Source organism: Agromyces sp. NPDC058126, assembly GCF_042884595.1.
Lineage (GTDB): Bacteria > Actinomycetota > Actinomycetes > Actinomycetales > Microbacteriaceae > Agromyces.
On the sequence record NZ_JBHVTS010000001.1, the window covers coordinates 391,889 to 446,038 of the forward strand.

The window sequence follows — 54,150 nt, forward strand, 5'->3', positions numbered from 1 at the left end:
TCGTGTCAGCCGGCGACGGATGGGACTGGAGCTTCCCCCTCGACCTCGCGCTCCCGCGTCGACGCCTCGCGCTCGCCGCGGTCCAGCTGCTGCTGCGCGACGACCTCGACCGGCTCGCCCAGTGCGCCGACGCCGAGTGCGGCTGGGTGTTCCTCGACACCTCGCCCCGGCACAACCGGCGGTGGTGCGTCGCCGCCGACTGCGGCAACCGCAACCGGGTGCGCGAGTTCTACGCGCGCCGGCAGGCGACCTCGTCGTAGCCCGACGGCCGCGTCAGGCGAGGATGCCGCGGGGTGTCCGCCGCCAGGGATCCGACGGTCGGTCTCTGCGCGCGGCCAGGACCGCCCGGGCGACGGGTGTGGTCGTGTGGTCATGTGGTCGCCGGTCGTGTGGTCATGTGGTCATGTGGTGCGCCCTGCCGCCGACGAGGTCGTCTTCGGCAGGGGTTGACGCCGGTCGTGCGCGCGTGAATCGTGTGCCACATGAACACCGACCAGAAACTCACGACGATCCGCTCGGTCACGCTCGGGGTGCCGGACCTCGACGCGGCCGCTCGTTTCTACGACGATGCATTCGGTCTGGGTGAACGGCTCCAGCTCGAATCGTCGAACGAGCCGACGGGCGGCTTCCGCGGGTTCACGATGTCACTCGTCGTCGCGCAACCCGCTGACGTCGTCCACCTGTTCGATGCCGCGGTCGCCGCGGGCGCGACCGTGCTGAAGCCCGCCGAGAAGTCGCTCTGGGGATTCGGCGGCGTCGTGCGAGCGCCCGACGGCACGATCTGGCAGATGGCGAGCGAGGCGAAGAAGGACACCGCGCCCGCGACCCACCGGATCGAGCACGTCGTGCTGCTGATCGGCGCCGACGACGTGTCGGCCAGCAAGCGCTTCTACAGCGAGCGCGGCCTCGAGGTGGCGAAGAGCATCGGCGGCTACGTCGACTTCGACATGGAGGCGAGCCCCATCGGCTTCGGGCTCTACAAGCGGCGCGCGCTCGCGAAGACGGTCGGGGTCGCCGACGACGGCAGCGGCGCGCACCGCATCCTGATCCACGGCGACGCCGAGGCGTTCGTCGACCCCGACGGGTTCGCCTGGGCTCAGGTGTCCGACGCTTCGGATACCTGAGCCCAGGCCCTCATCTCTCGAGGTCGAGCCGCTCGCCGCCGAACCGCTCGCGCAGCAACCGGTCGTGCGAGACGAGCACGACCGCGCCGGCGAACCGCTCGAGCGCCGCCTCGAGATCCTCGACGAGGTCGGGGGAGAGGTGGTTCGTCGGCTCGTCGAGCAGCAGCAGCTCGTGCGGCTCGCTCACGAGCAGCGCGAGTTCGAGCCGCCGCCGCTGCCCGTACGACAGCGCGCCGACCGGTACCGCGAGGTCGCGCGGGTGGAACAGCCCGAGCGGCATGAGCCGCCCCTCCGCCGTGCCGAGATCCTCGCGGATTCCGGCCGCGAACGCCTCGAGCAGGGTGCGCCGGCCCGGCGGGATCGCGCTCTGCTGCCGCAGGTGCCCGATGCGGGGGGTCGCCTTCACGGTGCCGGCATCCGCCCGCAGCTCACCGGTGATGACCCGCAACAGGCTCGTCTTGCCGATGCCGTTGCGTCCGGTGATGAGCAGCCGCCCGCCGGGCGCGAGCACGAGGTCGTCGACGGATGCCTCGGCCACCCGCACTCCGGAGAGCACGAGCAGAGGCGCGTGCTCGGCCTCGGCTGCGTCGACGTCGACCGGTCGCGTCGGGGCGAACGCCCGGAACGAGAGCCGCTTCGGCGGGGCCGCGACCGGCTCGGCGAGCAGCCGCGACATCCGTGCCTTGGCGTTGCGGATGCGACCCATCGCCCCGTGGTCGCGACTGCGGGGCTTGAACGCGCCCGTGCCCATGCCGGCCTTGTCGAGCTTGCGGGGGATCGCGGCGAGCCGCCCGGCGTTCGCCGTGACGAGGTCGCGGTTGCGGGCGAGCTCGGCCTTCCACGTCTCGTAGGCGAGCCGGTGCCGTTCGCGCTCGTTCGCCTTCGCGACGAGGTAGCCCGGGTAGCCGTCGCCGTAGCGGGCGACCGAGGCGGCGTCGACCTCCCAGATCACCTGTGTGAGCGCCTGCAGGAACGCCCGGTCGTGCGTCACGACCACGACTGTGCCGTCGTGCGCGCGCAGCCGCTCGACGAGCCACTGCCACGCGTCGTCGTCGAGGTCGTTGCTCGGCTCGTCGAGCAGCAGCAGCTCGGGGTTCGCGGCGACGGTCGCCGCGAGTGCGACGCGTGACCGCTCACCGCCCGAGAGCGTCTGCCACGCGCGATCGCGATCGAGGCCTCCGACGCCGAGCGCTTCGAGCGAGGCGTCGAGCCGGGCCGGTGCGCCGTAGCCGTCGCGCGACTCGAAACGCACGGTGAGCGCCGCGTACTCGGCGAGGGCCTCGTCGAGCGCCGGGCCCGCGAGCCCCGCGAGCCCGCGCTCGGCGGCGTGCATCGCCTGTTCGAGTGCGCGCAGCTCGACCGAGCAGGCGTCGATCGCGTCGTCGACCGACGCACCCTCGGGCAGCTCGAGCACCTGGTCAAGCGTGCCGACGCCGCCGGCGAAGCGCGTGATCAGCTCGCCTGCGTCGGGGCTCAGCGCGCCCCCGATCAGGCGCAGCAGTGTCGACTTGCCCGAGCCGTTGTCGCCGATGACGCCGACGCGTTCGCCCGGCCGCAGCGAGAGCTCGACGCGATCGAGCACGATGCGGTCGCCGAAGCGCTTGGTCACGGCGTGCAGTGAGAGTTGGCTGGTCGGATACATGGAGTAGCTCCCTTCCCGGCCCGCTTCGCGGAGGACGCGAGCGCCGGTCGAGGCCTCGTCGGCGAACCCATGACAGGGTGCGCGCGAGCGTCGACGGCAGCGGGCCGAATGATCAGTGGTCGGTTGCGCGTCGAACAGCGGCGCTCAGCGCCGGCTGCGATCGATGCGGAAGCCGCGGAGCGAATGCTCGACACGGCTCACCACTCAGGAGTAAATCAGCGTACCCATCGCGACGACGGTAGCAGTTCGGGGCCGAACGCGGAAGGGCGGCGGAACGATGCCGGCCCTCAGCCCGTCACCGCGAGCTGCTCGAGGATCATCGCCTCGCGACGCTCATCGTGCACCGCGCGGGCGAGGTCGAGCGCCTCGCGCAGGAGGTCGCGGCGATCGGCCTCGGGCCCGCGCTCGGCCTGCATCAGCAACGTGCGGATCCAGCAGCGGGCGTCGCCGAACCGCTGGAACTCGTGCGCGAGCTCGTCGAGCTCGAGCGCCGGGTCCGCGCGGCCGATGAGCTGCTGCACCATCGCGGCGTGCGCGAGCTCGTGCTCGTTGTGCGACGCCCGCGCATAGTCGACGCACTCGGCGGCGAGCTCGACCGCCCGGTCGAGGTCGATGCCGGCCTCGGCCGCGGTCAGCGCCATCATGTACCGCGCGTTGTTGACGTGCATCGCGTCGCCCGCGCGCCCGTAGTCGTGCATCGCGGCCGCGAAGTCGACCATCGCCAGTTCGGGCGAATCGCGCCGGAGGGCCACGCCGCGCATCTGCCGGGTCGCCGCGAGCTCCCAGCGGTCGAGGAGTGCCTCGGCGAGCTCCTCGGCCTCCCCGAGCCGTGCGAGCGCGGTCGCCTCGTCGTCGAGGTACGCCGCCGCCATGCCGGCGAGGTGCAGCGCGGCGAGACGTTCGCGGTCGTCGCCCGCGATCTCGAGGGCGCGTTCGGCGAGCTCGGCGACGGCGTCGAGGTCGAGGAACGTCAGTGCGGTCCCCAGTGCGAGCAACTGCTGCGGCGTGGCATCCACGATCACCTCGGCGTCGTGCGCGACCGCCGCGAGCGTGCGCACGCTGTCGACGTCCGAACCGTACTGCTCGATGCCGATGCCGAGCGACGACGCCAGGTTGAGGGCGCTCGGATGCCTCGTGGCCCGCGCCCATCGCACCGCCGCGTTCACCTCGGGGCAGAGGATCTCGGAGGTGTGCATCGCGTCGAGGCTGTCGTCGAGTCGCGCACGGTTCGCGAACGGCACCACGATCGCCTCGATGAACGTCGCATGCCGCTCGAGCACCTCGTGGGCCAGCACCTCGTCGGTGCGGGCGCGCACGAAGTCGCGCAGCACCTCGAGCAGCCGGAACCGCCGCGGCGAGCCCCCGATCGCGACGATGAGCGACTGGTCGAGCAGCCGCACGACGGTGCCGTCGGCGCCCGGGTGGGTGACCGCGAGGGCGAGGTCCATGTCGAAGGTGCGCGGCAGGGCGGCGAGTCGGCGCAGCACCTCCTGCTCGTCGGGGTCGAGCAGGTCCCAGCTCCACTCGAACGCGGTCTCGAGGGTGCGGTGCCGTCCGCCCGGCGCGGCGCGATCGAGCGTCGCGAAGTCGCGCTCGAGGCGTTCGGCGAGCTCGGCGAGCGAGAGATGACGGGCCACGGATGCCGCGAGCTCGATCGCGAGGGGGAGTCCGTCGAGCCGCGCGCAGATGCGGGCGGCCTGCTCGCGCTCGGCCTCGCTCGGCGGCACCGCGACTGCGCCGGGGCCGAGGCGCTCGAGGAACATGGCGACCGCGGGCGAGTCGGCGCCGTCGACCTGCAGCGGGGCGAGGGCGACGACCTGCTCGCCCGCATCGCCGATCGGTGTGCGCGAGGTCGTCAGGACCCGCAGCTCGGGCGCGAGCGCGCTCGCCCGGGCCACCACCTCGCCGACCGCGGCGCCCACCCGGTCGACGTTGTCGAGCACGAGCAGGTACGGGCGGGTGCCGAGCGAGGTCGCGACGGCCCCGAGCGCGTCGATGCCCGGGGTCGATTCGAGGTCGAGCGCCCGCGAGATGCGGGCCACGACGTCGACGGGCTCCGCGTGCTCGAGCTCGACGACGACCGGCGCACCCGCGAACGAGCGGGCGAACTCGAGGGCGAGCCGGGTCTTGCCGACCCCGCCCGGGCCGGTCACGGTGACCCAGTGCCGTCCGTCGACGGCCGCGCCGAGACGATCGAGGTCGGCGTCGCGCCCGACGAAGGCGTCGTCGGGCACCCGCACCGAGGTCTCGCGCAGGGCGATCGACGCCGCCATGAGTTCGGCGCGCGTCTCGGCGGCGAGCTTGCGGCGCAGGCTCGCGACATGGCTCTCGACCGTGCGCACCGAGATGAACATCTCGCTCGCGATCTCGGGATTGTTCAGCCGTCGCTCGATGGCGGCGAGCACGGCGCGTTCACGGGGTGTCAGACGGGGGTTCGACACGGTGACATCTTCGACGCGCGACAGGCGGGCGGCATCAGTGCTCACCCTGTACTGATGCCGCCCGCCCGTCGCGTGGAGTCGCCGGCTCAGTGGGCCGGTCGCGGGCCGCTCGCCGGCGGCCAGCCGTGGCCGAGCCGGTCGAGTAGAGCGCGGAGGCCGCGGAGGCCCGAGCGGGCCGGTGCGCCGGACGAGGCCAGCGCCGGGGCATCCGGCCGTCGTCGCGCGACCGCGGCGGCGCGCGTTTCGGCGATGCGTTCGAGCGCGACGCGGCGCTGCTCGAGGCGGCCGGCGAGGGTCGCCTCGCGGGCCAGGTTGAGGTCGTGCATCTGGTGATGCTCGCTGAGATTCACGGTGGTTCCTTCGTGCGGATCGAGGTGCGCGGCACGGCGGCTCAGCGCCGGGTCGCGGTGACGAGCAGGTACTCCCACTCGAGGGTGCGGTTCGCGTCGCCCGCGATCTGCTCGTCGCCGAGCAGGGCGAGGGCGTCGTCGAGCGCGCGGACGGCATCGGGGTCGTCGGCGATGCGGCGGTACACCGCGATCGTCGGGCCGTAGTGCGACTTGAAGTAGTCGCGGAACTCGGCGCCGCTCGAGAACCGGGGGATCGCGACGGTCTCGCGCACCGCGACCACGTCGTCGACCTGGTCGCCGAGCAATTCGCGCACGTGCGCCTCGTCGCCCCATCGCGGCGCGGGCGTGGCGCCCTCGGGCAGCGGCGGCGCGAACGGCTTCATCACGCCGAACATGCGGCCGATGAATCCTTCGGGCGTCCAGCTCAGCAGGCCGATCCGGCCGCCGGGCCGAACGACCCGCAGCAGTTCGCTCGCCGCGGCCTCGTGGTGCGGCGCGAACATGATGCCGACGCACGAGACGGCCGCGTCGAACGCGGCGTCCTCGAACGGGAGGTCCTCGGCGTCGGCCTCGCGCCACTCGAGCGCAACACCGGCTTCGGCCGCCGTGCGGCGCCCGACGGCGAAGAGCTCGGGGGCGAGGTCGCTCGCCACGACCGCGGCGCCGCGCTCGGCGGCGGGGATCGACGCGTTGCCGCTGCCGGCGGCGATGTCGAGCACCCGGTCGCCGTCGTGGATCCCCGTGGCGGCGACGAGGCGCGGCCCGAGGCTCCAGATGAGGTCGGCGGCGAGTGTCGGGTAGTCGCCAGACGCCCACATGCTGCGGTGGCGGGCCTTGAGTTCGCGGTCGGCGTCGGAGGCCGTGGTCGCGGTGGTGTCGGTCATGTCGTGCTCCTTGTCGGTGATGACGTTGGAGCGAGTGTCGCTGCGGGCGGTGCCTGCCGCATCCGTGCAGCGCACGGAGATCAGCACGGAGCTTCGCCGCCCCGCGGCGTGGGGGCCGAGTTACGCGTCGGCCGGCGTCGTCCCGACGAGGGTCGCGTCGAGCCCCGCGATGAGGGCCTCGAGACCCTGGTCGAAGGTCTCGAGCTCGCGCATGCCGGTGACCTCGGGCGGGGCGCCGGTTCCCGCCGGGCGCGCCGCGGCCTGGCTGCGCGCCCACACGACGAGGAACCCCGTGGCGTAGGCGTCGACGATGCCGAGGATCTGACGGGCCTCGGCGGGGCCGAGCCCAGCGTGTTCGAGGCTCGCGACGACCCCGGCGAGGTGCGGCGCGACGGGGGAGGTGTCGTACGGGGCGAGGGCGAGCAGCTCGAAGCTGTGCGGCAGCTGCACCGCGAGGTCGCGGTACGAGCGCAGGGTGCGTCGCACCGCGTCCTGCCAGGAATCGCCGGGGACCTCGTGGAGCCCGAGGCGCTCGATGAGCCGGGCCACGATCGCGTCGACGAGGTCGTCGCGGTTGCGCACGTGCGTGTAGAGGCTCATGGGCGCCCGGTCGAGCTCGGCGGCCAGTCGGCGCATGGTCAGGGCGTCGAGCCCGTCGCGTTCGACGAGCGCGATCGCGGCCTCGGTGAGGTCGTCGCGGCTCACGGTCCTGCGCGGTGGGGTCTTCGTGCGGGATGCCTCTTGACGGGACGCCATGGGTGCAACAGTATCGTCCGTACAGTGTACGGATCCGTACGACGTACGGAAGCGCGAAAGGCACCACCAGATGGAACTGTTCCGGCTCACCGCCACCGAGGCATCCGAGTTGATGCGACGACGCGAACTCTCGCCCGTCGACCTGCTCGAATCGGTCATCGCCCGAACGGAGGCGACCGAGCCGGTCATCAACTCCGTGACCGAGCAGTGGATCGACGAGGCGCGCGCCGCGGCCGTCGTGTCCGAGGCGCGCTTCGCCGCAGGCGACGCGCCCCGCGCGCTCGAGGGCATCCCGCTCATGCTCAAGGACGAGCAGCCCATCGCAGGCCGACTCCTCGAAGACGGATGCCTCCTCGAACGCGGCAACATCGCCGACGAGACCCACCCGATCGTCGAGCGGATCCAGGCGGCCGGCGCCGTCGTGCACGGCCGCACCACGACCCCCGAGTACTGCTGCGCCCCTGTGACGCACTCGAAGCTCTGGGGCGTCAGCCGCAACCCCTGGAACCCCGACTTCACCCCCGGCGGCTCCTCGGGCGGCTCGGGCGCCGTGCTCGCGGCCGGGTCGACCCTGCTCGCGACCGGCTCCGACATCGGCGGGTCCATCCGCATCCCCGCGTCGTTCTGCGGCGTCGTCGGCTTCAAGCCGCCGTTCGCCCGTGTGCCCGGCATGGCGCCGTTCAACTCCGACACCTACTGCGCCGACGGTCCGATGGGTCGCAGCGTCGCCGACGTCGCCATGCTGCAGAACGTGATCTCGGGCCCGTGGGTCGGCGACGCCGCCTCCCTCCGCGAGGTCGCGACCGTCTCAGGGGTCGCCGCCCCGCTCGACGGCGTCCGCGTCGCCCTCTGCCTCGACCTCGGCGGCTACGACGTCGACCCGGTCGTCGAGGCGAACACCCGTTCGGCCGCCGCCGCGCTGGTCGCCGCGGGCGCCACGGTCGACCTCGTCGAACTGCCGTGGGGGCCCGAGCGCACGCTCGAGACGGCCTGGCCGCACTTCGGCGCGGTGATGGGCCCGTTCATCGAGTCGATCGCCGAGGGCGACCCCGCTCGCGCCGATCAGCTCATGCCGTACACCCGCGCCTTCGCCGCGCAGGCCGCCGCCGGCGGCGACTACGTGGGCGGACTCGTCGCCGAGTCGGCCTTCTACCGCCCGTTCGCCGAGCTCATGACGGGATACGACGTGCTCGTCTGCCCGACGATCGCGACCACCGGCCTCGCCGCCGACGAGCCCTGCACCGACAGCACCGCGATCTTCTCGAAGCTCATGACGCTGCCGTTCAACGTCATCGGTCGCGTGCCCGTGCTCGCCGTGCCCTCGGGCCGCGCGCCGAACGGGGTGCCGACCGGCGTGCAGATCGTCGGACGCAGCTACGACGACGCAACCGTGTTCCGCGTGGGCGCGGCGCTCGAGCAGGAGCTCGCGCTCTGGACCGACCCCGCCTGGTGGCCGGCGATGTGAGCCTCCCGGCCGGGGCGGCCCCCTGCCCGCCCCAGGCCGCCCTCCGATCCACCCGCATCACCTGATCCACCCGCTCTACCCCCCTGCAGTCACCACCGTCGCTGACGAGGAGCACCGATGAGTTCGACCCCCACCCCCACCCCCACGCCGACCGCCGACGACCGCTCGGGCGGACTCGCCCGCGGCAAGCTCGGCACCTTCGACATCTTCTTCTTCGTGGTCGCCGCGGCAGCGCCCCTCGCCGTGATGGCGGGCGCCGCCCCGCTCGCGTTCCGGCTCGGCGGCATCGGCGCGCCGGGCGCCTACCTGTTCAGCGGCATCGTGTACATCCTGTGCGCCGCGGGCTTCACGGCCTTCGCCCGATACGTGCGCAATGCGGGCGCGTTCTACGCCTTCATCGGCCGAGGACTCGGCCGATCGGCGGGCGGCGCCGCCGCGCTCGTCGCCCTGCTCTCGTACGCCCTCATCTGCGCGGGCTTCTACGGGTTCCTCGGCTTCTACGCCGCGACCACCTTCAACCCCATGCTCGGCATTGAGCTGCACTGGTCGGTGTACGCCCTCGCCGGGCTCGCCGTCGTCGCGGTGCTCGGCTACCGGCAGATCGACATCGGCGCGCGGGTGCTCGCCGTGCTCATGATCCTCGAGGTGCTCATCCTCGCGGTGATCGCCGTCGCCGTGCTCGCGACCGAGGGCACCGCGAACTTCTCGATCGAGCCGTTCGCGCCCGGCAACGTGTTCAACCTCGCGAGCGGCGGCATGTTCGTGCTCGCCCTCGGCGCGTTCATCGGCTTCGAGAGCACCGCGATCTACGCGGAGGAGGCGCGTCGGCCCGAGCGCACCGTGCCCCGTGCGACGTACTTCGCCGTCGGGTTCCTGGCCGTCTTCTACGCGTTCATCGCTTGGATCGCGGTCGCCGCGCTCGGCGTCGACGGGCTCGTCGAGTACTCGCTCTCCGACGTGTTCCAGGGGCTGTACTTCATGCTCGCCGAGTCGTACCTCGGCACATGGGCGAGCATCGTGATGGGCCTGCTCATCGTCACGAGCATCCTGGCCGCGACCATCGCGTTCCACAACGCGACATCGCGCTACCTCTTCTCGCTCGGGCGCGACGGGTTCCTGCCCGCGCGGCTCGGCGTCACGCACTCGTGCTACCGGTCGCCGGCCCGGGCGAGCCTCGTCACGACGATCGTCTCGCTCATGCTCATCTCGCTCACCGTCACCTTCGGCGCCGATCCGTACCTCGTGCTGCTGCTGTGGACCAACGGCGTCGGCATCGTCGGCGTGGTCGCCCTGCAGGCGGTGTGCATGGTCGCCGTGATCCGCTTCTTCTCGCGCGACCGGCGCGGGCACGGCGTGTTCCGCGTGCTCGTGGCGCCGCTCCTCGGCGTGGTCGGCCTCCTCGTGGGGCTCGTGCTCATGGTGACGAACCTCGAACTGCTCACCGGACGCAACGACTGGGTGAACTGGGCGCTCATGCTCTCGCTCGTCGTCGCGGCGGTCGTCGGCGTGCTGCGTGCCCGGCGGCTCGGCGCGGCGGCCGGCGCGGAGGGTGCCGAGGCCGACGCAGACGCGGTGCCGAGCGACACCGGGCGCTAGCCGTCCGCGGCGCCGCCTCGGATCACCGTCGGGCGGCGCCGCGTCGGTCCGGCGCGCCGGCTTCGGGTGTGCGGCGCCAACGCGGTTCGGGACCTTCCGTTTCGCGACTTCGGTACCGAAGTACCGAAGTACCGGGGTGTCGACGGGGGATACCTCCCTCCGACGCCGGTCGCGCGCGAGGGCCGCTCGTCGCGCGCGACGCGGGCGTGCGTCAGGCGGATGCCTCCGGTGATGCACCGCTCGCCGGCGATCCGCCGATCGACGTCGGCGCGGCGAGCGACGCGCGTGCGGCCGTCGCCCCGCCGCCACCGGCAGCGGCGTCGTCGCCGGCGAAGCGGTCGAAGCGGAAGGGCTCGAGGTCGACCGGTGGCGTCGCGCCCTCGGCGAGGTCGGCGAGCACGAGGCCCATGAGCGCCGAGAACTTGAAGCCCTCTCCCGAGTCGCCGCATGCGACGGTGACGCCGGGCAGCGGCGTGCCGATGACGAATCGGCCGTCGGGGGAGTCGGTCCAGGTGCAGACCTTCGCGTCGACGACCTCAGCGCCCTGCATGCCGAGCACCTCGCGCGCGTAGCCGAGCAGGAACGCGGTGCGCTCCGCGTCGGGCGTGCGGTCGTCGTCGACACCCCACTCGGCGTCGCGCAGCGGTGCGTCGAGGCCGAGCTTGTAGCCCACGCCCGGCGTGGTCATCGCGTAGAGCGTCGGTCGCTCGGGGGTGGCGATGTCGATGAGGTCGGGCAGTTCGTCGAACGGCTGCGCCGGGTCGGCGACGTGCACGACCTGTTCCAGATGCGGACGCAGCGGCACGTCGAGCCCGAGGCGCTCGAGCAGTGCTGAGGCCCCGGGGCCGGGCGCGACCACGAGCGCGTCGGCGTCCAGCGTCTCGCCCCCGGCGAGGTGCACCCGGCGCGGGCCGTCGCCCGAAGCATCCGCCTCGATGTCGACGACGTGCGCGATGCGCAGCGTGCCGCCCGTCCGCTCGAAGCGCCGTAGCTGCGCGCGCAGCGAGATGTCGGCGAGCACCGGGCCCGCCTCGGAGGTGTAGATCGCGCCGCGGCCGTCGGGCACGAGCCCGGGGAAGCGGGCGCCGACTTTGTCGGCGTCGAGTCGCAGGTGGGGGATGCCCTCCATTGCGAGCGTCCACTCGAAGGCGTCGAGCGCGGCCTTCGAGTCGCGCCAGACGAGGCCGCGTCGCAGGAACACCGGTTCGCCGGCGATCGACGACAGCCGTTCCATCGCCTCGAGGCTCTGCCGGGTCATCCGGATCTTCGCGGGATCGGGGTCGGCGAGCCGCCAGATGCGGGTCGGCCCGTGCGACGACGACAGCGGGTTCGCGGGTCCGTAGCGGTCGATGAGGGTGACCCGGTGGCCGCGCTCGGCGAGCTCGGCGGCGGCAGGCAGCCCCCAGGCGCCGGCGCCGATGACGATGATCTGCATGCTTCCATCCTCGCCCGATGCCGGGGCCGGGGCGTACCGCGTGACAGTGCGCGTCCGCCGCCGGCGCGTACGGCGACCCGGTGCCCCGCCGTGAGGGCGGGTCACCGGGTCGTTGCGCCGCGGTTCCCCTACGCGGCGCGCGAGGCCGCCCGCACCCGGCCGAACACGCGGAACCCTGCGACGACGAGCACGGCCAGCATCGGGGTCGTTCCGAGCGCCGGCAGGATCGGGATCGAGTACGGCAGGAACAGCAGCCCGGCCTGGCCGATCACGACGGCCGGGATCGACCACCAGCCGACGACGCCCGCCCGCACGAGCCCGATCGCGGCCGAGATGAGGCCGACGGCGATGAGCGGCGCGATGCCGAAGCTGAGTTGGAACATCGGATGCCCCATCACGGCGTCCGAGATCGATGCGGCCTCCTCGAGGGAGAGGATCCGGCCGAGCTCGAGGTGCATCCAGTCGGCGAAGAGCGAGCCCGAGTTGCCGAGCAGTGCGACCGAGGCGATCAGGGCCCCGATCACGGTCGGGATCGCGCCGCGCACCCCGCGCACGAGCCACGGCAGCGCGAGCACGCCGGCGCCCATCAGCAGGTTGCCGTAGTGCAGCAGCACGGCCGAGATCTGGGTCAGCAGCGGGTCGCGGGCGAGGGACTCGATGTAGCTCGCCTTGTCGTCGCCGAGCTGCACGGGCGAGGTCGCGAGGCCCGCGAAGAACATCGCCGGGCCGGCGACGAGCGCGATGCCCCCGGCGATCGCGAGGGCGCGGTGGGCCCGGTTCGCCGTCGCAGGGCGCGTCGGTGCGGCGGGGGTCGGTGCGGCGTCGGCCGCGAGGGTGTCGGTGGTCATTGCGTCTCCTGATCGTTCGGATGCCGCAGCTCCGGCTGCGACGAGAACACGGTACGAATCGGGATGCCACGGGCGATGCCGCCCGACGGTCCGGCCGTGCGCCCCCGAGGATGACCCCGTGGCATCCGCTCGTCGTTCGAACGGATGACCCGCGGGGCGAGCTCGTCCCCTAGCGTTGAGGCACGCCCGCCCGCGGGCGCCCACGGAAGGAGCCGAGGTGAGCCCCACGCGATGGATCGTGCCGGCCGCGGCGGCCACCGGGTTCGCCGTCATCGGCGGGGTCGAGATCGCGCTCGATCCGGCGTTCCGCGCGGCACCGCTCGCCCCGAGCCTCGTGCTCGCCCTCATCGTGGCCGGCACGCTGCTCGCGATCGTCTCGCCCATCGCGGGCAGCCTCGTCGTCACCGCGCTGTTCCCGCTCGGATCGGCGCTCGGGCTCGACGGCCCGACCGGGGTCGGAGTGCTCGCCTTCTTCGTGCTGCCCGGCTGGGCCGGCTACCGCAGCCCGCCGCGCCGCTCGTGGATCGCCCCGCTCGGCGCCCAGCTCATGGCGACCGTCGGCGTCGCACTCGGTGCGCTCACCCCCGACGCCGGGGCGGTGGCCGGCGAGTCCGCTGCGGCCCCCGGCCTCGCCGCGCTCGTCTGGGAGAACCTGTTCTTCTCGAGCCTCGCCTGGGTGTCGTGGCTCGTCGGCACCGTGGCGCGCGGCGCCGGCGCCAGGGCGGTGCGCGCCGAACGGCTCGCGCAGGCCCTCGACGCCGAGCGCGAGGCGCGCGAGCACGCCCTCCTCATCGAGGAGCGGCAGCGCATCGCCCGCGACCTGCACGACGCCGTCGCCCACTCGGTGAGCGTCATGACCCTGCAGCTCGGCGCCGTGCGCGCGACGATGCCCGCCGACGCGCCGCAGATCGAGATGCTGCGCGGCATCGAGCGGCTCGGGCGTGAGTCGGTCGCAGAGCTCCGCACCGCCGTCGGCATCCTGCGGCGGGCCGACGAGGCCCCGCCGACCGCGCCGCCGACGCTCGAACGGGTCGGCGAGCTCGTCGACGACGTGCGTGCCGCCGGGGCCGACGTCTCGCTCGACGAGTCGGGCGATGCCGTCGCGCTGCCCCGCGTCGCCGACGTCTCGGCGTACCGGGTGCTGCAGGAGTCGCTGTCGAACGCCCTGCGCCACGCGCCGGGATCAGCGGTCGCGGTGCGGGTCGCTCGCTCGCCGCAGACGGTCGTGGTCGAGATCGAGAACGGCCGGCCGGGCGCCGAGGCGAACGGCCCCGGCCAGGCCCACGGCGGCCAGGCGCGCAGCCACGACGGCGTCGAGGCGCCGAGCGGCGGGCACGGGCTCGTCGGACTGCGCGAACGACTTGCGATGGCCGGCGGCGCGTTCGCGGCCGGCCCGACGGCCGCGGGCGGATGGCTCGTCCGCGCCGAGTTCCCGGTGGAAGGAGCGGCATGAACGACGACGACCGCGAGGGCGAGGCGCCGAGCGGCGAGCGGTCGCCCGCCGACCCCATCCGCGTCGCGCTCGCCGACGACGAGGCGATGGTGCGCGCCGGGCTTCGCCTGCTGCTCGAGCATCAGCCCGATCTCACGGTCGTCGGCGAGGCCGCCGACGGCGTCGACGCGGTCGCGATGGTGCGGCGCACCCGCCCCGACGTGGTGCTGCTCGACATCAGGATGCCTCGCCGGGACGGCCTCGCCGCCGCCCGTGAGATCGTCGCCGACGGCACCACGAAGGTCATCATGCTGACGACGTTCGACGACGACGAGAACCTCGCGGCGGCGCTGCGCGCGGGAGTCAGCGGCTTCCTGCTGAAGGTGGCCCCGCCCGAGCAGCTGCTGGCCGCCGTGCGCGGCGTCGCCGAGGGGAATGCCCTCCTCGACCCTGCTGTCACCGTGCGGGTCATCGAGTCGTTCGCCCGCGCACCGCAGGCCGACCCCCGGCTCGCGACGCTGCTCGCGAGCCTCACCGATCGCGAACGCGACGTCGTGCGCGAGGTCGCCGCGGGCCGCTCGAACGCCGAGATCGCCGCCCACCTCTACCTCGGTGAGACGACCGTGAAGACCTACCTGTCGCGGGCGCTCGCGAAGCTCGCGCTGCGCGACCGCGTGCAGGCGGTCGTGTTCGCCTACGAGAGCGGACTCGTGCGGCTCGGCGAGCCGCGCTGAGGTCGGTCAGGCGCCGTGCGCGGTGCCACCGACGCCGCCACCCGTCGGCCCGGCAGGCCCCCGGCCCCGCAGCTGCTCGTGCCGCCAGATCGCCAGTTCGACCCGGTTGCGCACGCCGAGCTTCGTCATCAGGCTCTCGACGTGCGTCTTCACGGTGCTGAGCGAGATGTGCAGCTCTTGGCCGATCTCGGCGTTGCCGAGGCCGCGTGCGACGGCGTCGAGCACCTCGGTCTCGCGGTCGGTGAGGGGCACGGCCGGGGCGGCGGGCGGGTCGGCGGCCTCGCCCGCGAAGGCGGTGATGAGCCGCACCGTGACGTTCGGGTCGATGAGCGCGTCGCCGCGGGCGGCCGCGTGCACCGCCTCGGCGAGCAGCACCGCCCCGGCGTTCTTCAGCAGGAATCCGCGCGCACCGGCGCGCAGCGCACCGTAGACGTACTCGTCGAGGTCGAAGGTCGTGATCACGACGACGGGGATCGGGTCGGCGACGTCGGGCCCCGCGAGCAGGCGGGTCGCCTCGAGGCCGTCGGTCCCGGGCATCCTGATGTCGAGCAGGCAGACATCGGGCCGGATGCTCCGCGCGAGCCGGACCGCCTCGTCGCCGTCGGCCGCCTCGGCGACGACCTCGATGCCGGGCTGGGCGTCGAGGATCATCCGCAGCCCCGTGCGCACGAGGTGCTGGTCGTCGGCGATCAGCACGCGAACGCTCATGTCGGCCACCCCGCCCGCGGCAGCGCCGCGGTCACCGTCCACCCGCCGCCGTCGCGCCGCCCGGCTTCGCACCGGCCGCCGAGCAGGGCGGCACGTTCGGCCATGCCGGTGAGCCCGAAACCGGGGCGGCCGGATGCCACGGCCTCACCGTCGTCGTGGACCTCGAGCCGCACGCCGTCGCCGTCGACTCTGACACGCACTTCGACCCGGGTGGCGCCGTGCGCGTGGCGGCGCGAGTTCGTCACGGCCTCCTGCGCGATGCGGAACACCGCGGCGCCGATCGCCGGCGGCACCGACGCCGTGTCGCCCTCGAGCTCGACCGTCACGGCAGGGCCGCCGGCCGGCGAGCTCGTCAGCCGCCCGAGGTCGTCGAGGCCGGGGACGGGGGCCAGCTCCGGGGCATCTGATCGCCTGAGCACCCGCACCATCGCCCGCATCTCGTCGAGCGTGCGCGAGGCCTCGCCCTCGATGACCCGGAGCGCCTCGGTCGCGGCGTCGGGGTGCTGCGCCGCGACGGCGGCGCCGGCCTGCGCCTGGATCGCGATCGCCGAGACGTGATGGGCGACCGTGTCGTGGAGTTCGCGCGCGAGCTCCTCGCGCTCGAGCAGTCGCATGCGCTCGAGCTCGCGCGCCCGGGCACCCGCGCGCCAGCGGAACGCGAGGCCCAGCGACCCCGTCGTGACGACGACGGCGAGCCCGCCGACGAGGTCGACCGGTGACGGCGACGGCGTCTCGAGGAGCAGCGGGGCGAGGGTGCCGGCGAGCACCAGCGCGGCACCGCCCACCATCGCGCGGCCGCTGCCCCAGCGCAGCACCGAGTACACGAGCACGAGGAAGTAGGCCGTCGTGAAGAGCTGGGGGTCGCCGCCCACCACGACCGAGACGAGCGTGCCGACGCCGAACGCGACGGCGAGCATCGTGAACGGGCGGGTGCGCCGCCAGAACAGCGTCGGCACGAGGGCGAGGAGCACGATCGCCCATCCCCACCGCCACGGCACCTCGGGGCGCACCGCCGCCTCGAGCAGCACGAGCGGGGGCAGCATGCCGACGAGCACCCAGTCGCGCCAGACACGGCGCGGCGGAGGCGGCGTCGGGGCCGGCGAGCGCCACACTGCGCGGACGGGGCTCGTCATGCCCTCATGATAGGTCTGCGCCCGCCGGCGGGGCAGGGGCGGAGGCGGGGGCGGCGCCGCGGTGGAGCCGGCTCGCGGCCGGGCGTCGAGCCGATCGCGCGCGGCGACGGATCACGAACTCGGCGACCACGAGGTTGATCACCCAGCCGGCGCCCATCAGCACCGCATGCATCGCCTCGCCCGGCGCGCCGAACACGAGGGTCCACGGCAGGAAGGTGAACACCTGCGTGCCCGCGCCGAGCCCGATCGCATACGCCCGCGTCATCCAGGCGCTATGGGTGCCGACGTCGCCCCGGCGGATCGCGAGGAAGGCGACCACGATCGCGCCGGCCATCACGGTGCCGAACCCGAGGCGCATCACCATGAGCGCCACGCCGTTGACCGCCGGCATCTGGTAGGCGAGGGTCATCCAGAGCGCCGACATCGCCGAGAGCAGCCCCGCGGGGGCGACGACCCGTCCGGCGAACCGGTGCCAGCGCCGGCGGCGGAGGGACGGTGCGAACTGCAGCGCCCCGAGCACGAGGAACACGCTCGACGCGACGATGTGCACGACCACCGGCACCGGCGAGTCGAAGAACCGGGCGTTCTCGGCGGTCACCGGCCCGCCGCCCGTGAGCTGGGTGAGCCGGAACGCCCCCGCGGCGATCGGCACGAGGCTGAGGGCGATGAGCCCCGCCGGAGCGAGCCACTCGCGGCGTCGAGGTGATTCGGTCATGCCTCGATGCTCGTGTCCGCGCGGGCCGCGCACATCGGCCGACGGGCTCGACCGCCCTCGGCCGATCGGCCGATCCGCCGAGGCGACGGCGTGAGTCGACCGGTGCGGTACACCGCCCGTTCACCCGCGCGACGGGTCCGCGTCACCGCGGCCCGGTCGAGTGGCTTCCGACCCCCGCACCCGCCCGCGTCAGGAGCGCCAGCATGCCCGTGCAGCACCCCAACCCACCCACCTCTCCGCATCGCCGTGTGCCCGCGATGCTCGCCGCGCTCGCCGTCGCGGCGTCGGGGCTCGCAGTCGCCGCGACTCCGAGCCTCGCGACCGCCGCCGAGGCCGGCGTCGTCGTCAACGAGATCGTCTACGACGACGTCGTCGCCGGGGCGGTCGACGCGATCGAACTGTTCAACGCGGGGGCCTCGAGCGTGGATGTCTCGGGGTGGCAGGTCTTCGACGACAAGCGCGAGGAGTCCGGGGTCATCCCCGCCGGGACGAGCCTCGCCGCGGGCGCCTTCCTCGTGCTCGAGAAGGACGGCTCGCCCCTCGGGTTCCCGTTCGGGCTCGGCAAGGGCGACACCGTCACCCTCGTCGACGCCGCAGGCGCCGACGTCGATTCGTACGCCTACGAGCCCACGGCGCCGCTCGCCGACTGGTCGCGCTGCGCCGACGGCGGCGAGTGGGCGCATGGCACCGCGCTCACCCTCGGCGCCCCGAACACCTGCGAGCCGCCCGCCGTGGCCGGCGACGTCGTGCTCAACGAGGTCGACTCGGGCCCCGCCGACTGGATCGAGCTCGTCAACCCGGGCGATGCGGCCGTCGACCTCTCGGGCGTCGAGATCCGCGACAACTCCGACGACCACCGCTGGTTCTTCGCCGCCGGGGCGAGCCTCGCCGCGGGCGAGCGGCTCGTCGTCGACGCCGAGACCGAGGGCGTCGACGTGAACGGCGCTGCGCAGCCGCTCCAGGCCGCGATCGGCATCGGCGGCTCCGACTCGATCCGCGTCTTCGGCGCCGACGGCACGCTCCTCGACGAGACCTCGTGGACGGGGCATCCCGCCATCGACGGCGACGAGGCGGCCGCGAGCTACGCGCGCTGCCCCGACACGACGGGCGCCTTCGGCCTCGCCCGGGTCACGCCGGGCGCCGCGAACGACTGCGTTCTGCCCGCGCTCGCGATCAACGAGGTCGAGTCGAACGGCGACGCCACCGACTGGGTCGAGGTCGTGAACACCGGCGATGCGCCGATCGACCTCTCGGGCTGGACCCTCATGGACAGCGACCCCGCCGGCCACGCGGCCGACGTCACCCCGGTCGCGGCCGGCACCGTACTCGCGCCGGGCGCCTTCTTCGTCTTCGACGGCGCCAGCCACTTCGCCTTCGGACTCGGCGGTGCCGACGTCGCGACCGTGCGCAACGCGAGCGGGCTCACCGTCGCCGAGTACGCCTGGACCCAGCACGCCGCCGTCACCTGGGCGCGCTGCCCCGACGGCACCGGCGACTTCGTCGACGCCATGGCCGCGACCAAGGGCGCGACCAACTGCGGCGACGGCACCGGCGAGCCCGGCGGACCCGGCGAGCCCGTGACGGCGGCCTGGCCCGGCTCACCCGAGGTGACCGTGCTCGACGAGACCGCGATGTTCCTCGAGGACTCCTCGGGCCTCGACGCGCAGGCGACTGCGGACGGCACCGTGCTCTGGGCCGTCGACAACGGCACCGGCACCTTCTGGAAGCTCGACGTCTCGGCCGGTGGCACCGCCTCGTTCGCCGAGGGCTGGGCCGACGGCAAGCGGGCGAGGTTCCAGCGCGACGCCGGCAACCCGGCCGCGGCCGGCCCCGATGCCGAGGGAATCACGGTCGACGGCGACGGGCGGGTCTACCTCGCCTCCGAGCGCGACAACTCGAAGAAGGGCGTGAACCAGAACGTCGTGCTCGCCATCGACCCCGACGCCGTCGGCCCCGACGTCGTCGCGACGCAGGAGTGGGACCTCACCGCCTCGCTGCCGCAGGTCGCCGCGAACACCGGCATCGAGGCCGTCGAATGGGTGTCGGACACCGCGCTCGCCGGCCTGCTCGTCGACCAGGGCACCGGGGCGCCGTACGACCCGGCGGACCACCCCGGCCACGGCGACGGCCTCTTCTTCGTCGCCGTCGAGGACAACGGCTTCGTCTACGCGTACGCGCTCAGCACCGACGGCTCGGTCGCGCAGGTCGCGGCCATCGACCCGGGGCTCGGCGGCGTCATGGCGCTCGACTACGACACGGTGATCGGCGAGCTCTGGGCCGTCTGCGACGACGGCTGCGAGGGCCGCTCGGCCCGCATCGCCTTCACCGGCGGCGAGCCGAAGATCAGCCTGTTCGCCCGACCCACTGGCATGCCGAACCTCAACAATGAGGGCTTTGCGACGATGCCCGCGGCGCTCGGAGCGAGCGCCGTGCCGGGTGCCGCAATGCGCGCCGCCGGCACCGAGGTCGCTGTGGCCGAACGAGCGGTGTGGTGGTTCGCCGACGGCGAGCAGCCCGCCGCCCTCCGTGCGGGCACGCTGCCCGCCGCGGCGGGGGAGGAGCCGGGAGGGGAGCCCGGCCCCGGTGACGGGGACGGCGGCACGGGCGACGGTGACGGCGGCCAGACCGACGGCGCCGGCTCGCGGCCGGCCGTGTCCGATGGCCTCGCCGAGACGGGCGTCGACTCGGGGCTGCTCGCTCTCGCACCGCTCGGTGTGCTCATCGTGGGCGTGGGCATCTCGCTCCTCATCGCGGCCCGTCGGCGCCACCGGGCCGGGGCGACCACGGTCGAATAGGGCGACCCCACCACCGCACGCACCGCACGCCGCGCGGCCGGGCGACTCCACGCGGAGCGCCCGGCCGCGTCCTTCGATCAGCTCCAAGTCGCTTCGTGGAAGCAGCGCCTGAAGCACGAGACCTGTGTCGATGATCGATCCACCTGAGGGCCAGTCTCAGTAGTCCGCACCCAGCTCATCGCGGAGTCGGCTGATGATTCGCTCGAGGTGGGCGGCGAGCACGGCTTCATCGCTGCCGCCGTCATCGCTTGGTTCGACACTCATGATCCTGCGCCGCAGCATGGATATCGTGTCCGGGTCGATCCGTCCGGAGAGCGTCATCGCTCGCATTGCATCGCAGAGCCTCGCGAGAATCCGTAGATCCCTGACCTCGAGCTTCGGCGAGTCCGTCACAGGATCATCGTGCACGGGCCCGGTGACACGCGCAGTGAGGAACCCGCTCAGGGTCAGCGAACATCCCCGCGAAGCCCGTCGATCGGGCGTTCGTCCCAGATCGCGAACGGGTCGTTGCCGACCTCCGCCATGAGTGCGGGACGTGCGGCCTCTGCGGCGTCTTCGGATTCCCAGAGCGCGATGCCCACCAGACGGCCGCTGCCGTCGTCCACGACGCCGGTCCACTCCAACCCCGGCTGTTCACGGGCGACTCGGCTGCAGCGCTGCATCGAGTCGAGCACCGCGTCCCGATGCTCGGGCTTGGGTGAATGCACGGAGACGACGGCATACGTCATGCCTGCAGCCAAGCACGTTGCGCGCGAAGTGGGAACTCCCAGATGCTGCCGCCGCCGACCGAGATGTATCGGCCGCCGGCAGCCCCGATCGGGCTCAGAGCTCAGCGCGCGCAGATCACTCGTTGACGGTCTGCCAGACGGCGTAGTCGTCGTCGGTGCGGCACTCTCGGGGCACATCGGGCAGCTTGATGTACCCGCCACCACCCTTGATGGAATCGCCGAGCTCCACGGCTCCCAGACCGGGCACTTCGACGCTTCGACCGTCGTCGGCCAGCGTGGTACCGAAGGGGAACTGGAGGATGTGCGTGTCGCTCCCGGACTCGAGCGCCAGACAGCCCATCGGTGTGCGGGTCAGTTCACCGACGACGAGGGCCTCCATGACGTCCTCGGGTTCGGTCGAGGCAGCGACCATGATCGAACCGCCGGCACGTTGCACGGACGTACTCGATGCCCCAGGGACCCCGCATCCGAGCAAGAGCGTCGCAATCGCCCCGGCCATGAGTACGAGTCTCAGCATCATCTCGTCAGGATGACAGCACAGAAGTGCTCGCCGCCAGATCCTGCCTGCTCTGGAACTTCGACGATGGGGGAGGATCGGGGCATGGATGACGGAGGCGGAGCAGGCACGGCGGCGGGCGTGAACGGATCAGCGGTCGGCACTCGACTGATCGTCGATATCGCCAACGTGATGGGCTCGCGGCCCGACGGGTGGTGGCGCGACCGGGCCGGCGCCGCGAACCGCATGCTCGCCGCACTGCCGCCGCTCGTGGGGCGCGAGGTGCGCGGCCCCGACGGCGCCGCGCTGTGCATCGTCGAGCTCGTGGCCGTGATCGAGGGCGCCGCGAAGGCGGCCGCGCGACCCGAGGGCATCACGGTCGTCGCCGCTCCGGCCGACGGCGACGGCAGCATCGTCGAGATCGCCGGCTCCGAGGCATCCGATCGCCCGACGCTCGTCGTGACCGCGGACCGCGGACTGCGTGCGAGGCTCGCCACCGGCGTGCTCGTCGTCGGGCCGGGCTGGCTCAACGATTTGCTCGGGCGCTGAACCGGGATCGCGACGCTCGCCGAGGGGTGGCGGCGGCAGCGTCGATGTGCTATACCCACAGGGGGTATAGATACGTCGCATCCCACGCTCACGCAAGGAGGCGCAGCGATGAACCGAACCGACCGTACGGTCCCGGCCCCGACCGAGGGCGCCGCCACGACCGCGCCGCCGTCGATCCCGTTCATCGTCATCGCGCTCGTCATCGGCGTCGCGAGCGGGTTCGGGCTGCTGTTCAGCGGCTACCCCGACGCGCTCGGCACCGCCGTGCCCATGACCGCGCTCGGCATCGCCACGCTCTGCTATCTCGCGGCGGCGGTCACCGGCCGGCGCTGGGTCGCGTGGCTCGTCGTCGGGGTCGGCACCCTGCTGGTCTTCGCCGCCGAGCTGCTCGACCTGCCGCGGTGGGCGGTGCTCGCTGTCACGGGGGTCGTGCTGCTCGTCGTCGGGCTCGTCAGGCGGCCCCGGGCGACCACGCCCCAGGCGCTCGCGATGGTCGGCTTCTTCGGGGTCGCCGTCGCGGCGCTCGCGCTCGACCCGCGCCTCGGCCTCGCACTCGCGGGCCTCGCGCTCGCCGCACATGCCGGCTGGGACGTCGTGCACTACCGCCGCAACGCCGTCGTCGGCCGCTCGCTCGCACTGTGGTGCATGGGGCTCGACCTGTTCCTCGGGCTCGTCTGCGTGGGCATCGCGATCGCCGGCTGACGTCGTAAGCCGGAGCGCGAGCAGCGATCGGCCGTCAGCGGGCGAGGGCCGTCGCGTGCAGGAACGTCGGCAGCCCGCGGCGGGCGATGAGCCACTCGGCGACGACGAGGTTCGGCACCCAGCAGAGGAACGGCACCGCGGCATAGGCGTTCGCGAACACGGCGTCGAAGTCGAACGCCCCGGTCATGAACGGCAGCTGCGCGAGGAGGAGGAGCGGCAGCCAGATGCGGAGCGTCACGGCCGCATACGTGAGGGCGAAGTTGCGCATCATCCAGGCGCGGTGGCTCGCGACATCCCGCCGCCTGATCGCGCGATACCCGAGCCAGCCGGTGACGAGCCACAGCACGGCGAGTGCGCCGAAGCCGAAGAGCCCCACGAGTCCGGCGTCGTTCACCGGGGCGATCACGAGGCCGGCGACGCCCGCCACGCCGACGGCGACGAGGTACGAACGGCCGGTCCAGCGGTGCACGCGCGGATGCCTCGTGCGCAGGCCCGTCCAGAACTGCAGCGGGCCGACGACGAGGGCGACCCCGCCCGCAAGGATGTGCGCGTAGAACGCGAGCTGCACCGGCCACGGCTGCTCGGCGTAGTTGCCGGCGAGGCCGCCGGACGGCGTCTCGGCGAGGGTCCGGAGCGAGGCCGTGAGGTACGGCACGACGGCGAAGGCGGCGATGCCGAGGGAGGAGAGGAGCACCCAGGTCCACGCGATGCGGGTCGCGGCGAGGCGGCGGCGGGCCGAGGCGGGCGGGAGCGACGGCGGCGGCGCGGCGGTGCCGGTGGCTGTGCTGGTGTCGGTGAGGGAGGCCATGGCCGCACGCTACGAGCGTCGCCGTGGTGCGGTTATCGGGTGAACCCCCGGATCGATGCGGGGGTCAGCGGCGGTGGCGGCGCACGTTCCGCCCGTGCCTCAGATGACGACGTCGATCTCGTCGTCGGCGCGCGTGCCGACGTACTGCGCGTCGATGAGGATCGGCAGGTGGTCGCTCGACCCGCGCGGCAGCGTCTCGACGCGGCGGATCTCGAAGTCGGCCGAGGTCGCGAAGTCGAAGTGGCCGCGGAAGTACTTGTACCGCGTGTACGTGCGGCTGTCGCTGAGGGTGAGCTCGTAGCCCGCGTCGCGCACCTTCTCGGCCAGATTGTCTTTGAAGACCGGGTAGTTGTAATCGCCCACCATGAGGGTCGGCAGGTGCGGGCCCATCAGCTGCAGCGAGCCGAGCGCCGAGTGGATCTGGTGCCGTCGCAGCGAGTTGAGCGCGGTGAGGGGCGCCGCATGGAACGAGGCGACGATCACCTCGCGGTCGTGCTGCAGGTCGATGAGCCGCGCGCCGAGCAGGCGTTCGTGCGCCGGGCGCAGGACCCGGTCGTGCAGGGACTTCTTGAGGGCGAAGGCGCGGATGTCCCGCGGTGTGAACCGGTCGGGCCGGAAGTAGAGGGCGAGCCCGAGCCGGTTGCCGGTCGTCGAGTGCGCGAGCCGCAGCCGCCCGACCTCCTCGGCGAGGTCGGTGGTGTCGCACTCCTGCAGGCAGAGGACGTCGGGAGAGTAGCGCTCATCGAGCGCCGCGAGTTCGGTGATCGCGCGGTGCTTGCGGAGGTTGTAGCTGATGACCAGCATCACCTCAGCCTAGGCGTTCAGGGTGAACGTGAGCCGTGGATGACGTGACGGGTCATGCCGCGCTCGCGGCGAGCGCCGCACGCACCTCCTCGTCGACGAGATCGGCGTTGACCGCCGCACCCGCCATGCTGCCCGCGGCCATCGCGAACGGGACCGAGGAGCGCGGGTCGGTGACGTTGCCCGCCGCCCAGACGCCCGGCACGCTCGTGCGACCCATCGCGTCGACCGCGACGAACTCGCCGCCCATCGGGTGCGCGGTGCGTTCGGCGCCGAGCTCGCGCAGCACCGGGTCGTTCGGTTCGGGCGCCGGGCCGGCGAAGATCGCGTCGCTCGCGATCTCGGTGCCGTCATCGAGACGGATGCCCCGGAGCACGCCACGCTCGTCGGCGACGACCGCCTCGACGGGGCGGTCCTCGACGCCGATGCCGCGCGCGAGGAGGCCGGCGCGCGCCTCGTCGGGCAGCTCGGCGCCGTGCGCGAAGACCGTGACGTGGTCGGAGAGCTGGCGCATGAGCTGCGCCTGGTGCACCTGCGCGGCGCTCGCGGCGAGCACGGCGATGCGCCGGTCGCGCGCCTCCCATCCGTCGCAGTAGGGGCAGACGAACGCGCCGCGGCCCCACTGCTCGGCGAGGCCGGGAATGGAGGGCAGGGCGTCCCGCAGGCCGCTCGCCACGAGGAGGCGCCTGGCGTGCAGGGGTGCGCCGTCGGCGAGCTCGAGCGTGAAGGCGGGCGCCGAGCCGTGCGCGGCGACCGCGACTCCGCGCTGCACGTCCACGCCGTCGTAGCGCTCGAGCTCGGCGCGCCCGTCGGCGAGGAGGGCGAGCGGCGAGGTGTGATCGCGGCCGAGCACGCCGTGCATGTGGCCGGCGAACCGGTTGCGCGGCAGGCCCTCGTCGAGCACGAGGACTCGCCGTCGGGAACGGCCGAGCATGAGCGCGGCGCTGAGTCCGGCACTGCCGCCGCCGATGATGATGACGTCCCAGGTGGTCTGCTGCATGTTCCGATCCTGGAGGTGTCATGATGGAACGGCAAGCGAGTTTGCCGAATCAGCAAAGGATGCCCCGTGCCCGACGACCCCGACGCACCATCGCTCGACCGCATGCTCGACGGCGTCGCTCCGCGACTGCGAGCCCTCCGCACCCGTCGAGGCCTCACGCTCGCCGAGCTCTCCGAGGAGACCGGCATCTCGGCGAGCACGCTCTCGAGGCTCGAGTCGGGCGGTCGGCGTCCGACGCTCGACCTGCTGATCCGGCTCGCCGCGGTGTACCGGGCGAGCCTCGACGATCTCGTCGGCGCCCCGCAGATCGCCGACCCCAGGGTGCACCCGAAACCCTTCTACCGCGACGGCAAGGCGATCATCCCGCTCACCCGCAGCAACCCCGACGTGCACGCGTTCAAGATGGTGCTGCCCGGGCATCCGCCCGAGGTGCCGGTCGAGCAGCGCGCGCACGAGGGGTACGACTGGATCTACGTGCTGAGCGGGCGCGTGCGTCTCGCGCTCGGAAACGACGAGATCGTGCTCGACGCGGGCGAGGCGGCCGAGTTCGACACGCGGGTGCCGCACGGCACCGCGAGCGCGTCGCTCGAGCCCGCCGAGGTGCTGAACCTGCTGAGCGCACAGGGCGAGCGGGTCCACATCCGCGCGAGCCGCTGATCGTCCGCGCGCGATTCCCCCGGGGTGACCGTCCGGCTCTAGGCTGACGCCCATGGGGTTCGTGCTCACCATCCTGACGCTCGCAGCCCTGGTGTACGCGTTGGTCGACATCATCATGCGCGACGAGTCGGACGTGAAGCACCTGCCGAAGTTCGGCTGGATCCTCCTCGTCGTGCTGCTGCCGCTCATCGGGACCGTGCTGTGGTTCGTGCTGGGTCGCGAGCGTTCGTCGGCGGGCCAGCGCGGGGGTGCCGCCACGGCACGTGGCGAGGCCGCGCCGGCCGCGCCCGCCGGCCCGCAGACGGTCATGCCGCCGAGCGGCCCCGGCGACGCGCGCTCGACCGAGGAGCAGCTCGCCGACCTCGACCGCGAGATCGAGTACTACGAGAAGCGCGCCGAGCTCGAGCGGCGCAGGCGGGAGCTCGGGCCGGGAGCGGCCGAGTAGACGTCGGGCGACGTTGCGGCTCAGACCGTGCCGAGGTCGAGACGCAGCTCGACGGTGTCGCCGATCTCGAGCAACTCGGCCGCGCGCACCCAGGTCTTCACCGGCACGATGTACCCGCCGTCCTTCGGCCACAGCGCGGTCGGCCATTCGCTGCGGCCGATCCGCACGGTGGCCGGCACCATGCCCCAGCCGTAGCTGACGAGCGGCGCCACCTGCGCGATGGCCTCGCACTCCGCGTCGGGCACCGAGACGAAGTGCCACGGCGCCGGCCCGCGCCAGAACCACAGTTCACCGCTGAATGCGAGCTCCATCGGCTCAGGATACGACGGGCCGCACCCGCTCGGCCGACCGGTCGACTCAGTGGCCGAGCGCGTCGATCTCGTCGCGGAGCCGACCCGCCTCGAGGCCGAGCGCCCACTCGGCGGCGTCGGTGACGAAGCGCCAGTAGGCGTCGGAGGCGAACGCGCCGGTGTTGTTCGCGTAGGCGCCGAAGCCGTCGATCGCGATGAAGATGCGCACGGTCGCGGTGAAGACGTCGGCGGGTGCGAACACGCCGGCCGCGATGCCGTCGTCGATGAGCGCGGTGAGCCGGTCGCGGTCGAACGACTCCTGCTCCTCGAGCGCCGCATCGAGCGCGGGGCTGAACCGGCTGAGGTGGCGCGCGTTGAGCCAGAGACGCGAGATCGCCCGCGCGTCGGAGCTCTCGACCCGCGAGACGAGGCGTGCCATCCGCTCGAGCGGCTCGCCGCCCTCGGGCACGAGCGCCTCGCGCTCGTCGGAGACGGCGTGCACGAACGCGGCGATCACGAGGTCCTCGGCGACCGGGAAGTAGTGGCTGATGAGCCCGGGCCGGACTCCCAGCAGGTCGGCGACGGCGCGCAGCGTGATCTTCTCGAGGCCGCCCTCCAGGGCGATGGCCGCGGCGGCCCGCACGATCTCCGCCCGTCGCTCGGCGGGCAGCTTGCGGGCTCGGGTCGCGGGCGCGCTTGACATCATGCCGTTCATGTTATTGGATGAGCGACCAATAGCCCATTGGTCGAGTGACCAATAGCAGCGTCGCACCGGCTGAGCCGGGCCGACGCCGCCTCGGGCCCGCCGAGAGGATCCCCCGTGTCATCCCAGACTCCCGCAGCGTCGCAGGACTTCGTCGACGCACCCACCCAACCCGAGACCCGAGGCATCGAGTACGTGAGCGCGAGCGAGCGCCACGGCCGAGCCCGAGACCTCTTCGGCGTGTGGGCCGCGCCCAACGTGAGCGTGCTGAACTTCACGATCGGCGCGACCATGATCCTGCTCGGCCTCGAGATCTGGCAGGCCGTCGCCGTCATCGTCGCCGCGAACCTGCTCTGGGTCTTCCCTGGCCTCATCGCGATCGCCGGCCCGGCGGCGGGCACCTCGGGATCGGTCATCAGCCGGGCCATCTACGGCGTCATCGGCAACAAGGTCATCATCGCCTTCACCGGATGGTTCATCTCGGCAGTGTTCCTCGCGCTGAACTGGCTCGCGTCGTCGTTCATGGGCGCCGATCTCCTCGCACAGTGGGGATTCGACGACCCCGTCCTCGGTCCCGTGATCGTGACCCTCGTCGTCTCCGCGATCACCGTGCTCGTCGCCGTCTACGGCCACGCGCTCATCATCCGCAGCTACACCGCGATCTCGGCCGGCCTCCTCGTGATCTTCCTCGCCGTGACCGTGTTCGCGCTGCCGACCGTCGACTGGAGCTACCAGGCCCCAGTGCCCCTCACCGGCGTGCCCCTCTGGTCGGCCGTGACGATCGGGTTCACGATCCTCGCCTCGACGCCGCTCTCGTACATCAACAGCCCCGACATCGCCCGCTACCTGCCGCGCGAGACCAAGCCGTCGCACATCATCGCGGCCACCGCGCTCGGCGGCGCGCTGCCCGGCATCTTCTTCACGGTCGTCGGTGCGCTCATCGCGACCGGGCTCAGCGCCGCTGCGATCGACGCGGGCATCGAGTCGGCGATCCTCGGCCTCCTGCCGAGCTGGCTCGGGCCGCTGCTCGTGCTCGGCGTCGTCGTCAACACGATCGCCCTCAACGGCATGACGACGTACACCTCGAGCATGGCGCTGCAGTCGGTCGGAGTGCCGATCCGTCGCATCCCCTCGGCGATCGTCGTGGGCGTCATCGGGACGGCGCTCACGCTCTACCTCGTGATGTCGACGAGCCTGCTCGACGCGGTCAACCTCATGCTGCAGTTCCTCGTGATCGTCTCGGGCCCCGCCATGGCGATCTTCGCGACCGACATCATCCTGCGCCGCAACGGGTACGACGCGATCGACCTGTTCGACGAGCGACGCGGCGGCAAGTACTGGTACGCGGGCGGGTGGAGCATCCCGGGCATGACGGCCGTCGTCACGGGCGGCATCGCGACCGCGCTCTGCCTCTCGACCGACGTCTGGACCGGCCCGATCGCCGAGCTGCTGGGCTGGGTCGACCTGTCGGTGCCGGTCGGCATGACGGTCTCCGCCCTCGTCTACCTCGGGCTCTCGAAGGCCGGGTTCGGCCGGTTCGACGACGCGGGCGCCGAGTCGGCGACGCAGGGAGCGCCGGCCGCGGAGACCGCGAGCCCCGCCGCTTCGTCGACCGAGTCCGCGGCATGATGGCGGACATGAGCGACGCGGCCCTCCCCATCGACCCGCACGACCCGACCGCGACCGGCCCGCACCCGCCCCGCTACCCGGGCGCGCCCGCGGGCGTGCCCGACCTCGACACCTGGCAGGAGGCGCCGGGCAACCGCTGGGCCTTCGGCGACCTCGCCGAGCTCGTGCCGACCGCGACGATCTCGCGCATCCCGACGGCCGCGCGCGCCGCGGCAGCCGTCGCCGCGACCGTGCGGCTCGACGCGTTCGCGACGGCGCTGCCCGACCTCGAACGCCGGCTCGAGGCCACCTTCACCGATGCGTTCCTGGTGCTGCGCGGCGGCGAGGTCGTCGCCGAGTACTTCAAGACCGGGTTCGCGCCCGACCAGCGCCACCTGCTCATGAGCGTGTCGAAGTCGATCTGCGGCCTCACCGTCGGCGCGCTCGTCGACGCCGGCCGCATCGACCCGGCGCGCCCCGTCACCGACTACGTGCCCGAACTCGCCGGATCGGTCTACGACGGCCCGACCGTGCGTCACGTCCTCGACATGCAGGTCGCGATCGACTACGACGAGGACTACGTGAACCCGGCCGCCGAGGTGCAGACGCACGACCGTGCGGCCGGGTGGCGACGACGGCGCGACGGCGACCCGGTCGACACCTACGCGTTCCTCACGACGCTCCGCGGCAGCGGGGCGGTGGGCGAGTTCCAGTACTGCTCGGCGAACACCGACGTGCTCGCGTGGATCATCGAGCGGGTCACCGGCTCGCGCTACCACGAGGTCGTCGCCGACCTCGTGTGGTCGAAGCTCGACGCCGACCGCGACGCGACGATCACGGTCGACCGCGCGGGGTTCGGCTTCGCGAACGGCGGCATCTCGTGCACCGCCCGCGATCTCGCGCGGGTGGGGCGCCTCGTGCTCGACGGCGGGGTCGCATCCGGCGGGCGCGTCGTCTCCGAGGAGTGGGCGCGCGCGATCCTCACCGGCGGCGACCCGGGGGCGATGACCTCGGAGGGATTCACCGGCGCGTTCCCCGGCGGCTCGTACACGGCGCAATGGTGGTGCATGGGCAACGCGCGCGGCAACGTGAGCGGCATCGGCATCCACGGTCAGAACCTCTGGCTCGACCCCCGGACCGACTCGGTGATCGTCAAGCTCTCGACCTGGCCCGACCCCGACACCGCCGAGTGGAACGCACTGCAGAGCGCCCTGCTCCTCGACGTGAGCGAGGCGCTCGACACCGTGGGCTGATCGGGATCAACGGCACCCCGCCGCGGCCAGCGATCGGCGCCCGCTCACCCCGCGTCTGTCGCGGACGGGTTCCAGCGCTGCAGCTTCCCGGGGTTCCGCATGATCCAGACCTGCGCGATGCGGTCGTCGCGGACCTCGACGGATGCGACCGAGTCGACGATGCCGCGTTCGCCGAACACGAGCACGAGCCCGTCGGCGGTCTCGTGCACCGCCCACTCGAGCGCGGGGCCGCGACGCTCGAGGATGCCGGCGACGTAGCGGGCGACGTGGTCGGGTCCGAGCACCGGACGACGTGCCGCCGAGGCGAGGCCGCCGCCGTCGGCGACGAGAACGACCTCGGGGGCGAGGAGCGCCACCAGCGCCTCGAGCCGGCCGCTGCCCGCCGCCGCGACGAAGGCGCGCACGACCTCGTCGTGGCGCTCGCGGCTGACGGCGCCGGCACGACCCTCGCGCACGTGGCGCCGGGCCGAGGAGGCGAGCCGACGGCACGCCTCGGGCGAGCGACCCAGGATCTCGGCGATCTCGCCGAACGGCACCGCGAACACCTCGTGCAGCACGAAGGCGACCCGTTCGGCCGGGGTGAGCGCCTCGAGCACGACGAGGAGGGCCGTCGACACCGACTCGTCGAGCATCGCGCGGTCGAGCGGGTCGTCGGCGGCGCGCACCGCGAAACGGGCGACGTCGGCGGTCGGCAACGGTTCGGGCAGCCACTCGCCGACGTACGACTCGCGTCGGGCCCGCGCGGAGCCGAGCAGGTCGAGGCAGATCCGGCTCGTGACCCGCATCAGCCACGCCCCGGGGTTCTCGATCGCGTCGCGCTCGGCCGGAGGCATCCGATACCAGCGCGCATACCCGTCCTGGACGGCGTCCTCCGCATCGGCGACCGTGCCGAGCAGGCGGTAGCCGAGCCCGAGCAGCCTCGGGCGCTCGGCCTCGAGGGCGGCCGCTTCCGCAGTGTCGTCGCGGGTCATGCGCCAAGCCTCTCATCCCGCGCTCCCACCGCCGCGTCACATTCCGGCGGGCTGCGTCGTCGTCATGGTGAGGGGCGATCGGATGCCCCGCCTGCGGCACCCCGCCGCACCCGAGGAGAGGAGCAGCACTGTGAGGATCGCCGTCGCCGGAGGCACCGGAACCGTCGGACGTCACGTGGTGGACGTCGCCCGCGAACGCGGCCACGAGGTCGTCGTCCTGGCCCGCTCGGCCGGGGTCGACCTGATCTCGGGCGAGGGGCTGGCCGAGGCGCTCGCGGGGGTCGACGCCGTCGTCGACACGGCCAACATCATGTCGATCGACCGTGAGACGGCCGAGCGGTTCTTCACCACGAGCTCGCTCACCCTGCTCGCGGCCGAGGCTCGGGCAGGGGTGGGGCACCACGTGCTGCTCTCGATCGTCGGCATCGACGAGGTGCCGTACGCCTACTACGAGGCGAAGCTCGCCCAGGAGCGGGTCGTCGAGCAGGGGCAGGTGCCGTGGACCATCCTGCGGGCGACCCAGTTCCACGAGTTCGCGGGGCAGATGGCCGGGCGGATGCGGGTCGCCGGGGTGCAGCTGGCGCCGCGGATGCGCACGCAGCCGGTCGCCGCGCGGGAGGTCGGCGAACGTCTCGTCGAGCTCGCCGAGCATCCGGCCGCCGGCCGTGCGGGCGAGCTCGCGGGCCCGCGCGAGGAGCAGCTCTCGGAGATGGTCCGCCGCCTGGCCCGCGCGGAGGGACGGCGCGGGCCCGTGCTCTCGATCGCGCTGCCGATGAAGGGGATGCGCGAGATGCGCCACGGCGCCGTGCTGCCCGGGCCCCACGCGAGGCTCGGGCGCCAGAGCTTCGACGAGTGGCTCGCCTCGGCACCGCGCCGAGGAGCCGCCCCGCCTCGCTAGGGTGGGTGGGCGCGTCCCGAAGGCGTCGGGCGCCCCGAAGGAGCCCAGTGAAGACCATCGACCTCGCCGGCATCGCGGCGCCCAACGTCGTGCTCGGCCTCATGCGCATCGAGGAGATGAGCGACGACGAGGTGCGTACCCTCGTCGGCACCGCCCGCGACGCCGGCATCGACTTCTTCGACCACGCCGACATCTACGGCGAGACGTTGCACGCATGCGAGCGCCGCTTCGCCGAGGCGATGCGGCTCTCGCCGTCGGAGCGCGAGCAGGTCACCCTGCAGACGAAGTGCGGCATCGTGAAGGACGGCCCCTACTTCGACTTCTCGTACGAGCACATCATCGAGTCGGTCGAGGGCTCGCTCGAGGCGCTCCAGACCGACTACCTCGACATCCTGCTGCTGCACCGCCCCGACGCCCTCGTCGAGCCCGACGAGGTCGCCCGGGCCTTCGACGAGCTCGAGGCCTCCGGCAAGGTGCGGGCCTTCGGCGTCTCGAACCACACGCCGAGCCAGATCGAGCTGCTGCGGCGCTCGGTGCGCCAGCCGATCGTCGCGAACCAGCTGCAGTTGTCGATCACGCATGCGCCGATCATCGCCCAGGGCGTCGCGGCGAACATGCAGGGCCTCTGGCAGTCGACGATGCTCGACGGGGGCGTCGTCGACTACTGCCGCCTGAACGGCATCACGATCCAGGCCTGGTCGCCGCTGCAGGCGGGGTTCTTCACCGGCGTGTTTCTCGGCTCGGCCGACTACCCCGAGCTGAACGCGGCGATCGACCGGCTGGCCGGGAAGTACGACGTGCCGCCGATCGCGATCGCGACCGCCTGGATCACGAGGCATCCCGCGAACATGCAGGTCGTGCTCGGCACGACGAACCCCGAGCGCGTCGCGGGCGCCGCGGCAGGCTCGGCCGTGCCGCTCACGCGTCCCGAGTGGTACGAGCTGTTCCGCGCGGCGGGATACCAGGTGCCCTGACCGCGATCAGGTCGGTCGAGTAGCGAAGCGTATCGAGAACACCGGCCGGGGTCTCGATACGGCGCTGCGCGCCTACTCGACCGGCTGGAGCGCGGGCGTGGGTGCGAACGCGGCATCCAGGATGCCGCGGCGCAGCCCGTTCGCCCGCTCGGCGAAGCCGCGCTGGCGTCGCACGTACTCGGCCTTGCCGTCGGGGGTCTCGATGCGCACGGGCTCGCCGCCCCACGGCGCCATGTCGTAGGGCGAGGCCTGCATGTCGAGGTAGCGGATGTCTCGGGCCAGCTCGAAGGCGTCGAGCAGCAGTTCGCCCGGCACGAGCGGACCGAGCTTCACCGCCCACTTGTAGACGTCCATGTTGGCGTGCAGGCAGCCGGGCTGCTCGAGCTCGGGCTGCGACTCGCGCGTGGGCTCGAAGCGGTTGCGCGGCACCGCGTCGGGCGTGAAGAAGCGGAACGCGTCGATGTGCGTGCAGCGCAGCTCGTGCGCCTCGACGACCTCGTCGGTCGCCGCCTGCCCCAGTCGCAGCGGCACCGGATGCCGGTGCTCGCCCTGGCGGTAGACCATCGCCCACTCGTGCAGTCCGAAGCATCCGAACGCCGCCGGCCGCGACGCCGTCAGCCGGAGCATGCGTGCGACGACCGCGAGCATCGGGCCCTTCTCGGCCTCCATCGCGTCGCGGTCGACGACGAGCGAACCCGGCTCGTGGCCCTCGGCGTACCAGCGCCAGCCGGCGCGCGGGTCGCCCGCGGCGTCGGCGAGCTCGACGCCCGGGCCGGGGTGCCAGCGGCGCAGCAGGCTCGGCGAGTACGAGTAGTACGTGAAGAGGAAGTCCTCGATGGGATGCTTCTCGCCGAGAGCCGTCCGTTCGCGATGACCCGCGGTGAGGGTATCGGCCCGCTCGGCGTGCGCCTCGGCGCGAGCGCGCCACTCGGCGGCGGCGAGAAGCGTGGTCATCGTTCAAGGGTATGTGTCGGCGGCTGGTGCGAGACTGGGCGCGTGCTGATCGACGAGCTCGTCACCACCTCGGCGGCCGTGGCCGCCACCCGCTCGCGCCTCGCGAAGATCGAGGCGCTGGCCGAGTTGCTGCGGCGGCTCGAACCCGACGAGATCGCACCGGCGGTGGGGTTCCTCATCGGCAGGCCGCGGCAGGGCCGGGTGGGCGTCGGGTGGCGCGGGCTGTCGACCGCGGTCGAGACGACCGCGGCGGCCGAGTCGCCCTCGATCACCGTCGGCGAGTTCGACGCCGCACTCGACCGGCTCGCGACCGCAGCCGGCACGGGCTCCTCGGGCGAGCGTTCGAGCGAGCTGCGCGAGCTGCTCGCCCGGGCGACCGAGGGCGAGCAGCACCTCATCGCCGGGGTGCTGCTCGGCGAGGTGCGCACCGGCGCCCTCGCGGGCGTGCTCGCCGACGCGGTCGCCCGAGCCGCCGATCGCCCCGCCGGCATCGTGCGCCGGGCCGCGATGCTCTCGGGCGACCTCGGCGAGACCGCCCGCGTCGCACTCACCGGCGACGAGGGCGAGCTCGAGGCGATCGGGCTCGTCGTCGGGCGCGCCGTGCAGCCGATGCTGGCGGCGACCGCGGCCACGCCCAGCGCGGCGATCGAGCAGACCGGTGAGGCCTCGGTCGAGTACAAGCTCGACGGCGCACGCATCCAGGTGCATCGCGCGGGCGACGAGGTGCGGGTCTTCACGCGCAACCTCGCCGACATCACCCACCGGGTGCCCGAGGTCGTCGAGGTCGTGCGCGGTCTGCCGGTCGACCGGGTCATCCTCGACGGCGAGACCCTCTCGCTGGGTGAAGACGGAGCGCCGCGGCCGTTTCAAGAGACGATGTCGCGGTTCGGCGCCGAGTCGGCACGAGAGACCGTGCTGCATCCCTGGTTCTTCGACGTGCTGCACGTCGACGGCCGCGACCTGCTCAACGAACCGCTCGCGACGAGGCTCGCCGAGCTCGAGCGCATCGCACCCGGGCAGCGCATCCCGGGCGAGGTGACCGCCGACGCCGAGGTCGCCGAGCGGGTCTCGCGCGAGGCGCTCGCGGCCGGGCACGAGGGGGTCGTCGTCAAGGCGATCGATTCGCCGTACGCGGCCGGCCGACGCGGGTCGAGCTGGGTCAAGGTGAAGCCGGTGCACACCTACGACCTCGTCGTGCTCGCGTGCGAGTGGGGTTCGGGGCGGCGCACCGGGCTGCTCTCGAACCTGCATCTCGGTGCGCTCGATCCCGAGGGCGAGTTCGGCGAGCCGGGCGGCTTCGTCATGGTCGGCAAGACCTTCAAGGGGCTCACCGACGAGCTGCTGCGCTGGCAGACCGAACGCTTCCCCGAGATCGAGGTGCGGCGCACGGCCAACACCGTCTTCGTCGCACCGGTCACCGTCGTCGAGATCGCGATCGACGGGGTGCAGCGGTCGAGCCGGTACCCGGGCGGCATCGCCCTGCGGTTCGCGCGCGTCAAGCACTACCGCGACGACAAGGGGCCGGCCGAGGCCGACACGATCCAGACGCTGCGGGGCCTCCTGCGCGAGTGAGGGGCCGCCGGCCGTCTGCGCCCGAACGGCCGCTGCGGTCGTGAGCGCGGCGCGCTCGGTCGCCGAAACCTGCCCGATCGCCGCCACGACCGATACGGTGGCACCGTGAACTGGCAACTGCTGGTTGTGCTCGCCCTCCTCGTCGCATCGATCGTGATGTTCGCGATCAACCGCCCGCGCATGGACGTCGTCGCAGTGGGCCTCCTGGTCGCCCTCCCGCTCACCGGCGTGCTGACCGTGCCCGAGACGCTGTCAGGGTTCTCCGACCCGAACGTGGTGCTCATCGCCGCGCTCTTCGTCATCGGCGAGGGGCTCTCCAGAACCGGACTCACCTATCGGCTGGGCGACTGGCTGTCGGCGAGAGCCGGCACGAGCAGCACCCGGCTCATCGTGCTGCTCATGTTCACGGTCGCGCTGCTCGGCGCGTTCATGAGCTCGACCGGCGTCGTGGCGATCTTCATCCCGGTGGTGCTCAGCATCGCCGGACGACTCGGCATCTCGCCGCGGCAGCTCATGATGCCGTTGAGCTTCGCCGCGTTGATCAGCGGCATGCTGACCCTCATCGCGACCGCACCGAACCTCGTCATCGACGCCGAACTCGTGCGTGCAGGGGAGGACGGCTTCGGGTTCTTCTCGGTCACCCCGTTCGGGCTCGTGGTGCTCGTGCTCGGAATCGGCTACATGCTCGTCGCACGCCGCTTCCTCGGGGCCGGCTCCGCCGACGATTCGACTCGGGCCGACCGCACGTACGGCCACCTCATCGGCGACTACCGGCTCGCCGATCGCGATCGGCGGGTGAAGGTCGGGCGGGGTTCGCCCCTCATCGGGCGGCGCCTGGGCGAGATCAGCCTGCACCCGCACGGCCTCCGCATCATCGCCGTCGAGCGCTCGCGATGGCTGCAACGGACGCTCGAGGTGACGGCCACCGCGCCGGGGACGCAGCTCGCCCGGGGCGACGTGCTGCTCGTCGACGTCTTCGAACGGCGCGGCGACCTCGCCGAGCAGCTCCGGCGCCTGCGCCTGCGCGCCCTGCCCGCCGGTGAGGGCTTCCTCGCCGAACGGTCCCGCGAAGTGGGGCTCGGCGAGGTGATGCCGCCGCCGAACTCGGCCGCGCTGGGGCGCACGATCGGCGGACTGCGCACGCGCGAGCTGTACCGCGTCGACGTGATCGGCCTGCGGCGCGGCGCCGAGGCGTTCACCGGTTCGCTCGCCGACGAACGCGTGCGGCTGGGCGACACCCTGCTCGTCGTCGGCGCCTGGGAGGATGTCAAGCGACTGACCGCACGCAGCGCCGACTTCGTCGCACTCGAACTGCCGGCCGAGGTGCGCGAGCAGTCACCCGCCGCGAATCGCGCGCCGTTCGCGCTGCTGAGCGTCGTCGTCATGGTCGTGCTCATGGTCACGGGCATCGTGCCGAACGTGATCGCCGCGCTCATCGCGTGCCTCATGATGGGGCTGTTCGGCTGCATCGACATGCCGAGCGCATACCGATCGATCCACTGGCCGACGCTGCTGCTGATCGTCGGCATGCTGCCCTTCGCGCTCGCACTCGAGCGCACGGGAGGCATCGACCTCGCGGTGACGGCGCTGACCTCGACGCTCGGGCAGGGGAGTCCGGTCGTGCTGCTCGCAGGCCTGTTCATCACGACCGCGGTGATCGGGCTGTTCGTCTCGAACACCGCGACGGCGGTGCTCATGGGGCCCGTGGCGATCGCGACCGCCGAGAAACTGGATGCCTCGCCCTACCCCTTCGCGATGGTCGTCATCCTCGCGGCCTCCGCCGCGTTCATGACCCCGGTCTCGTCGCCGGTCAACACGCTCGTGCTGGGGCCGGGGCGGTACCGGTTCGGCGACTTCCTGCGGATCGGCACGCCGTTCGCACTCATCGTGATGGTCGTCGCGATCACCATGGTGCCCTGGCTGCTGCCGCTCCACCCTGGCTGACGGTTCAGTCGGTTCAGCGCGGCGTGATCGAGTCGACGAACGCGTACGCCTCGCGGGCGACCTCGCGCCAGCGGTCGGCGCCCTCGGCGAGGGCCACGACCGCCCACTCCCGCATCGGACGCCCGCGCATCACCATGTTGTCGAGGCCCGACTCCTCGATGCGGTCGGCGTCGAGCTTCACCACCAGGTCGCCGTGCGAGGAGACGAAGGCGAAGAACTTGCCGCGCACCGACAGCCCCTCCGAGCCGAACATGCGGCCGAAGGCCACGTCGGGCTCGGCGAGCAGCTCGGGGGCGACCTCCCCGAGGAGTTCGAAGCCTTCGTCACGAGTGCTCATGGTCCGCCTCCCGTCATCCCTGCGTCACTCCATCGAGATGCCGGTCACCGGCACCCCGGCCCGGTCGTAGACCAGCCCGATGGCACCACTCGAATAGCTGCGGGCGGGCTGGGCGAGCGTGAACGAGGCCGGCTTCACCCCGTCGCGGAACATTCTCTTGCCGGTGCCGAAGGCGATCGGGTAGACGAACAGGTTCAGCCGGTCGACCAGGTCGACGTCCAGCAGCGTCTGCAGGAGGTCGCCGCTGCCGATCATGTGGATCTCGTCGAACCGCTCCTTCACGGCGGGCAGTTCGCCCGCGGCGTCGTGCAGCACCGTGGTGCCGGCCCAGTCGGCGTCGGCGAGCGTGCGCGACACGACGAACTTCGGTACGGCGTTGAACTTCTCGGCGATGGGGCCCGACTGGTGCGGCCAGTACGCGGCGAAGATGTCGTAGGTCTTGCGCCCGAGCAGCAGCGCGTCGAGCCGGTCGATGCCCGCCATGATGTCGGCGCCGTTCTCGTCGTCGAGGTACGGCGCCTGCCAGCCGCCGTACGGGAAGCCGTGCTCCTCGTCCTCCTCGGGGCCGCCCGGGGCCTGGTAGACCCCGTCGAGGGTGACGAAGAGGTCGGCGGCGATGATGCCCATGGTTCCGCTCCTTCGCATGCCTCGCGGAGCGGCCGCTCGGCACGTCATCGGCGGCGGGCCGCGACCGCGCCCCGCATCGTCCCCATCATTCGCCTCCGAGGCGGCGAACGGAACCCCCCCGCCTCGGATGCCTCGCCGGCGCTCGAGTGCCCGGCGCCGGTGGAGGATGTCGCCGGCCCGGCGTAGCCTGTGCCGCGTGACCGGCCGCGACGCGGCGAGCCGGCGTTGAGCGGACGGAGCCATGATGGCGAACCTGGTCGTGCACTTCGAGATCCACGCGAGCGAGCCGCAGCGGCTCGTCGACTTCTACACCGAACTCCTCGGGTGGCAGTTCACCCAGTTCGGCGACTATCCGTACTGGATGATCCAGACCGGTGAGGGGTCGATCGGCAACACCGAGGCGTCGCCCGGGCTCGGCATCAACGGCGGGCTCACCCAACGGGAAGGGCCGGCTCCGGCGCCGGGAGCGCCGGTCAACGGCTGCAACATCGTGGTCGGCGTCGACGACGTCGATGCGACGTTCGCGCGCGCGCTCGAACTCGGGGCGACCGAGGCGGTGCCGCTCGAAGACACCGAAGGCGTGGGGCGCACCGGCGCGCTCACCGATCCCGACGGCAACCTCTTCGGGCTCATCTCGCCGGTCATGTCCGACGGCACTCGCGCGATGTAGCGATCCTCCCGCCGGCCGGGCCTCAACCCACCCGGTCGAAGAAGTCGACGATCAGCTCGGCGACGGCCGCGGGCTGGTCGTCGACGACGAAGTGCTTCGCATCCTCGACGAACGCGAGTTCGGCGTGCTCGGCGTATCGCGTGGTGTCGCCGCACAACCGTCGCACCAGGTCCTCGGTGAAGGCTCCGTCCTGATCGCCGAACACGAAGAGGCTCGGCGGTACGAGGCGCTGTCGTCGGTACGCGCCGAAGGTCAGGCGCGTCATGACCGACGGCACGACGTGCCGGTAGACCGCGGGAATCGCGGCGTCGACCTCGGGCCGGGCGGTCGGCGCGAGATACGCGTCGATCGTCTCTGCGCTCATCGGGTGCGCGGTGTACCCGGTGCCGAACACCCAGCGCAGCGACTCGCCCGCCCGGTGGCGCAGCAGGGGCGGGATGTGCCGCAGGCTCGGCACGAGCTTCGCGCTGAACGACATGAATCCCGGCGGCACCGCGAGCGTGACCGCTGCGAAGACCCGCTCGGGGTGCGCGTAGGCGAGCTGCATGCCGGTGATGCCGCCCATGTCGTGGCTGACGACGCGAACCCGGTCGAGCCCGAGCTCGTCGAGCATCGCGGTCAGGTCGTGCAGCGACGTCTCGGGCCCGAGCCTCGGGTCGTCCGCCTCCGTCCAGCCGAAGCCGCGCTGGTCGGGGCAGATCACGCGATAGCCCGCGGCGGCGAGCCTCGGTCCGACGTCGCGCCACTCCCACCAGTGCTGCGGAAGGCCGTGCAGCATGACGACGGGCGCGCCGTCGCCGATCATCGCGACGTGGCGGCGCAGGCCCGGGGTCTCGACGACGACGTGCTCGAATCCGGGCGCCTCGGGCAGTGGCGGCGACCAGCTCGCCGTCGGCGCCGTCGCGGGGCGCTCGCCCTTCTGTGGTTCAGGCGTGTTCATGACGACTCCCTCGTCGCGCTAATTACTATGTTCATAGTACCACTACGTTAATAGTGCGACCACTGGAGGTGCGAATGGCTGCCACGACCCGCGATCGGGCGCTCGACGCCGCCGTCGAGGTGCTCGGCGCCGAGGGCGTGCGGGCGCTGACCCACGCCCGCGTCGATGCCAGGGCGGGGCTACCGCCGGGCTCCACGTCGAACTGGTTCCGCACCCGGCGGGCGCTGATCGCCGGCGTCCTCGATCGGATCGGCGAGCGCGAGCAGGCCGACCTCGACCCGTCGCAACTGCCGTTGCCCCGCGACCCGGGGGAGCTCATCGAGGCCTTCGTCGCCCTGCTCGAACTGCAGTCCGGGTCGTTCGCGCTGCGCACCCGGGCGCGCTACGCGCTGTTCCTCGAACTCGCGACCGATTCCGAGCTCGCCGCGCCCCTGCACCGCGATCGGCGCGAGTTCGAGCGACTCACCGAGCGACTCGTCGCCTCGGCCGGGATCGTCGAGGTCGTGCCGACGGCCCGCGCGCTCATGGCGCTCGGCGACGGGCTCCTCTTCCACCGGCTGACGGTCGATCCCGCACTCGAACTGCGGCCTCCGATCGAGCGGGTCGTCCGCGCCCTCGTCGCGCACGACTGACGAGGCTCGCGAGCCCGCGATCGGCGACACAGCCGATTCATCGACGCTCCACAGGGCGCGGCGAGGGCGTCGTGGTCGGCTTCAGTCAGTTCGCTGCTGGAAGGAGCCGCCCATGACCGCCACCGACCCCCGTTGGCTCGACGAGCACGGCGACGAGATCGATGAGGACCATCGCGGCCTCGTCTACGACATCCGCACCCTCGTCGACCGACGACGTGCGCTCGGCATCTTCGGCGGCATCGGCCTCACCTCGCTGCTCGCAGCGTGCTCGGCCGGCCCGGCGTCGCCGAGTGCGAGCCCGACGTCGTCCTCGACGTCATCGGCGACGGCCACGCCGACACCGTCGTCGGGCGCCGGCGCCGAGGCATCCGCGCCGCTCGACGAGGTGCCCGACGAGACCGGCGGCCCGTATCCGGCCGACGGCTCGAACGGCGTGAACGTGCTCGACGACTCGGGCATCGTGCGCAGCGACATCCGCTCGTCGTTCGGCTCGTCGACCACGGTCGCCGAGGGCGTCCCGCTCGAGATCGCGCTCACCGTGCGCGACGCCGCGACCGGCAGCGCGCTCGTCGGCGCCGGCGTGTACCTCTGGCACTGCGACCGCGCCGGCGACTACTCGCTCTACTCGCAGGGCGCCGCGAACGAGAACTACCTTCGCGGCGTGCAGGCCACCGACGAGAGCGGCACCGTGCGGTTCACCTCGATCTACCCGGCCTGCTACTCGGGGCGCTGGCCGCACATCCACTTCGAGGTGTACTCCGACGTCGACAACGCGGTCGCCTCGGGGCCGATCGTGAAGACCTCGCAGATCGCCCTGCCCGAGGAGGCGAACGCGCTCGTCTACGCGACCGCCGGCTACGAGCGGAGCGTGCAGAACATGACGCGGACGAGTCTCAGCGGCGACAACGTCTTCGGCGACGACGGCGGCATCCACCAGATCGCGAGCATGTCGGGTTCGGTGGCGGCGGGCTACACCGCGGCGCTCACCATCGGCGTGTGACGGTCGTCGGCGAGCACAGGGATGCCCCAGGCTGCAGGTGCAGCCCGGGGCATCCGGTGTGTCGTCGCTCAGACGGTGCGACGGCGGCGCATGAGAAGCAGTGCGACACCGGCGGCGAGCAGTGCCGCGGCGCCCGCGATCGCGGCGGCGAGGCCGGTGACGCCGGTCACGGCGAGGTCGCCGTCGGTCGGGGTGTCGGTGCCGCCGTCGGGGCCCGGTCCGGGGCCGACAGGGACGTTCGCGGTGTTCGTCACCGTGACGAGCACGTCCTCACCATCGACGATCGTCACCGTCTCGGGGCTGAAGCTCGGTTCGCCCCATTCGACGCCGTCGATCTCGGGCAGGTCGACCTCCGTGAACGAGACCACGGTGCCGGTCGGGAGGTGCTGCGGGCCCTGGCCCACGGTGCCGTCGGCGAGCACGACGATCGTGCCCGTCTGCGTCGTGCCGTCGACGTCGTAGCGGTACTCGACGGTGAATGCGGTGTCGGCGGGCACGGCCTCGGCGGCGCCGCCCTCGATCGACTTCGCGAGTGAGAAGCCGCCGGTGGCGAGGATCTCGGATCCGGTGCGGTTCGTGACCGTGACGAGGGTGTTCTCGTCGTCGGCGATCGTGACGCGCTCGGGGCTGATGACCGGCGTGCCCCACTCGACGCCCGGGATCAGGGGCAGGTCGACCTCCACGAAGTCGACGACCGTGCCGACCGGCAGGTCCTGCGGGCCGTCGACGACTGTGCCGTCGGCGAGCAGGGTGAGCTCGCCCGTGATCGTCTCGCCGCCGAGCTCGTACGAGTACTCGAGCGTGAACTCGGTGTCGGCGGGCACCTCGCCTGCCGCGGGGCCGGTGACGTCCTTCGCCGCCGAGAAGCCCCCGACCTGCTGGCAGCCGAGGGATCCGCCGCCGGTCCACGGGTAGTTGTGCAGCTCGTTGCCGGCGCCGCGGGTGGTGAGGTCGCCGCCGATGTGCACGCGGCCGTTGGTGGACGCGGTGATCTCGGCGTCGGCGTTCGGAGCGAGGATCGAGCCCATGAACTGGCTGGTGCCGCCGATGAGGAGCGACGTCGCGTCGGTGAAGTTCCAGAGGATGCGCGAGGCGGCGTTGCCGAAGCCGGTGCTCGTGAGGTCGTCGACCCGCACGCCGTCGATCGCGAAGTAGTTCGGCGAGAACGCCACGTCGTCGGTGCCCGTGATGTTGATGACGATCGGCACGTCGGCGGGGAGCGCGGTGAAGTCGACCTCGGTGATCGCCGAGATCGCCCCGGCGTCGAGCGTGAAGACCTGCGGGTCGTCGCCGGGCGTGCCGACGAACTGCACCTGGTTGCCGGCGACGAGGCCGGCGCCGGTCACCGGGTACCCCGCGATCTCGGCGGAGGTGTCGGTGATCACCATCTGGAAGTCGGCGTTCGGATCCATCGCGGCCGTCTGGCCGAGACCGGTCTCGATGCTGGCACCGTTGGTGACCACGGTGCCGGTCGCCGTGCCGCCGGCCTTCACCGCGCCGCCGCCCGTGATGTTCGCGCCGACGTGGAGGTTCGTCGTCGGGCCGACGACGAGGTCGCCGCCGACCGCGAGCATGGTCTCGCCGCCCGCCGGCACGATGCCCGAGCCGGCGCCGACGACGCCGACGTTGAAGACACCGCCCGAGGTCTTGTCGAAGGTCGCGTTGCCGCGGACCAGCAGGAGGCCCTCGGACTCGGCGGCGCTCGAGGTCGCGAGGAAGTCGCCGCCGGAGTAGACGGCGACGTTCGAATCGGTGTAGGTCGGCAGCGGGCCGATCGGGGGAGCCTCGCCGTCGGGCGGGCAGATCGGCAACGGCTCGGCGGCGTTCGCGGGTGCCGCCGGCGCTGCGGCCGTGATCGCGACGGCGCCCAGCAGGGCGAGGCCGGTGATGGCGAGCAGGCTCGTGAACGAGCGCAGGCGCGTGCGCGGTGAACTGGAGGCGCGGGAGTGCATGATCGGGTTCCGTTTCGGGGAGAACGGGCGGGGGAACGAGAGGGGATCGAGGGGGTCGACCATCTCCACTCAATGAGAGAGACGCAGATGGAGCCGGATCATGATGCGACCTCGGCGAGATCTTCAGGATTCCTTCCGAATGGCGCCGGTTGCATCGGTTCCGTCGGAGCCAGCGGTCGCATATAAGGTAAGCATTACCTAACTATCCAGAGGAGTCCCGTGGCCGCCAGCAACATCGCCGTCACCCATGCGCCGAGCGGCGTCGTCGAGGCGGAGGTCTCCGATGCCGTGCGCATCTCGCCCCACTTCGTCCGACTCACGGTCGCGGGAGAGGGGCTCGCCCGCTGGCGGCACCTCGGCTTCGACCAGTGGTTCCGGCTCGCCGTGCCGACCGCGGGCGACACGCGTTTCGACAACCTCGCCGACACCTTCGACATGGCGGGGTACCTCCGCTACCTGATGCTCCCGAAGGCGACGCGGCCCGTCATCCGCAACTACACCGTGCGCGAGTTCCGTCCGGCCGCGCTCGAGCTCGACATCGACTTCGTCGTGCACGGTGATGACGGCGTCGCAGGGCCCTGGGCGAGCGGCCTGCCGCTGGGGGCGTCCGTCGCGCTGATCGACCAGGGGTGCGGATTCCGTCAGGCTGATGTCGAGCGCGCCGAGCACGTCCTGCTCGTCGGTGACGAGAGCGCGCTGCCCGCGGTGCTCGGCATCCTGCGCGACCTCCCGCGCGACGCACGGGGGCAGGCGGTCATCGAGGTGCCCGATCTCGCCGACCGCCAGCACATCGACGCCCCCGACGGGTTCGACCTGCACTGGATCGTGCGCCGACCCGAGCAGCCCGCCGGACGTGCCGCACTCGAGCACCTGCGGGAGCTGAACCTTCCCGCGGACTCGGTGTACGCCTTCGCCGCGGGGGAGTCGCAGCTCGCGACGGGAGCCCGGCGGTTCCTGGTCAATGAGTGCGGCATCTCCAAGCGCGACATCTCCTTCTGCGGCTACTGGCGCGCCCACTGACCCGGGTGATCCACCGCGGCGTAGACTGCGGAAATGGAGGCTCCGTCCAGCACCACGCTGGTCGTCGTCGGAGATGAGACGGCGAATGCCATCCATGCGCTCGAGGGCTTCGCGAACGTGTGTGCCGCCTCGCTGCCCGACGCCTCCGACGCCGACGTCGCCCGCTGGTCGTCGAGTTCGGCGGCGCCGTTCGTCGTGCACGACCACGACCCGCTCGCGCACGTGGCCGCAGCCTGGGTCGAGTTCTTCGACGACCTGTCGACGTACGGCGTGCTCGAACTCGAGATCGCCCGGGCGCTCGAGGCGGCCGGGCGGCACGACCTCAACGTCCCTGACTACTACGTCGTGATCCATCCCGAGAGCCTGCCCGTCACCTGGAAGCACTGGTGGCTCGGGGTGCTCGCGAGTGCGTCGCCGCGTCGCGTCATCCCGTGGCCGGCCGCCGACGCCTCGCTCGCGCAACTGCTGCGGAGCCTGCCTGTCGCGCGCGCCTGGCCCGAGGTCGACGCCTGGCTGCCGTCGGTCGCGGCGGCCGTGCCCGACCGCATCGGGCTCGGCTGACGAGGACGGTGCGGCGGCCGGTCACTCGGCGGCCGCGGCCCGGGCGTACCGTTCCGAGTACGTCCGCAGGACCGTCCGCAGCTCGGGCGGCGACTCGACGGTGAAGTCCATCCCGAGCATCCCGATGTACGCGGCGATCGTCTCGAGCGTGTCGGCCCCCGTCACGAGCACCGATCGGTGCTCGTCGACCGGCTCGACGACCCCGACCGCGTGATTGATGCGCGCGAGCACCTCGTCGGCCGACGCGGCGATGCGAAGGCGCGCATGCACGTTCCAGCCGGTCGCGGCGATCGTGCGCATGGCGAACGCGGTCGGGTCGCCGCCGGGCACCGGTTCGGGCTCGAAGCGCCGGCGGGTCGGCATCCGCGGTTCGATCCAGTCGACGCGGTAGGTGCCCCAGTCGCCGCTGCGAGGGTCGCGCGCGACGAGGTGCCAGCGGCGCTGCCAGCTCAGCAGTCGGTAGGGCTCGACGAGCACGGGCTCACCGCGGAAGTCGAAGCGCAGCCACTCGACGTCGCGGATGGCCGCGGCGACCGCCTGCAGGACGGCGGCGTCGACCTCAGGGTCGGGGGCATCCGTCCCCGTGTTCTCGGGTGCCCGGTCGACCGTCTCGTGCAGGGCGGCGACGGTGGGTCGCAGGCGCGAGGGCAGCACCTGCTCGAGCTTCGCGAGGGCGCGGCCGCTCGACTCCTCGATGCCCGCGATGCCCGTGGCCGCGCGCAGGCCGACCGCGACGGCCACGGCCTCCTCGTCGTCGAGCAGCAGGGGCGGCAGCTTGCCGCCGGCGCCGAGCCGGTACCCTCCGGTGCTGCCGCGGGCGGCGTCGACCGGGTAGCCGAGCTCGCGCAGGCGCTCGACGTCGTTGCGGATCGTTCGCGTGGTGACCGCGAGTCGTGCTGAGAGCTCGGTGCCCGTCCAGTCGGGGCGCGACTGCAGGAGCGAGAGCAACGCGAGGAGGCGTGCGGCGGTGTCGGACATGGTTCGATTCTCTTCGTTCATTAGGAACGGAACGTGCCTATATGAACCGTAGCGTCGAAGACATGAACACGACCACCGCTTCCACCGAGATCCGTCCCTTCCGCGTCGAGGTCGCCCAGGCCGAGCTCGACGACCTGCAGGAGCGCCTCGCGCGCACCCGTCTTCCGCAGGCCGCCCCGGTCGACGACTGGGATGCCGGCACGCCGAACACCTACCTCCGCGAGGCCGTCGACCGCTGGCACGGCGGCTACGACTGGCGAGCCGTCGAGGCGCGCATCAACGAGTTCCCGCACTTCACGACCGAGGTCGACGGCCAGCCCATCCACTTCATCCACGTGCGCTCGCCGCACCCCGGTGCGACGCCGCTGCTGCTCGCGCACACCTACCCCGGGTCATCCGTCGACTACCTCGACGTGATCGGCCCGCTCGTCGACCCGGTCGCGCACGGCGGCCGCGCGGAGGACGCCTTCGACGTCGTCGTCCCTGACGCCCCGGGCTTCGGCTTCTCGAACCCCGTCACCGAGTCGGGGTGGACGACCGCCAGGGTCGCCCGCGCCTACGACGAGCTCATGCGGCGCCTCGGCTACTCCGAGTACGGCATCCACGGCTCCGACAACGGCGCGCTCGTCGCGCGCGACCTCGGGCTGCTGAACCCCGAGGGCTTCCTCGGCCTCCACGTGCTGCAGCTGTTCTCGTTCCCCTCGGGCGACCCTGCCGAGTTCGAACGCCTCGAACCGCAGGACTACGCGGGGCTCGAGCACATGCAGTGGTTCCAGTCCGTCGGCGGATACAACACGATGAACGCGAGCCGTCCGCAGACCGTCGCGGTAGGCCTCAGCGATTCTCCGGTGGGCCTCCTCGCCTACAGCGAGCTCTTCAACTCCTTCGGTAACGGCACCTCGCTCGTGCCGCTCGACGCGATCCTCACCGAGGTGAGCGTCAACTGGTTCGCGAATGCGGCCGCCGGCATGAGCCGGGCCTACCTCGACAACGCGCGCGCGGCCGCCGCGGCCGAGGCCGCGGGGGACGAACCGCAGGTCAACGCGGCGCCCACGGGCGTCGCGGTCTTCGCCGACGACTTCCAGACGATCAGGGTCTTCGCCGAGCGCGACAACTCGAACATCGTGCACTGGAGCCGGTTCGAGCGGGGCGGCCACTATGCGGCGCTCGAGGTGCCCGAGCTCGTCGTCGGAGACATCCGGGCGTTCTTCACGGGGCTGCGCGCAGCGGACTGAAGTCGGCCCGAACGCGGCGAAGGCGCGGACCCGTCCGGGTCCGCGCCTTCCGCGCGAGGTGCGAGCGGCCGTCAGGCGAGCTGCGACGCCTGCGCGTGCTCGGTGGCCCAGTTCAGGGCGTACTCGGCCACTTCCTCCCAGCCGTCCTGGCTGACGATGCGGTGCGTGCGGCCGGCGAACTCGCGGAGCTCGACGATCGCGGGGCTGCCGGTCGAGGTGTACTTCTTGACGATCGCGCGACCGATTGCCGGGGGCACGACGTGGTCGATCTCGCCGGTGATGACGAGCAGCGGCGCGCGGTCGGCGCGGGCGTAGTCGACGTGGGTGACGCCGCCCTTCTCGTTGATCGTCGAGGCGACGCCCTCGAAGAAGACCCGGTTGTACGAGTTCACCGCGAACTCCTCCCAGAGGCGGTCGGATGCCTCGCGGCCGAGGTCGTTGCCGAAGGTGAAGTGGAAGTGCGACTTCGAGAGGGGCTTCGCGCCGTTCTTGTCGAACGGGTTCGCGAGGATCGGGAAGCCCGTGCGGAGGGTCGAGGCGGGGAGCGTCGTGATGCCGGCGGTCTGCCCGGGCTCGACGCCGACGTAGGCGGCGCCGAGGCCGCGGTCGGCGAGCATCTGGGTGATGACGCCGCCGAAGGAGTGGCCCATGATGATGGGCTTCTCGGGGAGGGCGCGGATGATGCGCTCGTAGTGGTCGGCGATCTGCTTGAGGCCGATGCCCTTGAGCGACTCGGGGTTCGAGCGGATGTCGGCGACGTCGCGGTCGTCGATGCCGGGCCAGCCCGGGACGATGACCTCGTGGCCGCGGGCCCGGAAGTACTCGGCCCAGGTGTCCCAGCTCTTCGGGGTCATCCAGAGCCCGTGGACGAGGACGATGGTGGCCTTGCTGCTGTTCGCGCCGGTGGTGTTCATGGTTCCTGCTCCTTGTGGTGGGGCGATCGGATTGACCGCTTCGTGATCTGTGAAGTAGAACGATCGTTCTATCTCTTTGTATTCCCAGACTGTACGCCCAGGGCGGAACGGATGTCAAGCAAAAAGAGAAAGATCGTTCTATCATCTTTGGTATGGCTGCACGAACCACCTCCACCGGCGCCTCCGCGGCGCGCGAACGACTGCTCCAGACGGCGTCCGAACTCTTCTACCGAGAGGGCATCCACGCCGTCGGCGTGGACCGCATCATCGCTGAAGCAGGCGTCACCCGCGCGACCTTCTACCGGCACTTCCCGAGCAAGGAGGACCTCGTCGAGGCGTACCTCGGCGTCGAGGACGCGAACATCCGCGGGGCGTTCGACGCCGCCGAGGCATCCGGCGCCGAGCCGCGGCAGCTCGTCGGGCTCGTCATCGAGGGCCTCGCCGACGACGTCGCCCGCAACCACACCCGCGGCTGCCCCTTCATCAACGCGGCCGCCGAGTACCCCGACCCCGGCAGCGGCGTGCGGCGGGCCGTCGGCGAGCACCGCGAGTGGTTCCGCTCCGAGCTCGAAGCGCTGCTCACCGCCGCCGAGGTCGAGGCGCCCGAGCAGGCGGCCGGGCAGCTCGTCCTGCTCCGCGACGCGGCGATGGTCGGCGGCTACCTCGACGGCTGGGAGCGGGTGCGCCCCGCGTTCGTGGCCGCGGCCGCGCGCACCGCCGGGCTCGACGGCTGACGGTCGCACGAGGCATCCGATGCCGGGTCGCCGGGCCGTTCACTTGATGACAGGAGCGGCCGCGCGCGGTAGCGTGCCGAGGTGGCCCCCGGTGAACTGATCAGCCAGGACGCGGTCGACGAACTCGGCCGCGAACTGCTCGGGCGCGTGCGCGGCCGTGTGCTCGAGATCGGCGCCGGCGAGGGCGAGAACTTCGGCGCCTTCGAACTCGGGGTCGAGTGGATCGGCCTCGAACCCGACGCGAAGCGCCGAGCCGAGCTCGCCACCCGCGGGCGCGAGTGGGGTCACCCGGCCGAACCGCTCGACGCGGTCGCCGAGCGGATCCCGCTGCCCGACCACTCCGTCGACGCCGTCGTCGGCACCTTCGTGCTCTGCTCGGTCACCGATCAGGCGGCGGCGCTCGCCGAGGTGCGGCGGGTGCTCGTGCCCGGCGGCCGGGTCGTCTTCGTCGACCACGTCGCCGCGCCCCGAGGCACGCTGAAGCGTGCGGTGCAGCGGGTCGCGACCCCCCTGTCGAAGCGGTGGTGCCACGGATGCCACTGGGATCGCGAGACCGAGGCCGCCCTGCTCGCGGCGGGGTTCACCGCGGCCGACGTGCGACGGGTCCGCGCGAGGTCGCTGCCGTTCGGGCCGGTGCCGATCCTCCTCTTCGAGGGGCGGGCGCCCTGAGACCCGCTGCTTCTGCAGGGGAATTGCGCTGAGCAGGGTTCAGAGCAGGGGATGGGACCTAATCTCCTGCAGAAGCCGCAGCGCCTGCGGAAGCGGATGCGGCGGCGTCGATCGCCGCCCGGGCGAGCATCGTCGAACCGGCGACGGCCGCCGGCATCGCGATCACGGCGCCGAGCGGCACCATGAAGCAGAGCTGGGTCGCCACGCCGAACCCGTACAACGTCGAGCGCCGGCCGCGGAGGATCCGCCGGCGGGCCTCGCCGTGCAGCCCGCGGGCCGCGAACGCGCGTGAGCTGAGCTCCGCCGCGAGCAGCCGGCCCGAGAGCACGACGCCGAGCACCGGCCCGACCACCGCGCCGACGAGGGGGACGAGCCCGACGATGCCGACGCCGATCGCGATCACCGCGCCCATGCCGATGAGCCCGAGCGAGTCGCCCACCGCGCGCCAGAACCCGGGGCCGTGCTCGGGCACCTCGCCGCCGAGCTCGGTCTCGACGGCGCGCCAGATCTGCTCGTAGAAGGGGTCGCCGACGGCGAGCGTCACCGCCGTGAACGTCACCGCGGCCAGCACGACCGCGGCGGCGAGGAGGATCGCGCCGATCGTGCCGCGCACGAGTCCCCGCCACGGCTCAGTCCAGTCGTCCGCGAACGGCGTGAGCCAGTCGGTCAGCGAGGGCAGCCCGAAGCCGAGCCCCACGAGCGCCGCCACGACGAGGAGGAACACGATCGCGGCCGGGATCAGCCCGAGCAGCATCACGCGCGGGCGCTTCGCCCAGAACGCGAAGCCGCGCACGAGCATCCGCACGCCCAGCAGGAAGCCCTCGATCACCTGCCCAGCCTAGGCTGGGCGGATCGGCCGCGGGCCGGGTCGACGATGGAGGTCCAGATGGTCACGGTGCAGGACGTGCGGCTCGACGACGGTCGCGTGCTGCGCGCCTACGACTCCGGCGCGGATGACGCGGCGCAGCTCACGCTCGCCTGGCACCACGGTTCGCCGCAGACCGGGGCGCCGCTCGAACCGGTCGCCGCCGCGGCGGAGGCCAGGGGCATCCGTCTCGTCTCGTACGCCCGCCCGGGCTACAGCGGCTCGACGACGCACCCCGGGCGCGACGTCGCCTCCGCGGCCGACGACGTCATCGCGGTCGCCGACGCGCTCGGCATCGGGCGCTTCGCCTCGATGGGGGCGTCGGGCGGCGGGCCCCACGCGCTCGCCGGCGCGGCACGGCACCCCGATCGGGTGATCGGCGCGGTCGTGCTCGCCGGCATCGCGCCGTACACCGAGGCGTTCGACTGGTTCGACGGCATGCGCGCGCCGGGGGCGCTGGGGGCCGCTCGGCAGGGACGGGCCGCGCGAGCCCGCTTCGCCGAGACCGAGGAGTTCGACCCCGAGCAGTTCCTGCCGGTGGATCTCGCTGCGCTCGAGGGCCGGTGGGCGTCGCTCGGCGCGGATGCCGTGCGTGCCGGGGAACTCGGCCCCGACGGGCTCATCGACGACGACGTGGCCTTCGCGAGCCCGTGGGGGTTCGAGCTCGCCGAGGTCGTCGCCCCCGTGCTCGTCGTGCAGGGCGAAGGCGACCGGGTGGTGCCGCGGCGGCACGCTGCGTGGCAGCTCGCCCACCTGCCGAACGCGACGCTCTGGATGCGCCTCGACGACGGGCACGTCTCGGTGCTCGACACCGTGCCCGACGCCATGGACTGGCTCCTGGCTCGTCTCGGCTGAGGGTCGAACCCGACGTCAGCCGAGGGAGTCGAGTGCGGCGGCGAGATCGCGCCAGAGGTCGTCGACCTGCTCGATCCCGACCGACAGCCGCACGAGGCCCTCGGGGATGGTCGGCTGCTCGGCCGGCCAGCGCCGACGCCGCTCGAGGGTCGACTCGACTCCGCCGAGGCTCGTGGCGTGCACCCACAGGCGGGTGCGCTCGGCGAGGGTCTCCGCCGGCACGGCGCCGCCGCGCACGACGATCGACACGATCGCCCCGAAGCCCGGGTAGCGCACCTCCTCGAGCGCGGGGTGCCCGTCGAGCCTGCGGACGAGCTCCTGCGCGTTCGCCTGCGCACGGTCGAGCCGCACCGCGAGCGTGCGCATCCCCCGCAGCGCCAGGAACGCCTCGAGCGGCGCCGGGATCGCCCCGGCCAGGCTGCGACGCTGCACGAGCGCGGCGGCGTGCTTCTCGCTCGCGGCGATGGCGGCGCCCATCACCACGTCGCTGTGGCCCGAGAGGTACTTGGTGGCCGAGTGCACCACGAGGTCGGCACCGAGCGCGAGCGGTCGCTGCAGCAGCGGCGTGGCGAAGGTGTTGTCGACGGCGACGAGCGCGCCGTGCTCATGCGCCGCGGCAGCGATGGCCGCGATGTCGGCGAGTTCGAGCGCGGGGTTCGTCGGCGTCTCGAACCACACCATCGCGGCTCCGGCGCAGGCCGCGACGACGGCGGGCGTGTCGGAGATGTCGACGAAGCGGACCCGGATCCGCCCCTGCTCCGCCCGCTCCTCGAGCAGCGCGACCGTGCCCGTGTACGAGTGGCGCGGCGCGACGACCAGCCCGCCCGGCGCGACGAGGTCGAGCACCGCCGAGATCGCGGCCATGCCCGAGGCGTACGAGACGCAGTGGCCGCCCTCGAGCGCCCCGAGCACGTCCTCGAAGGCGGTCCAGCTCAGATTGCCGTACCGCCCGTACGCGGTGTCGCCGCCCGCCACGTAGGTCGAGGTGAGGTGCACGGGCACGTTCATCGGAGCGTCGGGCGCGTGCGGCGGTCGACCCGCCACCACGGCGACGGTCTCGGGGCGGAGGGCGGGGGCGTCGTCGGGGGTCGCGGGCATGCCGACAGGCTAGTCGAGCGCCTCGCGCGCCGCGGTCGCCTCGTCACGCGCCGTCTCGGCGAACCGCGCCGCCCGGTCGCGCTCACGCCCGAGCCGCCGCTGTTCCCGGCCGTGCTCGTCGAGCCGGTCCTCGACCTCGCGCAGCTCGGCGTCGAGCTCGTCGCGACGCGCGGCGTCGGCGGCGATCCGTTCGGTGAGCGCAGCCAGTTCGCGCTCGAGTTCGTCGAGGGCGGCGGATGCCTCGGCCGAGCGCTCCTCGGCCGCCGCAGCCGCGCGCTCGCGCTCCGCGTGATCGCGCCGCGCCTGCTCTTCGCGCTCGCGGTCCGCAGCTCCGGCGTCGGCGTCACCCCGCCGGCCGGCCTTCGACCGAGCGGGCCGCTTCGGCGGAGCGCCGCCGGGACCGCCCGGACCGCCCGCGACCGCGCCGTCGAGGTCGGCCTCGAGACCGACGGCCTCCAGGCTCCGCACGAGTCGTCCGCTGGCGACCGCGTCGGCGGCGGAGGCATCCACCATGCCGGCGGTGAGCGTCTGCGCGACCTCGTCGAGCACCGGCTGGCGCACCGGGGCGCCGAGCTCATCGGCCAGCGCTCCCGCCGCGCGGGCGAGCGCCGCGACGAGCGCGCGGCGCTGCTTGGCGAGGCGGGCCAGCGCCGGGGCATCGAGCTCGGCCTGAGCGGCGCGCAGTTCGGCCCCGAGCCCCAGGAGTTCGTCGAGCTCGTCGCCGCGGTGACGCACGAGCTGGTTCACGAGCCACGCCGCCGGGGCCGGGCGATGCAGCGCGGTCACGGCGTCGGCGAGCTCCCGGTCGTCGTCGCGGAGTTCGCGCCCGCGACTGTTCCGGGCCGCGGTGAACTCCTCGGGGCGCAGCGCGTACAGCGCCGTCGCCTCGTCGATGAGCGCATCGCCCCCCATAGGGCCATCCTGCAAGATCGCGGGCGATTCCGACAGCCGCCGCGACGTGGTCTCATGGAGTCATGCGAGTCGTGGTGCTGACCGGGGCCGGCATCTCGGCCGAGAGCGGGGTGCCGACGTTCCGCGATGCCGACGGGTTGTGGGAGGGGCATCGCGTCGAGGACGTCGCGACGCCCGAGGCCTTCGAACGCGACCCCGACACGGTGCAGCGCTTCTACGACGAGCGTCGCCGTGCCGTCGCGCTTGTCGCTCCGAATCCCGCGCATGCGGCGCTCGCCCGGCTCGAAGACGAACTCGGCGACGAGCTGCTCGTCGTGACCCAGAACATCGACGCCCTGCACGAACTGGCTGGCTCGACCCGGGTGCTGCACATGCACGGCGAACTCGGCACGGCCCTCTGCACGTCGTGCGGCGCGAGGACGCCGGCGGAGGGCGACCTCATCCGACGGCCGCCCTGCCCGGTCTGCGGTGCACGGAAGCTCCGGCCCGACGTCGTCTGGTTCGGAGAGATGCCGTACGGACTCGACCGCATCGACGCCGCGCTCGCCGACTGCGAGGTGTTCGTCGCGATCGGCACCTCGGGCGCGGTGTATCCCGCGGCGGGCTTCGTCTCGACCGCGACGGCGCGCGGTGCGCGCACCGTCGAGCTGAACCTCGCCGCGAGCGAGATCACCGGCCTCTTCGACGAGGTGCGGCACGGCCCGGCGAGCACAGTGGTGCCCGCGTGGTGCGATGAACTC

General features: G+C 72.6%; 56 protein-coding genes (2 of these 56 only partly in view). 27 read left to right on the forward strand and 29 right to left on the reverse strand.

The window, feature by feature from the left end:
• Together ACFVTR_RS01790 and ACFVTR_RS01795 are read left to right on the forward strand one after the other, a co-directional pair.
• Nucleotides 1-260: the 3' end of a CGNR zinc finger domain-containing protein gene (locus ACFVTR_RS01790; RefSeq protein ID WP_387034316.1), read on the forward strand. The gene continues 349 nt to the left of window position 1, outside the view; the window shows 260 of its 609 coding nt (coding positions 350-609); its start codon lies off the left edge, out of view; its stop codon occupies nt 258-260.
• Between the two features lie 222 nt (nt 261-482).
• Nucleotides 483-1,124 (forward strand): glyoxalase, encoded by a 642-nt coding sequence (locus ACFVTR_RS01795; protein WP_387034317.1) that lies wholly within the window; start codon nt 483-485, stop codon nt 1,122-1,124.
• Between the two features lie 10 nt (nt 1,125-1,134).
• Here ACFVTR_RS01795 and ACFVTR_RS01800 read toward each other — a convergent pair whose 3' ends face one another.
• The 5 genes from ACFVTR_RS01800 to ACFVTR_RS01820 all read right to left on the reverse strand — a co-directional run bounded on the left by ACFVTR_RS01800 (nt 1,135) and on the right by ACFVTR_RS01820 (nt 7,197).
• Nucleotides 1,135-2,766, reverse strand: a complete 1,632-nt coding sequence (locus tag ACFVTR_RS01800; protein WP_387034318.1) for an ABC-F family ATP-binding cassette domain-containing protein — start codon at nt 2,764-2,766, stop codon at nt 1,135-1,137.
• Nucleotides 2,767-3,053: 287 nt separating this feature from the next.
• Nucleotides 3,054-5,207, reverse strand: coding sequence for an ATP-binding protein (locus tag ACFVTR_RS01805; protein ID WP_387034319.1), 2,154 nt, complete (start codon nt 5,205-5,207; stop codon nt 3,054-3,056).
• Between the two features lie 86 nt (nt 5,208-5,293).
• A complete protein-coding gene (locus ACFVTR_RS01810; protein WP_387034320.1) occupies nt 5,294-5,533 on the reverse strand; it encodes a hypothetical protein in 240 nt (79 codons plus the stop codon).
• 65 nt (nt 5,534-5,598) lie between these two features.
• A complete protein-coding gene (locus tag ACFVTR_RS01815) occupies nt 5,599-6,441 on the reverse strand; it encodes a class I SAM-dependent methyltransferase (RefSeq protein ID WP_387034321.1) in 843 nt (280 codons plus the stop codon).
• Between the two features lie 120 nt (nt 6,442-6,561).
• Nucleotides 6,562-7,197: a TetR/AcrR family transcriptional regulator gene (locus tag ACFVTR_RS01820; RefSeq protein WP_387034322.1), complete on the reverse strand. Its 636-nt coding sequence runs from the start codon at nt 7,195-7,197 to the stop codon at nt 6,562-6,564.
• Between the two features lie 70 nt (nt 7,198-7,267).
• Between ACFVTR_RS01820 and ACFVTR_RS01825 the strand changes: the two genes are divergently transcribed.
• Complete coding sequence (locus ACFVTR_RS01825; RefSeq protein WP_387034323.1) at nt 7,268-8,662, forward strand: amidase; 1,395 nt, start codon at nt 7,268-7,270, stop codon at nt 8,660-8,662.
• A gap of 117 nt (nt 8,663-8,779) precedes the next feature.
• Nucleotides 8,780-10,258: an APC family permease gene (locus ACFVTR_RS01830; protein ID WP_387034324.1), complete on the forward strand. Its 1,479-nt coding sequence runs from the start codon at nt 8,780-8,782 to the stop codon at nt 10,256-10,258.
• A gap of 211 nt (nt 10,259-10,469) precedes the next feature.
• Here the strand turns inward: ACFVTR_RS01830 and ACFVTR_RS01835 are convergent, their stop codons facing one another.
• Entirely contained in the window at nt 10,470-11,693 is a 1,224-nt protein-coding gene (locus ACFVTR_RS01835) for an FAD-dependent oxidoreductase (protein WP_387034325.1), read from the reverse strand.
• A 128-nt stretch (nt 11,694-11,821) separates the two neighbouring features.
• The gene (locus tag ACFVTR_RS01840) at nt 11,822-12,541 is read right to left on the reverse strand and encodes a hypothetical protein (protein WP_387034326.1); all 720 of its coding nucleotides are present in this window, start codon (nt 12,539-12,541) and stop codon (nt 11,822-11,824) included.
• Between the two features lie 217 nt (nt 12,542-12,758).
• On the opposite strand from ACFVTR_RS01840, the gene ACFVTR_RS01845 reads away from it, so the two are divergent.
• Both ACFVTR_RS01845 and ACFVTR_RS01850 read left to right on the forward strand, forming a co-directional pair.
• Complete coding sequence (locus tag ACFVTR_RS01845; RefSeq protein WP_387034327.1) at nt 12,759-13,994, forward strand: sensor histidine kinase; 1,236 nt, start codon at nt 12,759-12,761, stop codon at nt 13,992-13,994.
• Complete coding sequence (locus ACFVTR_RS01850; protein WP_387034328.1) at nt 13,991-14,707, forward strand: response regulator; 717 nt, start codon at nt 13,991-13,993, stop codon at nt 14,705-14,707. The genes ACFVTR_RS01845 and ACFVTR_RS01850 overlap by 4 nt, the downstream gene beginning before the upstream one ends.
• A 6-nt stretch (nt 14,708-14,713) precedes the next feature.
• Here ACFVTR_RS01850 and ACFVTR_RS01855 read toward each other — a convergent pair whose 3' ends face one another.
• Genes ACFVTR_RS01855 through ACFVTR_RS01865 form a run of 3 tightly spaced genes read right to left on the reverse strand, consistent with a single transcriptional unit; the run spans nt 14,714 to nt 17,263 of the window.
• Nucleotides 14,714-15,415 (reverse strand): response regulator, encoded by a 702-nt coding sequence (locus ACFVTR_RS01855; protein ID WP_387034329.1) that lies wholly within the window; start codon nt 15,413-15,415, stop codon nt 14,714-14,716.
• On the reverse strand, nt 15,412-16,548 hold the full coding sequence (locus ACFVTR_RS01860) for a sensor histidine kinase (RefSeq protein ID WP_387034330.1): 1,137 nt from the start codon (nt 16,546-16,548) through the stop codon (nt 15,412-15,414). The genes ACFVTR_RS01855 and ACFVTR_RS01860 overlap by 4 nt, the downstream gene beginning before the upstream one ends.
• Nucleotides 16,549-16,552: 4 nt before the next feature.
• On the reverse strand, nt 16,553-17,263 hold the full coding sequence (locus ACFVTR_RS01865; protein WP_387034331.1) for a DUF2306 domain-containing protein: 711 nt from the start codon (nt 17,261-17,263) through the stop codon (nt 16,553-16,555).
• A 203-nt stretch (nt 17,264-17,466) separates the two neighbouring features.
• Between ACFVTR_RS01865 and ACFVTR_RS01870 the strand changes: the two genes are divergently transcribed.
• Nucleotides 17,467-20,058, forward strand: coding sequence for a lamin tail domain-containing protein (locus ACFVTR_RS01870; protein ID WP_387034332.1), 2,592 nt, complete (start codon nt 17,467-17,469; stop codon nt 20,056-20,058).
• 156 nt (nt 20,059-20,214) lie between these two features.
• On the opposite strand, the gene ACFVTR_RS01875 is transcribed toward ACFVTR_RS01870, so the two are convergent.
• From ACFVTR_RS01875 to ACFVTR_RS01885, 3 genes are all read right to left on the reverse strand, one after another.
• Nucleotides 20,215-20,451 carry a hypothetical protein gene (locus tag ACFVTR_RS01875; RefSeq protein WP_387034333.1) on the reverse strand — a complete coding sequence of 79 codons (237 nt, stop codon included), beginning with the start codon at nt 20,449-20,451 and terminating at the stop codon, nt 20,215-20,217.
• A gap of 53 nt (nt 20,452-20,504) precedes the next feature.
• Entirely contained in the window at nt 20,505-20,786 is a 282-nt protein-coding gene (locus ACFVTR_RS01880; protein ID WP_387034334.1) for an antibiotic biosynthesis monooxygenase, read from the reverse strand.
• 115 nt (nt 20,787-20,901) lie between these two features.
• Nucleotides 20,902-21,306: a hypothetical protein gene (locus ACFVTR_RS01885; protein ID WP_387034335.1), complete on the reverse strand. Its 405-nt coding sequence runs from the start codon at nt 21,304-21,306 to the stop codon at nt 20,902-20,904.
• Nucleotides 21,307-21,387: 81 nt separating this feature from the next.
• Here ACFVTR_RS01885 and ACFVTR_RS01890 point away from each other — a divergent pair, with 81 nt between their 5' ends.
• Both ACFVTR_RS01890 and ACFVTR_RS01895 read left to right on the forward strand, forming a co-directional pair.
• Nucleotides 21,388-21,831 (forward strand): hypothetical protein, encoded by a 444-nt coding sequence (locus ACFVTR_RS01890; protein WP_387034336.1) that lies wholly within the window; start codon nt 21,388-21,390, stop codon nt 21,829-21,831.
• A 108-nt stretch (nt 21,832-21,939) separates the two neighbouring features.
• Nucleotides 21,940-22,533 carry a hypothetical protein gene (locus tag ACFVTR_RS01895; protein WP_387034337.1) on the forward strand — a complete coding sequence of 198 codons (594 nt, stop codon included), beginning with the start codon at nt 21,940-21,942 and terminating at the stop codon, nt 22,531-22,533.
• 34 nt (nt 22,534-22,567) lie between these two features.
• On the opposite strand, the gene ACFVTR_RS01900 is transcribed toward ACFVTR_RS01895, so the two are convergent.
• From ACFVTR_RS01900 to ACFVTR_RS01910, 3 genes are all read right to left on the reverse strand, one after another.
• Nucleotides 22,568-23,341, reverse strand: coding sequence for a DUF2306 domain-containing protein (locus ACFVTR_RS01900; RefSeq protein WP_387034338.1), 774 nt, complete (start codon nt 23,339-23,341; stop codon nt 22,568-22,570).
• 99 nt (nt 23,342-23,440) lie between these two features.
• Nucleotides 23,441-24,145: an endonuclease/exonuclease/phosphatase family protein gene (locus ACFVTR_RS01905; protein ID WP_376941347.1), complete on the reverse strand. Its 705-nt coding sequence runs from the start codon at nt 24,143-24,145 to the stop codon at nt 23,441-23,443.
• A gap of 52 nt (nt 24,146-24,197) precedes the next feature.
• Nucleotides 24,198-25,142: an NAD(P)/FAD-dependent oxidoreductase gene (locus tag ACFVTR_RS01910; protein WP_387034339.1), complete on the reverse strand. Its 945-nt coding sequence runs from the start codon at nt 25,140-25,142 to the stop codon at nt 24,198-24,200.
• Between the two features lie 66 nt (nt 25,143-25,208).
• Here ACFVTR_RS01910 and ACFVTR_RS01915 point away from each other — a divergent pair, with 66 nt between their 5' ends.
• Together ACFVTR_RS01915 and ACFVTR_RS01920 are read left to right on the forward strand one after the other, a co-directional pair.
• Nucleotides 25,209-25,799, forward strand: coding sequence for a helix-turn-helix domain-containing protein (locus tag ACFVTR_RS01915; protein WP_387034340.1), 591 nt, complete (start codon nt 25,209-25,211; stop codon nt 25,797-25,799).
• A gap of 52 nt (nt 25,800-25,851) precedes the next feature.
• Nucleotides 25,852-26,244 carry a PLDc N-terminal domain-containing protein gene (locus ACFVTR_RS01920; RefSeq protein ID WP_387034341.1) on the forward strand — a complete coding sequence of 131 codons (393 nt, stop codon included), beginning with the start codon at nt 25,852-25,854 and terminating at the stop codon, nt 26,242-26,244.
• Nucleotides 26,245-26,264: 20 nt separating this feature from the next.
• Here ACFVTR_RS01920 and ACFVTR_RS01925 read toward each other — a convergent pair whose 3' ends face one another.
• Both ACFVTR_RS01925 and ACFVTR_RS01930 read right to left on the reverse strand, forming a co-directional pair.
• Complete coding sequence (locus ACFVTR_RS01925) at nt 26,265-26,555, reverse strand: DUF1905 domain-containing protein (RefSeq protein WP_387034342.1); 291 nt, start codon at nt 26,553-26,555, stop codon at nt 26,265-26,267.
• A gap of 46 nt (nt 26,556-26,601) precedes the next feature.
• A complete protein-coding gene (locus ACFVTR_RS01930; RefSeq protein WP_387034343.1) occupies nt 26,602-27,240 on the reverse strand; it encodes a TetR/AcrR family transcriptional regulator in 639 nt (212 codons plus the stop codon).
• A 114-nt stretch (nt 27,241-27,354) separates the two neighbouring features.
• Here ACFVTR_RS01930 and ACFVTR_RS01935 point away from each other — a divergent pair, with 114 nt between their 5' ends.
• Nucleotides 27,355-28,866: a purine-cytosine permease family protein gene (locus tag ACFVTR_RS01935; RefSeq protein ID WP_387034344.1), complete on the forward strand. Its 1,512-nt coding sequence runs from the start codon at nt 27,355-27,357 to the stop codon at nt 28,864-28,866.
• Between the two features lie 8 nt (nt 28,867-28,874).
• Nucleotides 28,875-30,098, forward strand: coding sequence for a serine hydrolase domain-containing protein (locus ACFVTR_RS01940; protein WP_387034345.1), 1,224 nt, complete (start codon nt 28,875-28,877; stop codon nt 30,096-30,098).
• Between the two features lie 44 nt (nt 30,099-30,142).
• On the opposite strand, the gene sigJ is transcribed toward ACFVTR_RS01940, so the two are convergent.
• On the reverse strand, nt 30,143-31,069 hold the full coding sequence (sigJ, locus tag ACFVTR_RS01945) for an RNA polymerase sigma factor SigJ (RefSeq protein WP_387034346.1): 927 nt from the start codon (nt 31,067-31,069) through the stop codon (nt 30,143-30,145).
• A 130-nt stretch (nt 31,070-31,199) separates the two neighbouring features.
• On the opposite strand from sigJ, the gene ACFVTR_RS01950 reads away from it, so the two are divergent.
• Nucleotides 31,200-31,967 (forward strand): SDR family oxidoreductase, encoded by a 768-nt coding sequence (locus tag ACFVTR_RS01950; RefSeq protein ID WP_387034347.1) that lies wholly within the window; start codon nt 31,200-31,202, stop codon nt 31,965-31,967.
• Nucleotides 31,968-32,014: 47 nt separating this feature from the next.
• Nucleotides 32,015-32,941 (forward strand): aldo/keto reductase family oxidoreductase, encoded by a 927-nt coding sequence (locus ACFVTR_RS01955; RefSeq protein ID WP_387034348.1) that lies wholly within the window; start codon nt 32,015-32,017, stop codon nt 32,939-32,941.
• 72 nt (nt 32,942-33,013) lie between these two features.
• Here the strand turns inward: ACFVTR_RS01955 and ACFVTR_RS01960 are convergent, their stop codons facing one another.
• Complete coding sequence (locus ACFVTR_RS01960) at nt 33,014-33,895, reverse strand: 3-methyladenine DNA glycosylase (RefSeq protein ID WP_387034349.1); 882 nt, start codon at nt 33,893-33,895, stop codon at nt 33,014-33,016.
• A 42-nt stretch (nt 33,896-33,937) separates the two neighbouring features.
• Between ACFVTR_RS01960 and ACFVTR_RS01965 the strand changes: the two genes are divergently transcribed.
• Nucleotides 33,938-35,467 (forward strand): ATP-dependent DNA ligase, encoded by a 1,530-nt coding sequence (locus ACFVTR_RS01965; RefSeq protein WP_387034350.1) that lies wholly within the window; start codon nt 33,938-33,940, stop codon nt 35,465-35,467.
• Nucleotides 35,468-35,572: 105 nt separating this feature from the next.
• Entirely contained in the window at nt 35,573-37,411 is a 1,839-nt protein-coding gene (locus tag ACFVTR_RS01970; protein WP_387034351.1) for an SLC13 family permease, read from the forward strand.
• A gap of 13 nt (nt 37,412-37,424) precedes the next feature.
• Here the strand turns inward: ACFVTR_RS01970 and ACFVTR_RS01975 are convergent, their stop codons facing one another.
• Together ACFVTR_RS01975 and ACFVTR_RS01980 are read right to left on the reverse strand one after the other, a co-directional pair.
• Nucleotides 37,425-37,748 carry a hypothetical protein gene (locus ACFVTR_RS01975; RefSeq protein WP_387034352.1) on the reverse strand — a complete coding sequence of 108 codons (324 nt, stop codon included), beginning with the start codon at nt 37,746-37,748 and terminating at the stop codon, nt 37,425-37,427.
• 24 nt (nt 37,749-37,772) lie between these two features.
• Nucleotides 37,773-38,375, reverse strand: a complete 603-nt coding sequence (locus ACFVTR_RS01980; protein ID WP_376941332.1) for a dihydrofolate reductase family protein — start codon at nt 38,373-38,375, stop codon at nt 37,773-37,775.
• A gap of 244 nt (nt 38,376-38,619) precedes the next feature.
• Between ACFVTR_RS01980 and ACFVTR_RS01985 the strand changes: the two genes are divergently transcribed.
• Complete coding sequence (locus ACFVTR_RS01985) at nt 38,620-39,045, forward strand: VOC family protein (protein ID WP_376941331.1); 426 nt, start codon at nt 38,620-38,622, stop codon at nt 39,043-39,045.
• Between the two features lie 22 nt (nt 39,046-39,067).
• On the opposite strand, the gene ACFVTR_RS01990 is transcribed toward ACFVTR_RS01985, so the two are convergent.
• Entirely contained in the window at nt 39,068-39,985 is a 918-nt protein-coding gene (locus ACFVTR_RS01990) for an alpha/beta fold hydrolase (protein ID WP_387034353.1), read from the reverse strand.
• Nucleotides 39,986-40,059: 74 nt separating this feature from the next.
• On the opposite strand from ACFVTR_RS01990, the gene ACFVTR_RS01995 reads away from it, so the two are divergent.
• Both ACFVTR_RS01995 and ACFVTR_RS02000 read left to right on the forward strand, forming a co-directional pair.
• Nucleotides 40,060-40,617, forward strand: a complete 558-nt coding sequence (locus ACFVTR_RS01995) for a TetR/AcrR family transcriptional regulator (protein ID WP_387034354.1) — start codon at nt 40,060-40,062, stop codon at nt 40,615-40,617.
• Nucleotides 40,618-40,729: 112 nt separating this feature from the next.
• Complete coding sequence (locus ACFVTR_RS02000; RefSeq protein ID WP_387034355.1) at nt 40,730-41,617, forward strand: intradiol ring-cleavage dioxygenase; 888 nt, start codon at nt 40,730-40,732, stop codon at nt 41,615-41,617.
• Nucleotides 41,618-41,685: 68 nt separating this feature from the next.
• Here the strand turns inward: ACFVTR_RS02000 and ACFVTR_RS02005 are convergent, their stop codons facing one another.
• Complete coding sequence (locus tag ACFVTR_RS02005; protein ID WP_387034356.1) at nt 41,686-43,569, reverse strand: choice-of-anchor A family protein; 1,884 nt, start codon at nt 43,567-43,569, stop codon at nt 41,686-41,688.
• A 219-nt stretch (nt 43,570-43,788) separates the two neighbouring features.
• On the opposite strand from ACFVTR_RS02005, the gene ACFVTR_RS02010 reads away from it, so the two are divergent.
• Both ACFVTR_RS02010 and ACFVTR_RS02015 read left to right on the forward strand, forming a co-directional pair.
• Nucleotides 43,789-44,589, forward strand: coding sequence for a siderophore-interacting protein (locus ACFVTR_RS02010; RefSeq protein ID WP_387034357.1), 801 nt, complete (start codon nt 43,789-43,791; stop codon nt 44,587-44,589).
• A 33-nt stretch (nt 44,590-44,622) separates the two neighbouring features.
• Nucleotides 44,623-45,150: a hypothetical protein gene (locus tag ACFVTR_RS02015; RefSeq protein ID WP_387034358.1), complete on the forward strand. Its 528-nt coding sequence runs from the start codon at nt 44,623-44,625 to the stop codon at nt 45,148-45,150.
• A 21-nt stretch (nt 45,151-45,171) separates the two neighbouring features.
• Here the strand turns inward: ACFVTR_RS02015 and ACFVTR_RS02020 are convergent, their stop codons facing one another.
• A complete protein-coding gene (locus ACFVTR_RS02020) occupies nt 45,172-46,128 on the reverse strand; it encodes a helix-turn-helix transcriptional regulator (protein WP_387034359.1) in 957 nt (318 codons plus the stop codon).
• A 62-nt stretch (nt 46,129-46,190) separates the two neighbouring features.
• On the opposite strand from ACFVTR_RS02020, the gene ACFVTR_RS02025 reads away from it, so the two are divergent.
• A complete protein-coding gene (locus tag ACFVTR_RS02025) occupies nt 46,191-47,363 on the forward strand; it encodes an epoxide hydrolase family protein (protein WP_387034360.1) in 1,173 nt (390 codons plus the stop codon).
• Between the two features lie 71 nt (nt 47,364-47,434).
• On the opposite strand, the gene ACFVTR_RS02030 is transcribed toward ACFVTR_RS02025, so the two are convergent.
• Nucleotides 47,435-48,277, reverse strand: a complete 843-nt coding sequence (locus ACFVTR_RS02030) for an alpha/beta hydrolase (protein WP_387034361.1) — start codon at nt 48,275-48,277, stop codon at nt 47,435-47,437.
• 152 nt (nt 48,278-48,429) lie between these two features.
• Between ACFVTR_RS02030 and ACFVTR_RS02035 the strand changes: the two genes are divergently transcribed.
• Both ACFVTR_RS02035 and ACFVTR_RS02040 read left to right on the forward strand, forming a co-directional pair.
• Nucleotides 48,430-49,011: a TetR/AcrR family transcriptional regulator gene (locus tag ACFVTR_RS02035; protein ID WP_387034362.1), complete on the forward strand. Its 582-nt coding sequence runs from the start codon at nt 48,430-48,432 to the stop codon at nt 49,009-49,011.
• An 81-nt stretch (nt 49,012-49,092) separates the two neighbouring features.
• Nucleotides 49,093-49,680, forward strand: a complete 588-nt coding sequence (locus ACFVTR_RS02040) for a class I SAM-dependent methyltransferase (RefSeq protein WP_387034363.1) — start codon at nt 49,093-49,095, stop codon at nt 49,678-49,680.
• Between the two features lie 58 nt (nt 49,681-49,738).
• On the opposite strand, the gene ACFVTR_RS02045 is transcribed toward ACFVTR_RS02040, so the two are convergent.
• Nucleotides 49,739-50,509, reverse strand: a complete 771-nt coding sequence (locus tag ACFVTR_RS02045) for an EI24 domain-containing protein (protein WP_387034364.1) — start codon at nt 50,507-50,509, stop codon at nt 49,739-49,741.
• A gap of 57 nt (nt 50,510-50,566) precedes the next feature.
• On the opposite strand from ACFVTR_RS02045, the gene ACFVTR_RS02050 reads away from it, so the two are divergent.
• Entirely contained in the window at nt 50,567-51,400 is an 834-nt protein-coding gene (locus tag ACFVTR_RS02050) for an alpha/beta fold hydrolase (protein ID WP_387034365.1), read from the forward strand.
• A 15-nt stretch (nt 51,401-51,415) separates the two neighbouring features.
• Here the strand turns inward: ACFVTR_RS02050 and ACFVTR_RS02055 are convergent, their stop codons facing one another.
• Entirely contained in the window at nt 51,416-52,498 is a 1,083-nt protein-coding gene (locus ACFVTR_RS02055) for a trans-sulfuration enzyme family protein (RefSeq protein WP_387034366.1), read from the reverse strand.
• Nucleotides 52,499-52,507: 9 nt separating this feature from the next.
• On the reverse strand, nt 52,508-53,410 hold the full coding sequence (locus ACFVTR_RS02060; RefSeq protein ID WP_387034367.1) for a transposase: 903 nt from the start codon (nt 53,408-53,410) through the stop codon (nt 52,508-52,510).
• 62 nt (nt 53,411-53,472) lie between these two features.
• Between ACFVTR_RS02060 and ACFVTR_RS02065 the strand changes: the two genes are divergently transcribed.
• Nucleotides 53,473-54,150, forward strand: the 5' portion of a protein-coding gene (locus ACFVTR_RS02065; RefSeq protein ID WP_387034368.1) for an NAD-dependent deacylase. 24 nt of this gene lie beyond the right edge of the window; the window shows 678 of its 702 coding nt (coding positions 1-678); its start codon is at nt 53,473-53,475; its stop codon lies off the right edge, out of view.

Excerpts from the sequence above, each read along its gene's own strand:
- ACFVTR_RS01860 (WP_387034330.1), bottom strand. The coding sequence starts at position 16,548 with ATGACGAGCCCCGTCCGCGCAGTGTGGCGCTCGCCGGCCCCGACGCCG.
- ACFVTR_RS01855 (WP_387034329.1), bottom strand. The coding sequence starts at position 15,415 with ATGAGCGTTCGCGTGCTGATCGCCGACGACCAGCACCTCGTGCGCACG.
- ACFVTR_RS01835 (WP_387034325.1), bottom strand. The coding sequence starts at position 11,693 with ATGCAGATCATCGTCATCGGCGCCGGCGCCTGGGGGCTGCCTGCCGCC.
- ACFVTR_RS01925 (WP_387034342.1), bottom strand. The coding sequence starts at position 26,555 with ATGGAGCTCGCATTCAGCGGTGAACTGTGGTTCTGGCGCGGGCCGGCG.
- ACFVTR_RS02025 (WP_387034360.1), top strand. The coding sequence starts at position 46,191 with ATGAACACGACCACCGCTTCCACCGAGATCCGTCCCTTCCGCGTCGAG.
- ACFVTR_RS01910 (WP_387034339.1), bottom strand. The coding sequence starts at position 25,142 with ATGCAGCAGACCACCTGGGACGTCATCATCATCGGCGGCGGCAGTGCC.
- ACFVTR_RS02055 (WP_387034366.1), bottom strand. The coding sequence starts at position 52,498 with ATGCCCGCGACCCCCGACGACGCCCCCGCCCTCCGCCCCGAGACCGTC.
- ACFVTR_RS01865 (WP_387034331.1), bottom strand. The coding sequence starts at position 17,263 with ATGACCGAATCACCTCGACGCCGCGAGTGGCTCGCTCCGGCGGGGCTC.
- ACFVTR_RS02030 (WP_387034361.1), bottom strand. The coding sequence starts at position 48,277 with ATGAACACCACCGGCGCGAACAGCAGCAAGGCCACCATCGTCCTCGTC.
- ACFVTR_RS02035 (WP_387034362.1), top strand. The coding sequence starts at position 48,430 with ATGGCTGCACGAACCACCTCCACCGGCGCCTCCGCGGCGCGCGAACGA.
- ACFVTR_RS02000 (WP_387034355.1), top strand. The coding sequence starts at position 40,730 with ATGACCGCCACCGACCCCCGTTGGCTCGACGAGCACGGCGACGAGATC.
- ACFVTR_RS01980 (WP_376941332.1), bottom strand. The coding sequence starts at position 38,375 with ATGGGCATCATCGCCGCCGACCTCTTCGTCACCCTCGACGGGGTCTAC.
- ACFVTR_RS01820 (WP_387034322.1), bottom strand. The coding sequence starts at position 7,197 with ATGGCGTCCCGTCAAGAGGCATCCCGCACGAAGACCCCACCGCGCAGG.
- ACFVTR_RS02060 (WP_387034367.1), bottom strand. The coding sequence starts at position 53,410 with ATGGGGGGCGATGCGCTCATCGACGAGGCGACGGCGCTGTACGCGCTG.
- ACFVTR_RS01870 (WP_387034332.1), top strand. The coding sequence starts at position 17,467 with ATGCCCGTGCAGCACCCCAACCCACCCACCTCTCCGCATCGCCGTGTG.
- ACFVTR_RS01800 (WP_387034318.1), bottom strand. The coding sequence starts at position 2,766 with ATGTATCCGACCAGCCAACTCTCACTGCACGCCGTGACCAAGCGCTTC.
- ACFVTR_RS01815 (WP_387034321.1), bottom strand. The coding sequence starts at position 6,441 with ATGACCGACACCACCGCGACCACGGCCTCCGACGCCGACCGCGAACTC.
- ACFVTR_RS02005 (WP_387034356.1), bottom strand. The coding sequence starts at position 43,569 with ATGCACTCCCGCGCCTCCAGTTCACCGCGCACGCGCCTGCGCTCGTTC.
- ACFVTR_RS01895 (WP_387034337.1), top strand. The coding sequence starts at position 21,940 with ATGAACCGAACCGACCGTACGGTCCCGGCCCCGACCGAGGGCGCCGCC.
- ACFVTR_RS01890 (WP_387034336.1), top strand. The coding sequence starts at position 21,388 with ATGGATGACGGAGGCGGAGCAGGCACGGCGGCGGGCGTGAACGGATCA.
- ACFVTR_RS01840 (WP_387034326.1), bottom strand. The coding sequence starts at position 12,541 with ATGACCACCGACACCCTCGCGGCCGACGCCGCACCGACCCCCGCCGCA.
- ACFVTR_RS01880 (WP_387034334.1), bottom strand. The coding sequence starts at position 20,786 with ATGACGTATGCCGTCGTCTCCGTGCATTCACCCAAGCCCGAGCATCGG.
- ACFVTR_RS01825 (WP_387034323.1), top strand. The coding sequence starts at position 7,268 with ATGGAACTGTTCCGGCTCACCGCCACCGAGGCATCCGAGTTGATGCGA.
- ACFVTR_RS01960 (WP_387034349.1), bottom strand. The coding sequence starts at position 33,895 with ATGACCACGCTTCTCGCCGCCGCCGAGTGGCGCGCTCGCGCCGAGGCG.
- ACFVTR_RS01850 (WP_387034328.1), top strand. The coding sequence starts at position 13,991 with ATGAACGACGACGACCGCGAGGGCGAGGCGCCGAGCGGCGAGCGGTCG.
- ACFVTR_RS01920 (WP_387034341.1), top strand. The coding sequence starts at position 25,852 with ATGGGGTTCGTGCTCACCATCCTGACGCTCGCAGCCCTGGTGTACGCG.
- ACFVTR_RS01995 (WP_387034354.1), top strand. The coding sequence starts at position 40,060 with ATGGCTGCCACGACCCGCGATCGGGCGCTCGACGCCGCCGTCGAGGTG.
- ACFVTR_RS01930 (WP_387034343.1), bottom strand. The coding sequence starts at position 27,240 with ATGATGTCAAGCGCGCCCGCGACCCGAGCCCGCAAGCTGCCCGCCGAG.
- ACFVTR_RS01940 (WP_387034345.1), top strand. The coding sequence starts at position 28,875 with ATGAGCGACGCGGCCCTCCCCATCGACCCGCACGACCCGACCGCGACC.
- ACFVTR_RS01830 (WP_387034324.1), top strand. The coding sequence starts at position 8,780 with ATGAGTTCGACCCCCACCCCCACCCCCACGCCGACCGCCGACGACCGC.
- ACFVTR_RS01885 (WP_387034335.1), bottom strand. The coding sequence starts at position 21,306 with ATGATGCTGAGACTCGTACTCATGGCCGGGGCGATTGCGACGCTCTTG.
- ACFVTR_RS01975 (WP_387034352.1), bottom strand. The coding sequence starts at position 37,748 with ATGAGCACTCGTGACGAAGGCTTCGAACTCCTCGGGGAGGTCGCCCCC.
- ACFVTR_RS01795 (WP_387034317.1), top strand. The coding sequence starts at position 483 with ATGAACACCGACCAGAAACTCACGACGATCCGCTCGGTCACGCTCGGG.
- ACFVTR_RS02020 (WP_387034359.1), bottom strand. The coding sequence starts at position 46,128 with ATGTCCGACACCGCCGCACGCCTCCTCGCGTTGCTCTCGCTCCTGCAG.
- ACFVTR_RS01900 (WP_387034338.1), bottom strand. The coding sequence starts at position 23,341 with ATGGCCTCCCTCACCGACACCAGCACAGCCACCGGCACCGCCGCGCCG.
- ACFVTR_RS02050 (WP_387034365.1), top strand. The coding sequence starts at position 50,567 with ATGGTCACGGTGCAGGACGTGCGGCTCGACGACGGTCGCGTGCTGCGC.
- sigJ (WP_387034346.1), bottom strand. The coding sequence starts at position 31,069 with ATGACCCGCGACGACACTGCGGAAGCGGCCGCCCTCGAGGCCGAGCGC.
- ACFVTR_RS02015 (WP_387034358.1), top strand. The coding sequence starts at position 44,623 with ATGGAGGCTCCGTCCAGCACCACGCTGGTCGTCGTCGGAGATGAGACG.
- ACFVTR_RS01985 (WP_376941331.1), top strand. The coding sequence starts at position 38,620 with ATGGCGAACCTGGTCGTGCACTTCGAGATCCACGCGAGCGAGCCGCAG.
- ACFVTR_RS01990 (WP_387034353.1), bottom strand. The coding sequence starts at position 39,985 with ATGAACACGCCTGAACCACAGAAGGGCGAGCGCCCCGCGACGGCGCCG.
- ACFVTR_RS01905 (WP_376941347.1), bottom strand. The coding sequence starts at position 24,145 with ATGCTGGTCATCAGCTACAACCTCCGCAAGCACCGCGCGATCACCGAA.
- ACFVTR_RS01810 (WP_387034320.1), bottom strand. The coding sequence starts at position 5,533 with ATGCACGACCTCAACCTGGCCCGCGAGGCGACCCTCGCCGGCCGCCTC.